Raw genomic sequence first — 56,101 nt, forward strand, 5'->3', positions numbered from 1 at the left:
TCAGCCGGGCCGACGCGGCGGATGTCAACCAGACCGTCTGGCTCCGCCTGGTGGAGCAGCTCGGCCGGGTACGCGAACCCGAGGCGTTACCGGGCTGGCTGGCCACCACGGCGCGGCGCGAGTGTTACCGGTTGTCCCGCCTCAGCCGTCGGGCCCAGCCCGTCGACCCGTACGACCAGTCGTTGCAGACCTATCACGGGCTCTCCCGGGAGCTGGCGGCGATGGCGCCCGCCCCGGACGACGAGCTGCTGCGCGCGGAGCGGCGGCAGGCGTTGCGCGAGGGTTTCGTGCAGCTCCCGCCGCGCTGCCAGGCGCTGTTGGCACTGCTGACGACCGACCCGCCGATGAGCTACCGGGAGGTTGCCGAGCGGCTCGGCATTCCGATCGGCAGTATCGGACCCACCCAGGCCCGCTGTCTGCGTAGGCTGCGGAGATGTCCGGCGATCGTCGAGTTTCTCGGAGCGTCCGCCATCGGCACGAACGGGGGTGAGCCGGATGGAGCCGTGGCCGCCGGTCGATGACGACGCGCTGACGACGGAGCTGGGCGCGGCGCTGTGGGACACGGGGCCGGTCTCGGAGGCCTACCTGAGCGCGGCGTTGGCCGCGTTCACCTGGCGTACCGCCGACGCGGAGCTGGCCGTCGCCGAGCTGACCTTCGACTCGGCGGTCGACGCCGAACTGGTGGGCATGACCCGGTCTGCCGCGTCCGCGCGGACGCTCTCCTTCCGCAGCGGGTCGGTGCTGGTGGAGATCGAGGTGAGTGACGCCGGGATCGTCGGGCAGCTCTCCCCGTCCGGTGGCGGACGGGTGAGCGCCCGCACGGCCGCCGGCACCTACGACGAGGCGTCGGTGGACGCGATGGGCTTCTTCTCGTTGGGCGCCCCACCGCCGGGTCCGGTCCAGTTGTGCGCGCGTACCGTCGGGTATGCCCTGTCCACCGCCTGGGTCTGTCTGCGCTGACCGGCGCTCTGCTCCCGGGAGGGCGGCGCGGGCGGTGCCGCGCGTCCGGTGTCCGACCCCGACCGACGACGGTGGGGCGTGGGCCGGACGGCCCACGCCCCACCGTCGCAGGTGGCGACGACCCGGGTTATCCCCGCTGCCCGTCCGCCAGCAGGTACTGCACCCCGCCGAGGTCGGCGCGGGCGGTGCCGTCGGCGTCCGGCCCGAACTGGGTCACGTTGAGCGCGGTCTCCTTGGCCAGGGCGGTCTCGGCCGAGAAGGCCAACGAGAACTCGAGGCGCTCACCGGGCTTCAACACCAGCCCGCTGATGCTGGCCTTCGTCGGTTCGACGATCTCCAATTCGGTCTTGCCGACCTGGCGGATGCCCGTGCCGACCTTTCCGGTGGACTGCCAGCGCTCGAACAGGGTCGGGCCGAGGTCGACGAAGACCCGGGCGCCCCGGGCCTGCTCCGCCGGCTGGGTGAAGACCAGGTCGTTCTTGGTCTCCGCGGTGGTCACGTTGCCGATGGCGAACGGCCGCACGACCCGCGGTCCGCCAGCGACGAGCCGGACCGAGTCGACGTTGCGCCAGACGATGTTGTTGTTGTGCTGGGTGTTGACGCTCGTGCTCGGACCCTCGAAGGTCATCGGGTCGGTGGGTGACACCCAGCGCGCCAACAGGCAGAAGTGACCCGGTCCGGGCACCCCGGTCCACGGGATCGTGACCGTGGTGACGCCGGGGTAGACGGGCACGCTGACCGCGCCGATCTGGGTCCAGTGCGTCGGCCAGGTGGCGCCGCCGCCCGGGGTCGTCCGGTAGACCCGCAGCACCCCGTTGTCGATGCCCGAGCCGTACGGTCCGTTGTTGCGCACCTTCAGGAAGAGATAGTTGGTGACCCCGACGATCGGGTTCTGGCTGACGGCACACTCGACGGCGGTCGGGCAGACCTTGATGTCGGGGCTGGCCCACAACGGGCCGTACGAGTGCGGCTGGACGCCGGTGTCGGCGGCGACGTCCTTCATGTAGACGTCGGTGCGGGCCGCCGCGGCGGCCTTGCCCTGCGGTGCCTCGCCGGGTGCCGCGGCGGCTGCGGTGACCGCCAGCAGCCCGGCCAGCGCCGCACCCGTGAGTACGGCCAGCGTGGAGCGGCGGACGCGCTTTCCTACCTTGCCCATGACAGGTTTTCTCCCATCGGCGGGGGACGTCGATCACGACGTGTTTCGATGTCGTGTCGGCGCGATGACGTAGTTGAGGAGTTGGCCATGCGCCGGGAAATACCGTCCCGGGTGCCTGCCGTCAGATGGCGCGAGGACCGGCAAAACGACAGCCATCGATGTGTGTGGGGGGTCGACCGCCCGTCTCGATGGCCGCGATCGATCCCGTGGCCCGCCCCCCGGGGGTGTCCGGCCCGTCGGCGGCGGGGCCGGCGCGATGCCTTTGACAATCGACTGTGGTGAATTAATGTTGGGGCTCGCGAACGTGCGCCGGGCGGTCATCGGGGCGGCTCGCGCCCCGTGTCCCGCCGCCCCGCCGTGCGCCGACCCCCGGGAGGGAACCGCCGCCATGAGACTGAGGAGCAGTCATCTCGGTGCCGCTGCGGCGACCCTGACGCTGGCCGCCGCCCTGGACGGCGTCAGCGTCCCGACCACCGTGCCCGCCAGCATGAGCCCACGACCCGGCACGGCGGTGCCGGGCAGCCCACCACTCGGTACGGCGGTGCCGGGCAGCCCGCCGCCCAGCGGGGCGGCGTGCACCGTCCGGTACTCGGTCTACACCTGGGACACCTTCCTGACGAGCAGCATCACCATCACCAACACCGGTGCCAGCGCGATCACCTCCTGGAGGCTGACGTTCCCGCTGCCGGCCGGGCAACGCATCACCACCGACTGGAACGCGGTGTACTCGCCGTCCAGCGGCACCGTCACGGCCCGTGGACTCGACGACCACGTCATCCTCGGGCCGGGGGCCTCGATCGCCATCGGGTTCGTGGCCGAGCACACCGGTGACACCGGCAGCCCGTCCTCGTTCACCCTCAACGGGACGCCCTGTTCGCTCACCTGAGGCGGAGTCCCGCCGGCCGGGCCGGGTCCCCGCCGTGGCGGTCGGCTGCGTGCCGGAGAGCGTCGGTTGACGGCGGCCCGCCGCCACCACCAGCGTCACGCGGTGCCGCTGGAGGACCCCGAGACGGGCTCCGGCCCAGGACGGTGACGTCCTGGGCCGGGAGTACCGCGTCGCCGATCAGGCGATCTTGACGTCGCTGCACCACATGTAGGTCTGGTCAGCGTGCGACGCCTTCCAGATGAAGAACAGGACGTGGCTTCCGCTGCGCGAGGACGGAATCGAGACGTTGAACGAGATGTTCTGTGCCGGCGCGTACCGCCCGGTCGTGGTGATCAGGTCCAGGTTGCCCCACCCGACCCGCTGGGTGGCCGGGTTGAACCCCTGCTTGGTGACGTAGACCCGGAAGAAGTCCGCACCGTGGCTGGCCTGGTCGTACATCTGGACGGTGAGGTTGCGGCCGACGGTGGTCGCCTTCCACGCCCCGGGCGTGTTCAGCGAGTTGTTCCGGGACAGGGCGTTGCTGCACAGCTGCCCGTCCGGGGTGCTGGGCTGGTACTGGCCGGCCAGGCCGTCGCGCAACGCGCTCATCCAGTTCCACATGGTGTCCGGGTTGGCCTGGAACGCCTGCCAACACATCGGGTCCTGCTGCTGCATGGCCGGGTTGGTGTGCTGGCTGCCCCAGGTCTTCCAGCACTGATACGCCCGGGTCGCCGGGTTGATGATCGTCCCGTGGGCCTGGGCGGGGCTGGTCAGGGGCAGGGTGCCGACCACCATGGCGAACATCAGGACGAGCGCCTGGAGGGACCGGCGGACGGTTGACCGGGGGCGTCCGCCGGATCGGTCGGACTGGTGTGAACGCACTGTTCATCCTCCATTCGTCGGTACGGGACATCGAGTGGTGAATGCTCCCGAATCCACTGTTGCACCCATGCAGCCAAATATCAATGTTGATCGATATTTAGTCGGATTGGATCGAGCTGTCGGATGTGGAGCGAGCTGTCCGAGATCGCCGCATCGCCGGCGGGCGGCCGGGCCGTGGACCCGAGGTCACCGCAGGTCCGGGTCCGGGCGGCCGGACGGCGTGGTGTCGGGCCGGCCACCGGGGGCGGCAACCGGGCGTCGGCCACCCGGCACGGTGACCCCGGGTCGGCCGCCGGGCGGTCACCACGTGGCGGGGCGTGCCGGCCTGTCGGCCGGACGGGTCACAGCTTCGCTGCGGCGTCGTACCTCCGGCGCAGGTCGGCCATCTCCGAGGCACCCAGCGCCTCCTGCTGCGCGATCGTCGCGTACGCGGGCGGGAACATCTCCCGGAGCCGGTCGACGAACCTGACCTCCGCAGTCGCCTCGACGACCTGGATTCCCGGCGGATCGGTGGACAGGTCCATGATCAGTGGGCCGGCCAGCTTGACCGCCACGTCCCAGGGGCGCTTCTGCTCGGCGATGCCGCACAGATGGAAGCCGTAGATCTTCTGGACGTCGGTGAACGTGGTGGCCCCGGCCGGTTCGAAGCCGTAGACGCGGACCCCACAGATCACCGGCGGCTTCTCCGTGGTGGCGCCCTGCTGGGCGTCGTGCCCGGCATGCTGGTGCTGCCCCGGATCCGCCTTTTCGAGCGTGGTACGCATCCGGGCCACGATCTGCGCCTGCAGATCCGCCGGCTCCGCCCCCGTGCTGCTCCGGTTGGCCAACACGACAGTGCCGACCGACACCACCAGCAGGATCACCGCCACCCACACCAGGCGGTGCCGGTACCACGCGGAACTCTCTGGGGAACTCATCGCTTCTCACCTCGTCGCCGGTTGTGGTGCTCTGGCAGGCCCGTCAGGCGACCCCGGGCAGGCGTCGAGCGTGTCGACCGTCGGGGCGCGTGGCGGCGGATACGTGTGGCGGGCGGGAGTGCCCACCCGGCGGGGTGCCCGTCAGCACGGCGATGGCCCGTCGAGGCGGTGTGCGAGCGTCCGTCGAGGCGGCGCGCTGTCGATGCCGTGCTGCTCCCGTGCTGGCCGTTCTCAGTGCGGTTGCCCCCGCGCTGCGGCGATATGAGCTATTCCAACACGTCTGGATGCACTCTGGCAACATTGACGGATCTCAGTGGGCTTTCGACCCGCTCGGGTACTTGCGGCACGGCCGGTCGGCGGGGGTCAGTGGACCGAGGGCGGCCAGCGGTGGGTGCGCCACTCGTACCAGGTCGGGAATCCCGCCGGGGGGTCGTCGATGGGCTCGCCGCCGTCGAGCTCGCCCGGCGTGGGGACGTCGAAGCGGGCGGCCCACTCGACGAGTTCCCCGTCGGACATGGGCCACGTCGTGTGCGGTTCCTCGGCCTGGCGTTGGTCACGTCGTTTCCGCTGCTCGGACGGGCTGAGAGCGAAGTAGTGCAGTTCCACCGTCGCGCCGACGTCAAGCGCCGCGCGGCGCAGGGCGGAACGCTCGTTGCGGTCCCACAGGCCGTAGTCGAGCACGACGTTGGTGCCGAGTTCGAGGGCGCGCAGCGCGATCTGGATGAGCCTTCCCTCGATCACGGCTCCCGCCAGGGGCGGATTCCCGGGCCCGTAGAGAGCCTTCACCCACTCGTCCTTGGTCAGCCGAAGTGCTCTCCGTTCGATCTCGATGCGCCGGGCAGCCGTGGTCTTCCCGGCGCAGGGCAGGCCCACGGTCAGGAACAGTGTCGGTTTCTCCATCAACATCCTCCGGCCGGACGCCCCCATCATCGCGCACCGCCACCCGGGCCGCTCCCCGTTGCCCGGTGTTCCCCGCCGTGCTGACGTACGGCGACGGGTGGACGGGCGGTGTCACATGGTGCGGGCGGGCCTCGCCATGGTCAGCCGAGGTACTCGTCTTCGAGGGTGGGGATCACCGGGGACAGCAGGCGGTCGGCGTGTTCGGTGACCGTTGCGCGCACCAGCCGGAAGACCCGGAAGGCCAGTTCGTGCCCGGGGTCCTCGTCGTCGTGCACGTACAGCAGCCCGTAGGACCCGGGGGCGAGCTGACCGATCCTGGTGAACAGGTCGAGGATGTCGGCACCCGACGTGCCCCGGTGGTTGGGGAACCCGCCGAGATGGACGTGGTACGCGCCGTTGACCGGGCGTAGGTCGATCAGCCCGTGGCCGGTGAGACCGTCGAGCAGGTGCTGGATCTCGTCGAGGCGCAGGGGTGGGTCGTCGTCGACCGCCTCGGCTGTCGAGCGGAGGGTGATCCACCCGTGGTACTCGAACATGGCGGCAGTGTAGGTGCACCTCCTCAGGTCGCGGTGCCGTCGCCTGGCGTGCCGGTGCGGCGTAGCTCGCGTAGTACGCCGTGGCGGCGCAGGGCCCAGGTGAGGCGTGGGACGCTCGGGTGCCGGATGAACAGCACGGCGACGCGGCGGGCCAGGCCGACCCGGTCGGCGTCCATCTGGTTCTCGACCGCCTGCCAGACCAGCTCGCGCACCCTGGCGTCGTCCAGCACCGCCCGTACCTCACGCCGCACCCTGGGGTCCTCGGCCGCCGAGGTGATGGCGGCAGCCTGACCCGGTCGGTCGGCACGCGGTCGAACCACCGCCGCGAGGAGCGGTCGGCGTACCTCGTCGCGTTCCAGCAGCAGCAACACCGCTTCCCGGATCTCGGTCGTGTCCAGACTGGACCGCAGCAGCCGCAGCAGGCTGCGTTCCACCTCGCGGTCATGGTCCGCAACGGAGAGCGTGGCCAGCAGCAGCGCCACCTCCTCGAGGTCGACGACGTGGCGTACCCCGTCGCGGAACTCCGGCAGGCCCCAGGCGGCCTGCAACGCCGTCACGAGATCGCGGTTCACGACCAACCGCTACCCGCAACCGGCGACCGGTGAAACCCCGGACCGATCGGGTCCACCCCGTCGGGCCGCGGGCCGGCCAGGTGGCGGTGTGAGGGCGGCCGCCGAGCAGGTGGTGCAGGTGGGTAGCTGGACTGCGGGGCGGCTCCGGACCCCCATCGGCGCAGGAAGCCCTCGAACCGTGGCGTTGCCGCCTCCGTGCAGGGGACGTTCCCGGTGAACCGCACCACCGTATCCGGCAGACCGGGTTGCAGGCGTGCCAGGAGCCGTCGTGCGTCGAGGACGTCCTGGGCGTGCCGGATCCGGGATGGGCGGTGGGCGTCAGCGTCGTCGCGACGGGTTCAGGCGGCTGCCTGCCGGGGGCAGAGCATCGGGTGCAGCAGCCGGGACAGCTCGGCGACGTCGGCGACGGGTCGCGCGAAGCTCACCCTCGCCCGTCGGGCCGCGCCGGGCTGGCCGTACGCGACCAGCAGGCCGTACCGGTCGATCCGGACCACCCGTGGCGACTCGGCACCGGTGAGCTTCAACTGCCGGCGCAGGTGGGCCGCGACCTGCTCGGCGTGGTGGTCGGCGAGGTCGGCCAGCAACCCCGCCTCGGCCGCGTGCAACGGGTCGGGCTCGGCCTGTGCGTACGCCTGCGGGTCGATCGGGCGCGTTGCGCCGGCGCGTTCCCAGCGGGCCTCGGTCACCTCGAACCGGTGCAGCTGGAACCTGCTGCCCACGTCGAGCAGGTCGCCGGTGGGCCGGGTGGCGGCGAAGTCCATCGCGGCCTGCCGGGCCGCGTCGCCGTCGAGGCGCTCGGCCCAGCCGGAGACCCAGGCCCGGCCGAGCGAGGGGGCACCGGCGGTGGGCGGCAGGTCGAGCACGTCGAGGACGGCGGCGACGGCGGTGTCCCCGGCGGGCGGCGTGAGCGCCGTGGCGAGGTCGCCGGGCGCCGGCACCAGCAGCAGCACCCGGCCGGCCGGGTCGGTGGCGTGCCGGACCTGGTGCGGGCCGGTGCTGCCGGCCAGCTGGGCGAGGGCCGGCAGCCCGCCCGCGACGAGGGTACGCACGATCTCCGCCGGGCTGGGTCGCATGATCCCTGACTCCTCAATGTAGGTTAGCCTTACCTAAGTTGCAGGCTAGACCATTCGATCGGAGACGTCGAACGTGAACCACCCCCGCCCCAAGGCCCGGCTCTCCCGCGCGCTCGGCATCCCGCTCACCCGCAAGTGCGTGCGGTACTTCGAGCGACGTCCCTACCCGCCGGGTGTGCACGGTCGCAACCGGCGCAAGACCTCCGACTACCAGGTCCGGCTGCTGGAGAAGCAGCGGCTGCGCCACCAGTACAACGTCAGCGAGGCCCAACTGCGCCGGACGTTCGACGAGGCCGCCCGGGGCGCCGGGAAGACCGGTGAGTCGCTGGTCGCCCTCCTGGAACGGCGACTCGACGCGGTGGTGCTCCGGGCCGGGCTGGCCCGCAGCATCTACCAGGCACGCCAGCTCGTCGGACACGGCCACTTCACCGTCGACGGGCACAAGGTCGACCGGCCCTCGTACCGGCTGCGGCCCGGCCAGGTGGTCGCGGTACGCGAGCGCAGCCGCGCCCTGCCACCGTTCCAGCTCGCCGCCACCGGCGCGCACGCCGACGACCGACCCCGCCCGTACCTGTCGGTGGAGCTGACCGGGCTGCGCGCCACGCTGCTGCGCGAGCCCGCCCGGCACGAGGTGCCGGTGGTCTGCGACGAGCAGCTCGTGGTGGAGTTCTACTCCCGCTGAGCGGTCAGCGGCGGCCCGTCCCTCCGCACCTGCCGCCGCTGCGGCACCGGCGGGTCGCCGCTGCCCACCACGGGCCCCGCAGCGGCGTCGGTGCGGGTCGGCCCGGGACCGTCGGCGGCCCGGGCGGTCCACGCCGCCCACAGCCGGGCGTAGCTTGCCCCCGCACCGACCAGATCGGCGTGCGGACCACTCTCGACGATCTCGCCATGGTCCATGACGATGATGTGGTCCGCGGCCACGGCCTGGGTGAGGCGGTGGGCGACGACCAGGGCGGTGCGTCCCGCCAACGCCGCGGCGGCGGCCTGTTCGAGGTCGCGCGCACCCGCGCTGCCCGCCTCGGCGGTCGCCTCGTCCAGCACCACCACCGCGGGGTCGAGCAGCACCACCCGGGCCAGCGCCAACTGCTGCGCCTGCGCCGCAGTCAGCGGGTGGCCGCCCTCACCGACCACCGTGCCCAGGCCCTCGGGGAGCGCGAGCACCCAGGTCAGGGCACCGACGCGGGCCAGGGCCGCGGTGAGTTCCTCCGGTGTGGCGTGCGGGCGGGCCAACCGCAGGTCCTCGTCGAGGGGCCCGGCGAACACGTGGGTCTCCTGACTGACCAGGGCGACCGTCCGGGCGGGCAGCTCGGTGACGGGTACGCCGCCCAGGGTGGCCGTTCCGTGCCCGGGGCGCAGGGCCCCGGCGGCGATCGACGCGACCGTGGTCTTCCCGGCGCCGGTGGACCCGACCAGCGCGACGACCTGGCCCGACCCGACCCGCAGGGAGACGTCGCGCAGCACCGGCGTGGCCCCGTCGTAGCTGAAGCCGACGCCGGTCAGGACGAGGTCGTGCGCCGTCGGCGCGGTGCCGCCGCCACGGCCTTCGGGGTCCGTGCCGAGCACACCGACGAGACGGGCCAGGCTCGCCCCCGCATCCTGGGCCTTGTCGAAGGTGACCATCAGGTGCAGCACCGGGCCGAACAGGCGGTGCAGCAGCAGCGCGGCCGCGGAGACCTCGCCGAGAGTGACGGCGTCCCGGCGGACGAGCAGGAATCCCACCGCCAGCACCGCGCCGAGCCCGGCCAGCTCCGCCCCGTGGATGCGGCCCACGAAACGGGTGTAGAGGGCGAACACGCTCGTCGAGATGTCCCGCGCGCGGGCCGAGACCGCCGTGATGCCGGCGAGGTGCCGGTCCTCCAGCCGGTAGGCGTGCACCGTACGGATGCCCTGCACACTCTCGACGAACTGCTGCGACCGCTGCGCGATGGCGACCCGCTCCGCCGCGTAGGCCGGCGCGGCCCGGGGGAGGTACCACCGCAGGCCGAGCACATGGAGCGGGACGGCGACCGCGCCGGCCAGCCCCAGCCGCCAGTCGATGCCGATCATCGTGCCGAGGCTGATCGCCGCCAGCAGCAGGGCCGAGACCAGGGTGGGCAGAACCTCGGTGACGGCCCGGTCGATGGCGCTGACGTCCGCACCGACCCGCGAGACCAGGTCGCCCCGGCCCGCCCGGTCGAGCACCGCCGCCGGCAGGCGCAGCGCGGCGTCCAGGGCACGTTCACGCAGGTCGGCGAGGATCCCCGCACCCAACCGGCGGATCAGGTGGGCGCTGACGCCGGTGGCCACGCCGCCGACGACCGCCGCGGCCACGATGACCACGGCGACCGGCACGAGCGCGTCGGTGCCGCCACCGGCCCGGACCCGGTCGACCAGCAGGCCCAGGGCGTATGCGGGGACGATCGCCGTGGCGGCGGCGAGCAGCCCGACGACCAGGGTGCCGCCGGTGCCGCCCGGGCGGGCCCGTAGTTGCGCACCGAGCCACGCCCTGCTCGCGCGCGGGCCGGCCACGGGCAGGATCGGGTGGGTCACCGCAGCACCGTCCGGCGGTAGCTGTCGTCGTGGCTGACGAGTTCGGCGTGCGTACCCTCGGCGGCGACGGCGCCGTCCCCGATGAACACCACCCGGTCGGTGGCGGCCAGCAGCGTCGGGCTGGTGGTGATGACGACGGTGCCGTAGCCGGCATCCGAACCGTGCCGCAGGGCGCGGATGCCGTCGGCGACGGCCCGTTCGGTGACCGCGTCGACGGCGGTGGTCGGGTCGTGCAGGACCAGCAGCGGCGGCGCGGCGAGCAACGCGCGGGCGAGCGCGACACGTTGACGCTGGCCGCCGGAGAGGTTCGCGCCGCGTTCGGTGACCGGCATGCGTAGGCCCTCCGGGTGCAGGTGTGCCACCTCGGCGGCGGCAGCGGCGCGCAGGGCCTCGTCGAGCCGTCCGCAGTCGTGCCGTCCGTCGTCGTGCCGCCCTCCGTCGTCGCGCAGGGCGATGTTCGAGGCGAGGGTGCCGGTGAACAGGTCGGTGCGGTGCGGTTCGCTGTGCAGCACCTGCCGCGCCCGGCCCCGGTCCACGGCCTCGAGCCGTTCGCCGCCGAGCAGGACGTCACCCGTGTGACCGTCGGGCACCGCCAGCAGCCGCGCCAGCGCCTCGGCGTCCGCCGGTCGGCGAGCCACCACACCGACGAACTCCCCGCCGCGCACGTGCAGGCGCAGCCCGGCGAGCGGGCCGTACGTCACGTCGGTCAGGCGCAGCTCGTGGCCGCTGCTGCGGGGCACGGCGGCACCCGGCGGCAGGACCACGTCGGCCCCGACGACGGCGGCGACCCGCTCCGCCGCCGCGCGGGCGGCAGCGGTCCAACTGGGTACGACCGCGAGCACGCCGAACGGTTCGACGAGGAACTGCGCGGAGCCGATCACCGTGATGAACTGGCCGACCGTGATGCGGCCGGTGAGCGCGAACCAGCCCGCCGTGAGCGCGATGCCTCCGGACAGCAGGGCGCTCAGCATCGTGGACGCGCCCAGGTAGGCGTTCTGGGTCCGGGAGGCGCGCAGCGTGGCCGCCAGGGCGTGGCGGCTCACCCGGTGGTACCGCTCGACTGCGGCGTCCTGCGCGCCGATGCCGCGCAACGCCCGCAGCCCGGTCACCAGGTCGGTGGCGAGCGCGGTGGCCCGGCCGGCCTGATCCTGTTGCTCCTTGACACGTCGGGCGATCAGCGGCGCGGTGCGGTTGAGGACCGCCAGCACGACCGGGATGGCGACCAGCACGGTCAGTCCGAGCGGTGGCGAGATCAGCAGCAGCGCGACCGCGCTGACCGTGACCGCCACCAGGGCGCTGGTGATCCGGGGGATGTGGTCGAGCAGGTAGGAGGTGTACTCGGCGTCGGTGGTGGTGACCGCGAGCAGGTCGCCGGTGTGCCGTTCGGCCCGGAGCACGCGTGGGTGCAGGATCCGCGCCGCCAGCTCGACCCGCAGTTGGTGACCCTCCTCGGCGATGGCCCGTTGCAGGCGTCGCGCGCCGAAGCGGTAGGTCACCGCCAGGACCAGGTAGACCGCCGCCAGGACGGCGATCCAGACGAGCAGTGCGGTCAGGTCGCCGGTGGCGACGCCCCGGTCGACGATGACGCCGATGAGGATCGGCACCAGGGCCGCGCAGAGCTGGTAGACGCCGGCCAGTGCCGTTCCGCTCCAGAGGCGTCGCCCGTTGCGGGCGACCGCCCTACGCAGGATGACGGTGCCAGCACTGATCTTGCTCACTGCCTCATACCCCCTGGTCAACGGCTCAGGAACGTGGAGTACTTTACCGATCAAGTATTAGGTAAGCCTGTCCTTACTATGTGAGTTGGAGTACTCCGTATGCGCCCCTCCCGGTTGCTCACCGGAATCGTCGCGGTCGCCACCACGCTCGCCCTCGCCGCCTGCGGCGGGTCGTCCGACCCCGACGGGAAGCCCGCCGCGTCCGGGCCCGCGACGGCGACCTTCCCGCTCACCGTCACCCACGCGCTGGGCACCACCACGATCGACAAGAAGCCGGAGCGGGTCGCCACCGTCAACTGGGCCAACCACGAGGTCCCCCTCGCCCTGGGCGTCGTCCCGGTCGGCTACGCCAAGGCCAACTTCGGCGACGAGGACGGCGACGGGCTGCTGCCCTGGGACGCCGCACGACTCAAGGAACTCGGCGCGTCGACCCCGGTGCTGTTCGACGAGACCGACGGCATCGACTTCGAGGCGGTGGCGAACACCAGGCCGGACGTCATCCTGGCCGCGTACTCCGGCCTGACCAAGCAGGACTACGACACCCTGACGAAGATCGCGCCGGTCGTCGCGTACCCGCAGGCGCCCTGGGCCACCTCGTGGCGCGACAGCATCAAGCTGGAGAGCAAGGCCCTCGGCCTGGCCACCGAGGGTGACGCGCTGATCGCGAAGATCGAGAAGCAGATGAAGGACGAGGCCGCCCGCTACCCGAAACTGGCCGGCCGGTCGGCGATGTTCCTGACCCACCTCGACCCGACCGACCTCAGCAAGATCAGCTTCTACACCACGAACGACACCCGGGCCCAGTTCTTCACCGACCTCGGCATGACGCACCCGCAGAGCATCGCGAAGGCCTCCGCCGCGACCAAGGAGTTCAGCCTCACCCAGAGCGCCGAGCAGGTGCAGAACCTCAGCGACGTCGACATCATCGTGACCTACGGCGACGCCGACGGCACCACCCTGGCCACCCTCCAGAAGGACCCGCTGCTGTCCAAGATCCCCGCGATCAAGCGCGGCTCCTTCGTCACGCTGCCCGGCAGCACCCCCGTCGCCACCGCCGCCAACCCGACACCCCTGGGCGTCTCGTTCGTCCTCAAGGACTACGTCGATCTGCTCGGCAAAGCCGCCGACAAGCTCTGATGACCGGTGCAGCCACCTCCGGGCCGGACGTCGCCCTGCTGCGACGTCCGGCCCGGACCCGCCTGACCTGGCTCCTGGTCGTCCTCGCCGCGCTGACCCTGGCCCTGATCGCGTCGGTCGCCTTCGGTTCCCGGATCGTCGGCTGGGCCGACATCACCGCCGCACTCGGCGGCACCCACGACACCCTCGACCAGGCGGCCGTGGTCAAACGCCTGCCCCGGACGGTGCTCGCGGCCCTGGTCGGCGCGGCACTGGCCCTGTCCGGGGCCGTGATGCAGGGCGTCACCCGCAACCCGCTCGCCGACCCGGGGATCCTCGGGGTGAACATGGGCGCGATGCTGGCCATCGCCGTCGCCATGACCACCGTCGGCCTGTACACCGCCACCATGTACATCTGGGTCGCCATCGCCGGAGCGGCGGTGTCCGCGCTGTTCGTCTACGCGGTCGGCTCACTCGGTCGCGGCGGCGCCACCCCCCTCAAGATCGCCCTGGCCGGGGCGGCCACCTCCGCCGCCCTCGCCTCGCTGGTGGTCGCGGTCGTGCTGCCGCGTGGCGACATCGCCGAGAACTTCCAGTCCTGGCAGGTCGGCGGCGTCGGCGGGGCCAGCTGGGACAGCATCGGCCAGGTCCTGCCGTTCCTGCTCGCCGGGCTGGCCAGCTGCCTGCTGTGCGCCCGGGCACTCAACTCCCTCGCGCTCGGCGACGAACTCGCCGCCGGCCTCGGCGAACGCGTCGCCCTGGTCCGCGGGATCGCCGCCGCCGGCGCGGTGGTGCTCTGCGGCGCGGCCACCGCGGTCGCCGGACCGATCGCCTTCGTCGGCCTCATCGTCCCGCACCTGTGCCGGCTGCTCGTCGGACTCGACCACCGTTGGCTGCTGCCGTTCGCGACCCTGGTCGGCGCGGTGCTGCTGACCGTCGCGGACGTCGCCGGACGGGTGGTGAACCGCCCCGACGAGATCGAGGCCGGGATCATCACCGCCCTGATCGGCGCCCCCTTCTTCATCTACATCGTCCGCCGGCAGAAGGTACGCGAACTGTGAGCACCACGACCCTGAGGGCCGTCACCCGCGGCCGGGTCCGGCGCAGCCGACGACGCCGTGCCGTGCTGACCGCACTCTCGGCGGCGGTGGCCGCGCTGGTCGTCGTCTCGCTGATGGTCGGGCAGACGTTCTACCCGCCCGGCGACGTGCTGCGGGTGATCCTCGGCGAGACCGTGCCCGGCGCGTCGTTCACCGTCGGTGAACTCCGGCTGCCCCGCACCGTCCTGGCCCTGGCGACCGGGCTCTGCTTCGGCATGGGCGGCGTCACCTTCCAGACCATGTTGCGCAACCCGCTGGCCAGCCCCGACATCATCGGCATCAGCTCGGCGGCGAGCGCTGCGGCGGCCTTCGGCATCATCGTGCTCGGCCTCGGCGAGACCGGCGTCTCGATCTTCGCCATCGTCGCCGCGCTCGGCGTCGCCGTGCTCATCTACCTGCTGTCGTTCACCGACGGGGTGGCCGGCACCCGGCTGGTGCTGATCGGCATCGGCATCGCCGCCATGCTCAACAGCGCCACCTCGTACGTCCTCAACCAGGCCGGCCAGTGGGACCTGCAGGCGGCGACCCGCTGGCTCAACGGCAGCCTCAACGGCTCCACCTGGGACGAGACCGTTCCGGTGCTGGCCGCGCTGGCCCTGTTCGGCCCGGTGCTGCTGAGCCAGGCCCGGAACCTGACCATGCTGCAACTCGGCGACGACACCGCCGCAGCGCTCGGCACCCGGCTGGAACGTACCCGGCTGGTCTCGATCGTCGCGGCCGTCGGCCTGATCGCGTTCGCCACCTCGGCCACCGGGCCGATCGCGTTCGTGGCCTTCCTGGCCGGGCCGATCGCCGCCCGGCTGGTCGGCGTCGGCGGCTCACCGCTGGTGCCGTCCGCCCTCGTCGGCGCGTTGCTGGTGCTGGTCGCCGACTTCCTCGGCCAGTTCGCCTTCGACATCCGCTTCCCTGTGGGGGTGATCACCGGGGTGCTCGGTGCCCCGTACCTCATCTACCTGCTCGTCCGCACGAACCGCGCCGGAGGCTCGCTGTGACCACCGACCACGCCCTGACGACGGAGAAACTGACCGTCGGCTACGGCGACCGCGTCGTCATCGAATCGCTCGACCTGCTCGTCCCGCCCGGCCGGATCACCGCGATCGTCGGCGCCAACGCCTGCGGGAAGTCGACGCTGCTGCGGTCGATGTCGCGACTGCTCGCCCCGCGCGCCGGTCACGTCATGCTCGACGGCCGGCAGGTGCACCGGACGCCGGCCAAGGAGCTGGCCCGCACCCTCGGCCTGCTGCCCCAGTCACCGATCGCCCCGGAGGGCATCACCGTGGCCGACCTGGTCGGTCGGGGCCGCAACCCGCACCAGCGACTGCTGTCCCGCTGGAGCGGGGACGACGACCGTGCGGTGGCCGCCGCCCTCGACGCCACCCACACCGCCGACCTGGCCGACCGGTCGGTCGACGAACTCTCCGGCGGGCAGCGGCAACGGGTGTGGATCGCGATGGCGCTGGCCCAACAGACCGAACTGCTGCTGCTCGACGAGCCGACCACCTTCCTCGACGTCAGCCACCAGGTCGAGGTGCTCGACCTGCTCACCGACCTCAACGCCACCCGCGGCACCACGATCGTGATGGTGCTGCACGACCTGAACATGGCCGCCCGCTACGCCGGCCACCTCATCGCGCTGGCCGACGGTGGCCTGTACGCGGCGGGGCCGCCGACCGAGGTGCTGACCGAGGAGTGCGTCCGGGCCGTCTTCGGCCTGGACAGTCGGGTCATCGTCGATCCGGTCTCCGGCCGGCCGTTGATGCTGCCGATCGGTCGCCATCACGTCTCGGCCGCTCGCACCTAGCCCCACGACGAGCCCCGCCGGGTCGGCCGGTACGGGTTGCGGAGGTCCCCTGTCCCACCCTCGCCGTCGTGGATCTGCACCCGGTGGTTCGGCCCGAGTGCGCTGCGGGTGGCCCGCCGCTACCGGCTGGACCTGCACCTGGAGGTCGGCGGACGGCCCGATTCGCGCGGGTACGCCACCACGGTGACCCGCGACCTCGACCGGGCGCTGCGCGACCGGGGCCTGGGCCACGCCGAGCAGAGTGGCAGCAGCATGCGCCGGGACGCCTCCGGTGGCTACGTCACCCACGCCGTCAGCGTGGACATCGCGGTCTTCGACGATCTCGCCGCCGGCACCGACCTCATCCGGCACACGCTGCTGCGCCACGATCCGGCACCGGAGACCGTGCTGCGTCACCAGGGGGGCACCGACGCAGTGGTGGCGCTGCGGTGACCCCGGCGGGTCGGCAAACGGCCGACCCGCCGCCGGCCGGACGGCACTATGCTGCGACCAGTCCCCGTCGAGCAGGGAGATGACGTGTCGCGTCGTACCGGTAGGCCCTCGTATCTGCTGGCCGCGTCGCCTTCACCACGCCGCCGGCCGTCCCGGCTCGCCGTCGTCGCCGCGATCGGGCTGGTCGTCGCCCTGGTCGGTGGCGGCATCGGATACACGGTCGGTCGACCGGACGCCACCGAGTCGGCCATCGCCGACCTGCGCCGGGCCGAGGCGAAGCGGGACGCCCAGCAGATCACCGAGCTGACGGCCACCGCCCGACGCCTCCGCGACGAGATCACCCCCGTGCTCGACGCCCTGCGGGCCGGGCCGACCGCCGACCAGCAGCAGGCACGCCAGTGGCAGCAGACCGTGCTGCGGGCGGCGGAGCCGTTCGCCGACCCACCGTCGGGCAGCACGGCGACCAACGTGGCACGCGGTGGTCTGCGTGGTGCCGTGGAGCAGACGTCCCTGGCCGTCGAGTCGTACCTCCTCGCGGTCACCGGGCCACCCGGGCAGCGGGCGGCGCTGACGGCACTGGCGAAACGGCAGGCGGAGCAGGCCGCCGCCGCCTGGTCCGTCGCCGCTACCCAACTCGATCAGGTCAACGTCGACGCCGGCCACGGCCACCAGCACGTCTACCTGGACGGCGACCAGCACGACGGCGCGCAGGAGGGCACCGGCGGGTGACCGGGGCCGGGCCAGCCACCCGGTTCGGTCCGGCGTACCCGCGCCACCCGGGTCGTGCCCGTGCGGCGTCGACCGGCCGGCGGGGCTGCGGTGCGCGACGGGGAATGCCATGGTGGACCCGCCGCACCCCGACCCGGACGGAGCGCACCGATGCCCGCGACGGAACTGCTCGCCGAACGGTTGGTGCGGGCCGGGATCGGGGACGTCGTCACGGTCGAGCCGGTGAGCGGTGGCCTCGCCGCGCTCGCCGGGATCGCCCACCGCAGGGACGCGCCACCGGTCTTCGTCAAGACCTTCGCCGATCCACCCGACGGCGACGCGTTCGTCGCGGAGGCCGACGGGCTGACGGCCCTGCGGGAACTGGGCGGCCTGGCGACCCCCGACGTGCTCGTGGCGAACCACGAACTGCTGGTGCTGTCGCTGCTGTCGCCGAGGCCGCAGGACGGGGCCTTCTGGGAGCGGTTCGCTCACGCGCTCGCCCACCTGCACACCAGCACCGTCCACCCCCGCTTCGGCTGGCACCGCGACAACTGGTTGGGGCGTCGCCGGCAGGTCAACACCTGGGCCGACGACGGCTTCGCCTTCTTCGCCGAACGCCGTCTGCTGCGCTGGCTCTCCGAGCCCAGGGTCGAGGCGGCGCTCGGTGCCGCCGACCGGGCCGCGATGCAACGGCTGTGCGCCCGGCTGCCCGAGCTGCTGCCGGACCGGCCGGCGTGCCTGACGCACGGCGACCTCTGGTCGCAGAACGTGCTGTCCACCGGGGACGGACAGGCGGCGTTGATCGACCCGGCGGTGTCGTACCTGTGGGCTGAGGTGGACCTGGCCCACCTGTGGACCACGGCTGCGCCACCGCAGTCGCGTCGGTTCTTCGCCGTCTATGCCGAGCTGACCGGCCTCGACGCCGACTGGCGGGACCGCATGCCGATCATCCAACTGCGGCAACACCTGGCGGTGCTGGCCCAGTTCGACGACGACTGGGGTGCCGCCGAGACGATCCGCGCCACGCTCGCCCCGTTCCGGTCGCGGGCCTGACCGGCCGCGATCGTCGAGCACCGGGAACGTCCCGGGAGCCGGCGGCCGACCTGGGCGGCCGGGCGCCGTCACGATCCCGACGGCACCGCGGGCGGCTGCCGATCCGGCCAGAACGGCCATTCCTCGAACGACCGGCACCGCCCGTCGTCGGCGAAGCGCATCACCCACAGGTCGCGGTACTCCTGCCTGACCGGGTCGCCGTAGTGCACCTCGTGGCGGGACACGGCGGTGTCGCCGTCGACCGCGACGATCGCGCTGGTCATCCGGAACACCTCGTCGGGGCCCTTGCGCTGCGCCTCCCACATCCGGGCGATGGCCGGCAGACCCACCACGGGGGTCAGGTAGGGCCCCTGCTGGTAGCTCGCGTCCTCGGTGAAGAGCGCGCCGAGGGTGTCCGTACCCGCCGTCCGCCAGGCCCGCTCGTAGGCGACGAGCCAGTCGTCGACATGCTTCCTGTCCATGTGTTCCACCCTGCCATCCGGCAGACGATGGAGTGCCGCACACCGCCCACACCGCGGGCAGCGGACCGGCGGCGCTGCCGCCGCGATCGCGCCGGGAGCGGCCGGGAAGGCCGACAGGCGGGAGTGCGGTACGTCACCCTGACAAACTGTACCGGCTGGTCGGTACAGTTCCGGCATGATCACGCCCTCGACCCCGGTCGCCGCAGCGGCGCTGTCGACCCGCCGACGGTGGGCGGCGCTGGCCGTGCTGGCCGCGGCGGTGCTGCTGCTCGCCGTCGACGGGACGGTGCTCTCCCTGGCGGTGCCGGCGCTGACCGCGAGCCTGGCACCGACCGCGGAACAGGTCCTCTGGATCGGTGACATCTACTCGCTGACCCTGGCGGGGCTGCTGGTGCTGATGGGCAACCTGGCCGACCGGTTCGGACGCAAACGGGTCCTGCTGATCGGTTCGGTGGCCTTCGGTGCGGCATCGCTGCTGGCCGCGTTCGCCCCCAGCGCGCCCGCGCTGATCGGGGCGCGTCTGCTGCTCGGTGTGGCCGGCGCGACGCTGATGCCGTCCACCCTGTCGCTGATCCGCAACATCTTCCCCGACAGCGGCGAACGGACCCGGGCCATCGCCATCTGGTCCACCGCCTTCGGGGCCGGGTCGGCGATCGGGCCGCTGGTGGGCGGGTTCCTGCTGGAACACTTCTGGTGGGGCTCGGTGTTCCTCATCAACGTGCCCGTGATGGTCCTGGTGGTGGTCTCCGGTCTGCTGCTGCTCCCGGAGTCCCGGGACCCGCGACCGGGCCGCTTCGACGTGCTCTCCGCCGTGCTGTCCATGACGGCGGTCGTGCCCCTGGTGTACGCCGTCAAGCACGTGGTCGGGGCCGGCCTCGACGGCGTGACCGTGGCCTGCCTGCTGGCCGGGCTGGTCGCCGGCGTGCTGTTCGTCAGGCGGCAGCGGCGGCTGGAACAGCCCATGCTCGACGTCGAACTGTTCGGCAACCCGGCGTTCGTCGGGGCGGTCGTCGCCAACGTGATCGCCATCTTCGCACTGGTCGGCATGCTCTTCTTCTTCTCGCAGTACCTCCAGTTCGCCCGGGGGTTCAGCCCGTTGCAGGCGGGTCTGGCCGAGTTGCCCGCCACCCTGGCCTCGATCGTCGTCGTCGTGATCATCGCGTTGGTCGTGGCCCGGTTCGGCCGGGGCCGGGCCATCGCGCTCGGCCTGGGCCTCGCCGCCGCGGGGCTGGGCGCGGTGGCGGCGGCCGCGCACGCGCCGTACCTCTGGCTCGGGTTGGCGCTGGTGCCGATCGGCCTCGGCATCGGACTGGCGATGACGCTGACCGGCGACGCCATCCTCTCGGCCGCGCCACCACGCAAGGCCGGTTCCGTCTCGGCGATCACCGAGACCGCCAACGAACTCGGTGTGGTGCTGGGCATCGCGGTGCTGGGCTCCCTGCTGTCGCTGGTCTACCGCCACGCGGTGAGCGTGCCGGCCGGACTGCCGGCCGGGGACGCGGCCCGGGTCCGTGACTCGCTGGGCTCGGCGTTGCAGGTGCTCCCGCCGCAGTCCACCGCCGGTGCGCGGGACGCCTTCATCACCGGAGTGCAGGTCAGCTCGTCGGTCGCGGCGGTGCTGACCCTCGGCGCGGCCGTGCTGGCGTGGGCGCTGATCCCGTCGCCGCGCCCGCCCCGGCCGTAGGTACGGTGTCGCCGTGGGACGTACCGCCGGCCGGTCGCCGCAGGCCACCCGACGTGCCCTGCTGGACGCCGCCGCGGACGCCGTGCGCGCCCGGGGGATCCACGCCTCGCTGGACGACATCGCCCGCTTCGCCGGGGTGTCCAAGGGTGGGCTGATCTACCACTTCGCCAGCAAGGACGAGTTGATCGCCGAGTTGGCCCGCGATCAGCTCGCCGCCTTCCAGGCGAGCATCGACGCCGCGCTGGACCCCAGCGACACCGCACCGGGACGACTGACCCGGGCCTACCTGCGCGCGGCGGTGGCGCCCGCCGACGACGCCACGGTACGCGCATCGCTGTCGCTGATCACCCAGCTCATGACGGTGCCCGCGGTCGCCGAACTCGCCCGGGCCGACGCGGAACGGCTGGAGGCGGCCCTCGCCGCCGACGGGCTGCCCGCCGAGGTGCTGGCGCTCGTGGTGGCGGCGGCGGATGGCATGAGCACCGCGCCGTTGTGGGGCGCCCCGACGCACACCCCGGCCCACCGACGGCTGGTGGAGCGGCTGCTGCACCTGACCCGGAACCCGCACCTGTGGGAGACGCTCACGCCCTGAGCCGGGCGACCCGCACGGCCCGTCACGGCCGCGACGTCGGCGGCTGTTCCACGTCCCGCCACCGGCGGTATCCTCATCCACTCTCGTCGATCGGCGAGGTGGTTTCGTTCCGCTCCGCACACCCTTTCGGAGGCACGATGAGGTTCCGTATCGCCCGTACGCTCGGCGCGCTCGCGCTCGCGCTCGCGCTCGTGCTGGGAGCCGTCGCCGTACCGGCGACCCCGGCCGCCGCGCACGACACCGCCGACGCGATCGCGGTGTACCCACCGATCCAGGACTCGTCCACCTGGAACAGGTTCGGCGGGTCCGGGCCGGCCAACCACCACATCGTGTTCGGCAACTGGGGCTACACCAACGACTGGGCGGTCGACATCTACCGCAACCCGGGAGCCACCGTCGTCTCCCCGTTCGGCACCAAGACGGCGGCCGGGCACCCGGTCGCGGTCACCGTGGTCACCGTCCGTCCGGGCTGCGCGACCGGCAACCTCGCCGACGGCGGCTACCGGATCGGACTCGAAGCCCGGGACACCACGACCGGTGGGATCATCGGCCGGGCGGACGTGATGCACGTGAACGACAAACCCGGCGGTGTCGTCGTCGGGGCCTCGGTCGGCCCGTGGACCAAGCTCGGTGAGACCGGCCGGTTCCGGTACTCCAGCTGCTACCAGGTCAACGGGGACAGCGGCGCGCACATCCACCTTGAGGTGATCAACCAGCACCGGTACTCCTGCTACGTCAACCGCGCCGCCGACACCGCCCTGACCGACCTGACCGTGGTCGGCCGGATCGGCGTCCACTACTCCGGCCAGCGCGCCGCCTGCTGACGACGGCCGGTGGCGCGACGACCGATCCGTCAACCGACGGTCGGCGTCGCCACCGCCCGCCGGGGCCGGGTCCGTGCCGGACGCTGTCGGTTGGCCGGCAGTGTCCGGGCACGGACAGTATCCGTCATGTGACTTCGGGTCCCACCCATGATGGGTCACGTCGACGTGCCGTCGCGACAGGCCGGCGGACGGGACACCCCGGTCAGGAGGATGGGCATGCCGTTCGAGGTCGACTTCAACTGGGCATCGCAGGCCGTCATCGAGACGGTGGCCGTGCCGTTCCCGTCCCTGGAGACACCACCCGGCGTGGTCGTCGCCGACCCCGCGGTCCCGCAGTTGGCGTTCCAGCACTCCGGCCCGGTGACGGTCACGATGCTCGGCAGCGGCCGGTGGAACCGCGACACCAGCTACCGGTTCAACGCCGGCTGCAACCAGGAACCGCACCAGGCAGCGGCGATCGGGGAGGTCGGGGTGCTCGCCGCCGCGCAGGCGCAGCAGTTGGAGGACTGGTTCCTCCAGCGGTATCCGACCGTCAACCCGGTGGTGCTGAAGAACGGCGGGAAGTGGAACCTCACCCTCACCCGCAACGGTGCGGTCTTCAACTTCCACGTCGGCGTCCACGACTGACACCTCCCGTGCCGGCGCAGGGCGGCCCGGCCGTCCCGCGTCGGGTCCCCGGGGCCTGCCCGAACGGTGGATCAGCGATCGGCCACTGTGGATCTACGATCGGTCACAGTCCCGTCACCCCTGCGGAAGGACCCCCATGCCCCAGCCGATGCGCCGCCGGTTCACCCGACTCGCGGTGGTCGCCACCGCGGCGGCCGCCGTCAGTTTCACCGTCCAGCCGGCCCCGGCCGCCGCCGTGCCGTTCGACTGGAACGGGGCCTTCGCCACGTACGAGGAGTGCGAGCAGTGGCGCATCGACGCCAGCTACTGGGGCGAGGTGGCCAGCAACTGCGTCTACCGCACCCTGCCCGACAGCCAGTACAACGGCTGGTACTTCCGGGCCTCGATCGCGGGCTGAGCCCCGACGACGGGCGGCCCCGGCCCACGGCCCGCCCGGGCGTACCGGACGGGTTCACCGCACCCGTCCGGTACGCCCGGGCGGCCACCGAGGCGGGCAGCAGCGCGACCATCCGTCCGAGTTCGATCTGCCGCAGCATCTGCACCATGTCCGCGAACGGTGGCCGCTGCTCACCGTGGCGGACGTAGACGTACGCGCCGGGGACGACCTGCTGGTGCCCGGCCTCGATGTCGGCCAGCCGCAGCCGTGGCGGCGCGGTGAGCGGGTGACCGGTCGGCAGCGCCAGGGTGATGATCGCGCCCGAACCGGTCCTTCTCCCCGTGCCGCCCACCGCGTGACGATGGGCGTCATGGTCGTCGTCACGACCCCCACGGGCACCATCGGTGCCGCCGTCGCCGCCCGCCTGCACCGCAGCGCCGCTGAGCGGCAGGGGTGACGCAGGTCAGCTCTGCTGGTAGTTGACGGCGGCGAACCCGCACGGCCGGTGCAGGTGCAGGTAGTAGGCGCCCTCGCCGTACTCGTCCAGGTCCGCGCCGCCGACCAGACCGACGTAGTCCATCGGCTGCCGGCACCCGGGGCAGTCGGGGTGGTCGGCGTCCTGGATCCAGTCGGGCCGGCCACCAAGCGTCGAACCGCCCCGGTCCCACGCGCTGGCCTGATAGGGGCTCTCCCGGGCTTCCCCGGGGACCGGCAGCAGCGCGGGCGGATCCTCCGTCCCGGCGGGACCGAGATGGTCGGGGCGGGTGTTACCGGTCCACCAGCCGGTGCCGCCGTCCGGCGTGACCCGGCTGTACAGCGTCGTGTAACAGGCGCAGAAGTGGCACGTCTCGATCACCAGGCGACCGGACCAGCCGGTGTGCGCCAACGCGACACCGACGGCGGGGTCCGCCGGGTCGAGGTCCGCAGCCGTCCACAGCGGCGACGCGCACCACGGGCAGATCGCCACGTCCGGCCGCCGTGGTGCCTCGCGCATGAGCCACCGGTACGCGGTGTCCCCGCACAGGTCGCGCCGGTGGCCCTGCGGGTCGACCGTCCAGCCGCCCTCGGACGCGTAGTCCAGGATGTCGACGTGCAGCGTGTCCGCGCCGGGCGGGGGCTGAGCCGACCAGCGACGTAGGGCGTCCTCGGCCAGCGGGTGGGCGGTGTGCGCCAGGACGACCAGCAGGTGGTTGAGCTGCTCCGGTGTCCGCCCGCCGTCGACGCGCGCCACGACCCGGCGGACCACGTCGGCGTCCGCCGCCCGGTACAGCTTTCCCGGCCACAGCACGTCGTGGTCGAGAAGCGAGCTCAGGTGCGGCGTCAGCCTGCCCGGCTCGGTGTCCGCGATCAGGGACAACTCCTCGACCGCGTCGTCGTCACCGGCGGACACCTTCCGGACCAGCTCCTCGATCATGGCCCGATGCTAACCAACCCGACCGACGGCACCGAACCGCGTGGCGGCCCGCGAAGCGGTGCCCCTCGCCCACCGTCCGGTGCTGAGCAGCGCCAGGGCGGCGATGCCCACGCCGAGACCGGACACCAGCCACCACACCGGCCGGGTGGAGTCGGTGAACGAGGTGCCGTCACCGACCGAGCCCACCATCGTGCCGGCGATCGCGACCCCCAGGGTGGTGCCGGTCTGACGGCCCGCCGAGGCGAGTGAGGTGGCCAGGCCCGCCATCGAACGCGGCATCCCGGAGACCGCGGTGTTGGTGACCGGCGGGTTGAGGGTGCCCTGGAAGATTCCGAAGAGCAGATAGCTCGCGAGCACGGCGACGAGCGGGGTGGCCGGCCCGATCAGCAGGGACGTGAGGCCGCCCAGCGCGAGCGCCGTCCCCGAGGCGAGCAGCGGCAGGCGCGGCCCACGGGCCCCGACCACCGTCCCGGTGTACGGCGAGAGCAGCGCGATCGACGCACCGAGCGGCAGCAGGCTGAGCCCGGCGGTCAGCGCCGACATGCCGCGGACGTGCTGGAGGTAGAGCGTGGTCACGAACAGGAAGGCCCCGAAGGCGCAGAGCGCGAACAGGGCCATCAGGATCGCCGAGCTGAACGGCACGCTGCGGAACAGCCGCCACTCCAGCAGTGGATCGACCCGGCGGGCCTCGTACCCGACGAGGCCGACCGTGGCCAGCGCGGCGACGACGAGCAGCCCCAGGATGACCGGTGCCGTCCAGCCCTGCCGGTTGGACCCGATGACCGCGTAGACGACGCTGCCGAGCACCGCGATCACCAGGAGCTGGCCGACCGGGTCGAACCGGCGGGGCCGCGGCGCGCGCGACTCCGGCACGTACCTCGCGGTGAGGGCGAACGCGACGAGCGCCAACGGCACATTGATCCAGAAGACGGAGCGCCAGCCGAAGCCGTCGATCAGCGCACCGCCGAGGACGGGGCCCAGCGCGAGCGACAGGCCGGACATCGAACCGAAGACGCCGATGGCCCTGGCCCGTTCGGCGGGGACGGTGAAGGTGTTCGCGACGATCGCCATCGCCACGGGGTTCAGCATGGTCGCGCCGATGGCCTGCACGGCCCGCGCCGCGATCAACCAGCCGATGCCCGGCGACACGCCACACAGCAGCGAGCCGACGCCGAACATGAGGAGGCCGGTCTGGAAGACCCGCCGCCGACCGACCCGGTCCGCCGTGGAACCGGCCAGCAGGAGGAAGGCGGCCAGCACCAGTGTGTAGGCGTCGATGATCCACTGCAGGCCGGTCACCGTGGCGGCCAGGTCGTCGCGGATGCGGGGCAGGGCGGTGTTGACGATGGAGATGTCCACCACCACCAGGACCATGCTGGCGCAGCAGATCGCCAGCACCAGGGTGCGACGGCGTGGGCTGAGCTCGCTCACCAGGTTCTCCCGATACGTACGGTCATCATCTGATGTCACGTCGTGACCGGGGTGATGCTAGGTATTCGAGTGCGCTCCAGGTCAAGCCGGAGCCGGGCGTCGCTGCGGCGGTGCGGGGCTTGTTCCCGGTCCGCACCCGGCTGCGGGTGACCGGCCGGGGCGCTCGGCGGGCGCGGTGGTCGGCCCGTTCCTACACGGTGAATGCCGGTCCGGGCCGGCCGATGCCGATCCGGCCGTTGGTCGGGCGGTGCTCGAACGTCACCCCGATCTCGTCTTCCCAGCACCGCATGATGTCCTGTTCACCACGCCGGTCGATGTCGTCGAGCACGACGGCGAAGTCCTCGGCGAACCGCGCGGCGAAGAAGGGCCCGGCGGGATGACGGGCGTGCGCGTTCGCCGCCTGGTAGGCGGGAGGTCCGTCGACGACGAGCAGGTCGACGGCCCGGCCCGCGGTCATCTCCGCGAGACGGCGCTGCTCGTACCAGGTCGACTCCTCGTCCGGCCAGCGGGACTCCACAGGCACCAGGGGGGCGTGCACCACGGTCACCACGTCGCCGAGGCCCTCGCGCGCCAGCTCCTGACCGAGCAGTTCCGCCCAGCGTTCGTCGTGCTCCACGGTCCACAGGTGCCCGCCCCGCTGCCGCAGGAGCCGGCCGATGTAGAAGGTGGAGACGCCACTGCCCAGCTCGACGACGGACCGACGCTGGTTGACCAGGATCTCGTTGAGCACCGCGACGACTCCGCTCGGCCGCATGGCGCTCGCGCTCCACGGCAGGTACGTCAGCGACAGCGGGGCCAGTGCCTGCATGGCCAGCAGGTCGTTGCGTTGGAGTTCGTTGCGTTGCAGGGAGGGGCGGTGGCGCTCCTCGTATTCCGGCCGGGCGCTCACCGCGGCAACACCCCCGCCAGCCAGGAGGGCAGCTGCCCCTCGTCGAGGAGGTCGAGGACCACCGTCTTGGCCAGGGCGGAGGCGAAGTGCACCTGGGCGGCGCCGCTTGGTGACTGCAACCGCGACTCGAGCCTCGTACGCTCCCGTCGGTAGCTGGCCGCCTGCCGGCCGTTGGTGCGGAAGTCACTCGTCCAGCGGGACAGCTCACAGAAGTTCGCGACCGCCGGGGCGAAGTTCTCGAACAGGACCGCGCCGTGGTCGAGCCCGACGGTGTCCGGTTCGAGGAGCTGGACGAGCATCCAGTGGTACTGGTCGCTGGTGGCGTGCAGCCGGTCCGGGTCGACGCCGTGCGCCCTCAGGCGACCCAGGAGGGGAAAGTGCTCGCTGGGGGGCTTCGGGTACTTCGCGGAGAGGGCCACGATGTCTCCGGCCGGCCCGATGAAGCCACCGCTGTTGAGATAGGGGTACGGGCGCACGGGCGGGCTGTCGTGCAGGGCGAGGCCGACGTTGCCCAGCGGCCAGCAGTTCGACTCGGCACTGAACACGACACGCTGCGGGAAGCCCGCGTACGTGTCGAGGATGTGATCCGCCCCCCGCAGGAGAAGCGTGTCGTACGCGTCGGTGAACATCACCAACTCGTCGGGCGCCACGTGCCGGTCGAGGTATTCGGTCAGTAACGCGCGCTTGTCCCTCGGCCGGAAACCCTTCTGCGTGCCCTCCAGGACGACCAGCCTGAGTCCCGCAGCCGCGCAGGACGGTTCCAGCAGTCTGCGTAGGAAGGGATGTTCGAGGTCGGTGGCGATGGTGATGACCCTCATCTTCGGCGTCCAATCGTGCTGGCGGATCGTGGCGTGGGACCGCACCGGACGCGCGCTGGGACGGCTGCCCGAGCTGGGCGGGGGTCGACCGGCTGCCAAACTATCTATCCACCATGGTCGCTGTCGAGCAGCGCCACCCACCCCCGCCGCCCGCAAGAGCTGTTGTCGAGCCGTTCTCAAGCGCAGTGGTCGACGGGGTTCCCGCACCGCCGCCCGGGGGCCTGGCGACGTACGAGGTGGTCGAGGAGCCGGCTCGCCGCCGCCGCGACGTGCTCGCCGGCCGCGAGGGAGCGCCGCCCGGTCGTGGCGAGCTGCTCGAAGGTCCGCAGGTCCAACTCGCTGGTGTCGAGCCCCAGCCGGTATCCGCCGGCCAAGGTGACCAGCAGACGTCGGGCGACCTCGGTCACCGCGGCGTCCAGCAGTCGGCCCAGGCACTTGCGGACCTGCAGGACGTACGTCTACAGCGTGGTCGGTGCGCTGACCGGCGGATTCGCGCCCCAGAGGACCAGTGGACCGAGGATCCGAATTTCATCTGCACCCGCAGAAGAGGGGAATTGGGGCCGCACGCCGATGGTCCCGACCGAGAGGCAAGCGTGTCTGACCATTGATGTCCGTAGTTTCTCAAGCCATTTCCTAGTGGTGGCCGGGAGACTCGGGTCGCAGCCATCACACGATGCCGAGAGAGGCGGGCCGGATGACCGGACGGGGCGAGTCGGCACGGTCGCAGGTCGGGAAACCGACCGGGACTCCGGTCGCCGTGGTGGGCATCGGCTGCCGCTTCCCGGGGGCCGACGGACCGGCGCAGCTCTGGCAACTGCTCAGCGGTGGCGGTGACGCGATCACCGAGGTGCCGGCCAGCCGGTACGACATCGACGCCTACCACGACCCGCGACCGGGCACGCCGAACCGGATCATCAGCCGCCGGGGCGGCTTCCTCGACCAGATCGACCAGTTCGACGCCGGCTACTTCGGGGTGGCGCCCCGGGAGGCGGAGCGGATGGACCCCCAGCAGCGCCTGCTGCTGGAGACCGCGGCCGAGGCGCTCGCCGACGCGGGCCTGACCCGCGAGCGGTTGTCCACGACCCGCACCGGTGTCTACATCGGCGGCATGTCCTCCGCCTACGGGCACCTGCTCAGTGACGCGTCGGTGCTGGACCTGCACGCGGCGACCGGCGGTGCCCGCAGCTTCCTGGCCGGACGGGTGTCGTTCGCCTTCGATCTGCGCGGCCCCAGCATGGCGGTGGACTGCGCCTGCTCCTCCAGCCTGGCGGCGCTGCACCTGGCCTACCAGAGCGTCCGCAACGGGGAGACCCAGCTGGCGTTGGCCGGCGGGGTGAACCTGGTCCTCTCTCCCGAGGAGACCATCCCGTTCTCCGCGGCCAGGATGCTCGCGCCCGACGGCCGGTGCAAGTTCGGCAGCGCCCACGGCGACGGCTTCGTCCGCAGCGAGGGGGTCGCCGTGCTGGTGCTCAAGCCGCTGGACCGGGCCGAGGCGGACGGCGACGCGATCCACGCGGTGATCTACGGGTCCGCGGTCGGCAACGACGGCCAGTCCGGCGGGTACCTGCTCACGCCGTCCCAGCCGGGCCAGGAGGAGACGCTGCGCGCGGCGTACGCCGACGCGGGCGTGTCGGCCGGGCTGGTGGACTACGTCGAGGCGCACGGCACCGGGACGGCGGCCGGTGACCCGGTGGAGCTGAGGGCCCTCGGCGTGGTGACCGGCGAGGGTCGGGACGGGCGGTCGCCGTGTCTGGTCGGCTCGGTCAAGACGAACATCGGCCACACCGAGGCGGCCGCCGGGCTGGCCGGGGTGATCAAGGCGGTGCTCGCCCTCCAGCACCGGGAGATCCCGCCGAGCCTGCACGCCGAGGAGCTGACCGGCGCGGTCGACTGGACGGGCCTGCGGCTGCGGCTGGTGCGCGAACGCACCCCGTGGCCGCAGACCGACCGGCCGGGCCTGGTCGGGGTCAGTTCGTTCGGCATCTCCGGCACCAACGCCCACGTGGTGCTCGGCGGGTACCCACCGGCCGCACCCGCACCCGCACCTGCCGACGGGGACGAGGCGCAGCTGCTGGTGCTCTCCGCACCCGACCCGGACGCGCTCGCCGCGCTCGCCACCGGGTACGCACGCTTTCTCGAACCGGGTGGTGCCGGGCGGGAACTGCCGCTGCGCGACGTGTGTTTCAGCGCGGCCACCCGGCGCGACCACCATGAGCACCGGCTGACCGCCGTCGGCACGTCGCCGGACGAGCTGGTCGAGCGGCTGCGGGCGTACGCCGCCGGTGAGTCCCGGCCCCGGCTGGGCGTCACCGCGTCGGCGCCGGTGGAGGGCGACCGGCCGGCGGTCGTCTTCGTCTTCCCCGGCCAGGGCTCGCAGTGGGACGGCATGGGGCGCGAGTTGCTGGCCGGCTCGCCGGTCTTCCGCGACATGCTCACCCGCTGCGACGAGGCGGTCCGGGCCGAGACCGGCTGGTCGCTGCTGGCCCGGCTGACCGGCGAGGCGGACGCCCCGGCGTCGATCGACACGATCCAGCCGACCCTGTGGGCGATGCAGACCGCCCTGTGCGCGCTGCTGCGCGACTGGGGCGTCGAGCCGGACCACGTGGTGGGGCACAGCATGGGCGAGGTGGCCGCGGCATGCGCGTCGGGCGCGCTCAGCCTCGCCGACGCCGCAGCGGTGATCTGCCGGCGTAGTCGGCTGCTGAAGACGGTCGCCGGGCAGGGCGCCATGTACTCGGTGGAGCTGTCCGTCACCGACGCGCAGGCCGCGCTGGCCGGCCACGAGCACCTGGTGGGCGTGGCGGTGAGCAACAGCCCCGGCTCGACGGTCCTCTCCGGCGACCCGCAGGCCCTGACCGCCATCGTCGCGGACCTCGAGGGGCGCGGCGTGTTCTGCCGCCAGGTGAAGGTGGACGTCGCCTCGCACAGCCCGCAGATGGAGCAGCTGCGCGAGGAGCTGCTGGCCTGCCTCGGCGACATTGCGCCCCGCGCGGGGCGTACCCCGTTGCACTCCACCGTGGACGACGCGCCGTGCGACGGCTCCGGGTGGGACGCGGCCTACTGGGTACGCAACCTGCGTGAGCCGGTGCGCTTCGGCGGCGCGGTGGCACACCTGGCCGGGCGGGGCGAGACGGTGTTCGTGGAGATCAGCCCGCACCCCGTCCTGTTGCCGGCCATCCGGGAGGCCCTGGCCCTCGCCGGGTCCGGCGGTGCCGCCGTCGGCTGCCTGCGCCGCGACGAGCCGGAACTGGCCAGCCTGCTCGACACCGTCGGCGCCCTGCACCGGGCCGGGTGCCCGGTCGACTGGCACCGGGTGTCCGGCGGGCCGCCGCCCCGCTACGTGCGACTGCCGTCCTACCCCTGGCAGCGCCAGCGGTACTGGCTCGTCCCGCCCGTAGCCGGCCGGCCGGCCCCGCACCGGGTGGAGCGGGTCGTCGACCTCACCCGCGAGCGTTACCTGCTCGACCATCAGGTGCAGGGCACCGTGGTCGTGCCCGGCACGGCGTACGCGGAGATGGTGCACGCCGCCGCCGACGGGATCTGCGGCGGGCAGACGCCCGTCCTGCGCGACATCCGGTACGTCGACGCGCTGTTCCTGCGCCCGGACCAGCCGGCACCCGCCCTGGCCACGACGTTCACCCCGCGCGGGCCGGACACCTGGGACTTCGCGGTGACCGGTGCGGAGGCGACCCACGTCACCGGCACGGTGACCCGGACCCCACCCGCCGGGCGGCGCACGCTGCCACTGGACACGATCCGGGCGGCCTGCCCCGACCACCTCACCGGCGCGGACTTCTACCGGCGTTTCGCCGAGCGGGGCAACGAGTGGCGGGGCGCGTTCCAGGGCGTCGCGGAGCTCTGGCTGGGCGACGGTCAGGCGTTGGGCCGCATCCAGGTGCCCGCCGGGGTCGACCCGAGCGGGTACACCTGCCACCCGGCGCTGCTGGACGCGTGCGGGCAGGTGCTCGCGTCGCTGATCCCGGCCGGGGACCGGTCGTCGGCGTTCGTCCTGGGCAGCATCGACGAGTTGTCGATCCACCCGGATCCCGGCACACCCGCCTGGGCGCACGCCGTCGCGGTCACCGCCTGGCGCTCCGACTCGGTCTGCGGCGACCTGGTGGTGTCCGACGCGGACGGCCGGGTGATCGTGGAGATCAACGGACTGCGCCTGCAGTACCTGCAACCGCCGGACTCGGTACGTGACCCCGACGGCTGGTTCCACGAGCTGCGGTGGCAGCCGCTGCCGGCGCTGTCCGACGTGCCGCGGCCGGGCGACCGCCGCCTGGTCCTCGCCGACCGGACCGGCGTCGGCGGCGCGCTCGACGCCGAGGTGCGGGTGTTCGCGGGCACCGGCTACCGGCGGCTGGCAGCCGACCACTACGAGATCGACCCGACCGCACCGGCGCAGTACCGCCGGTTGCTCGCCGACGTGCGGGCCGACTTCGACGGCCTGACGCCGACCGAGGTGGTGCACCTCTGGGCGCTGGACGTGGACCAGCCCGACGACTCGGCCCCGGTGCAGCGGCAGGCGCAGGACGCCGAGCGTCTCGGCTGTGCCAGCATCCTGCGCCTGCTGCGGGCCCTCGCCGACGCCGGCCTGGCCGAGCCGCCCCGGCTGACCCTGGTGACCCGGGGCGCGCACCGGGCGGGGGACACGGACGGCAGCGTGTCGATGTGGCAGGGTGCCGTCTGGGGGCTGGGTAGGGTGCTCGCCCACGAGCACCGGGATCTGCGCTGTGCCCTGGTCGACCTGGACCCGGCGGGGTCGCCGGCCGAACTCGCCGCCGCGTTGGGCCGGGAGTTGGCGGGTGCCGGCCCGGAGGACCAGGTGGCGCTGCGGGGCGACCGGCGGTACGCGGCGCGGCTGCGGTCCAGCTCCGTCGGCGTCCGTCGGCCGGACGGCGTCGAGGTCGCCCACCAGGTGCAGGCCACCGTGCCCGGCATGCTGGACGGGATGCGCCTGGTGCCGGTGCCGCGGCGCGCGCCGGGGCCGGGCGAGGTGGAGGTGCGTGCCGACTACCTCGCGTTGAACTACCGCGACGTGCTGGTCGCGATGGACATGTATCCGAGCCTGTCCGACCGACCCGCGACCGTGATCGGTGAGTGCGCCGGCACGGTCACCCGGGTCGGACCGGGCGTGGCCGGGCTGCGGCCCGGTGACGAGGTGGTGGCGGTCGCACTGGAGACGCCCGCCGCCAGCTACCTGTGCGTCAACGCGCACCTGGTACGCCGGCGGCCGGCCCGGCTCACCCCGCAGGAGGCGGCCACCGTGCCGGTCGCCCTGGTCACCGCCTACCAGTCGCTGGTGCACCTGGCCCAGGTGCGGCCGGGCGAGCGGGTGCTGATCCACCACGCGACCGGCGGGGTCGGCCTGGCCGCGGTGCAGGTGGCCCGCTGGCGTGGCGCCGAGGTGTACGCCACCGCGGGCAGCCCGGAGAAGCGGGCGCTGCTGCGGATGATGGGTGTCGCGCACGTGTCCGACTCGCGCAGCACCGGGTTCGCCGACGAGATCCGGGAAGCCACCCGGGGCGAGGGCGTCGACGTGGTGCTCAACACGCTGGCGGGGGAGGGCCTGCTCAAGAGTGTGGAGCTGCTGGCCGACCGGGGGCGCTACGTCGAGCTGAGCCGCCGTGACCTCGTCGAGGGCACCCGGTTGGACCTGCGGCTGCTGGCCCGGGGCGCCTCGTTCTTCGTGGTAGACGTGGTGGATCTCGGGCTCAGTGACCCGCGCCGGCTCGGCGCGATCCTGGAGGAGACCCTGGCCCTGGTGCAGGCCGGTCTGCTCGAACCGCTGCCGCACCGGGTCTTTCCCGCTGCCGAACTGGTCGGGGCGTTCCGGCACCTGGCGCAGGCCCGGCACATCGGCAAGGTGCTGGTGTCCACGGCGGAACTGACCGTGCCCGCAGCGGTCGAGGTCGCCGCCCCGCACCGGCCGGTCCGGCTCGATCCGGCCGCCGGCTACCTGGTCACCGGCGGGCTGGGCGACCTCGGCCGGGTGGTCACGGACTGGCTGGTCCGCGAGGGTGCCCGGCATGTCGTGCTGACCGGGCGGACCCCGCTCGACCGGACCGGCGGCGAAGGCTGGCTGGCTGACCTGCGACGGCACGGGGTGCGGGTGGCGTACGAGGCGGTCGACGTGGCCGACGAGGAGGCGATGCGGGAGGTCCTGCGCCACCACGAGCAGGACGGCCCGGCGATCCGGGGCGTGGTGCACGCGGCCGGAGTCATCGAGTACGGCGCACTGTCCGAGCTGGACGACGGGGTGCTGTCGGCGGTCCTGCGCCCGAAGGTCACCGGTGCGGCCGTGCTGCACCGGCTGTTCGCCGAGCGGCCGCTGGACTTCTTCGTGCTGTTCTCCTCCGGCTCGGCGGTGCTCAGCTCCCCGATGCTCGGCGCGTACGCCGCCGCGAACGCCGCCCTGGACTCACTGGCCGACCAACGCCGCCTCGCCGGGGCGACCGCGCTCAGCGTGAACTGGGGTTTCTGGTCGGTCGGCATGCCGGCGCGGGTCGGGCGTCAGCAGGGTCGGGCGATCAATCCCGCCGGGATGGACACGTTCAGCCCTCGGGAGGGCATCGAGGCCCTGCGCCTGCTGCTGGCCAGGGACGCCACCCATGGCGTGGTGCTGCCTGCGGACTGGCGGCGGTGGGCGACGGCGCATCCGGACGCGGCGGCCTCGCCGCTGCTGCGTGACCTGCTCGCCGAGCCCACCACCGCTGCGGCCCCGGCACCCGCAGTGCCGTGGTCGCCGTCGCCCGCGACGCCGCCCACGCACCGACCCACGGACACCGGCATCCCGGTCCCCGACGTCACGGCCCACGTCCCCGCTGCCCCCGTCACCGCCGTCGCCAGCGCCACGGGTTCCGTACCGGTGGGACCGGGCGTCGGTCAGGTGGCGGCTCCCGGGGTGGCGGACACGCTGACCGACCAGGACGCGGTGCAGCGTTACCTGGCAGGGGTCCTCGCGGAGGTGCTGGGCATGCCGTCGGCCCAGGTGCACCCCCGGCGTCCGCTCAAGCGGCAGGGCCTGGACTCGCTGATGGCCGTGGAGGTCCGCACCCGGGTCCAACGTGACCTGGGCATGATGCTGCCGATCGCGAAGATGCTCGGTGGCCACAGCGTCGCCGACCTGGCCGGCGAGGTGTTCAGCCAGCTGGGCGACCCGGGCCGCCACTGACCGGGCGTGGCCCGCCGTACCACCTGCCGCCCGTGCGGCCCGACGCCGTCCGCCCGACGCGGTGGCCCCGGGGCGGACTGGTCCGGTACGGGCGGTGGCGGTGACCGCGAGCGTGCCGGTCACCGCCACCGTGGTCGTGCGGTAGAGCCTGTCGTCGAGCCGGGTGTCGGACCGCCCGTCAGCCGCGCGCCGCGTCGGCCTGCGGGATCAGCTCTGCCCGCTTGGCCACCTCCGCGGCGAACTCGCCCAGCGTCATGATGGCCAGCGTCTCGATGTCGTCGTCGTCGAACGTCACGCCGAACTGGTCCTCGACCCGCAGCGCGAGCTCGGACACGGCGAGCGAGTCGAGGTCGACGCCGGACGGTCCGAGCATCGAGTCGGGGCCGGTGTCGTCGGTGTAGAAGTTCATCTCCCGCAGCGCCTGCATGGTGAACGCGAGGACCTCGTCGGCTGACATGGTTCAGCTACCTTCTCTCGGGTGGCAGGGAGTGGCGGGGCGGCGTCCTCGGTGGACCGGTCGCACATTCTCCGGACGAACTGCCGTCAATCGACGACGTCGTGTGTGGTCACCGACGACCCGCAGCGCCATCACGCCAGCCGACGACATATCTCCCCGATGCGTGGCCCGAAGTTAGCAACGGCCACTCGCAGCGGTCAATGCGACACCGGTCGCCTCCATGCGTGCTGAAGTCGCAACGGCGGCCGGATTCAAGCAGTTCTCAGTCCGGCGTCAAGGTCACGTGCGCCGTGCCCCCGTGGACGGCCACTACAGTCCTTGAAGAATGGCGGACGTGGTGCCATGGCCGGCCGATCCGGGAGACGCGGTTGAAGATCACCAACGTTCACCTGTCCGGGCTGGGTGTCTTTCAACCGCCCGTGACCGACGCCGGACAGGCCGCCCGGCGCGGGGATTACAGCCCGGCCTCCTACCTGGAGAACCGGCTGACCGGCGTCGGCATCGCCGGGGACGTCTCACCGCCGGAGATGGCCGTGCACGCGGCCCGGCAGGCGCTGACCCGGGCCGCCGTCGACCCGACCGGGATCGGCCTGGTGCTGCACGCCTCCATCCACCACCAGGGTCCGGAGATGTGGCTGCCCGGCCCGTACATCCAGCGGGAGGTCGTCGGCACGTCGACCCCCGCGTTCGAGGTCCGGTTGGGCTGCAACGGCGTGTTCGCGGCGCTGGAGATCGCCGCCGGGCACCTGGCCGTCGCGGCGGCGGGCCGGACGGTGCTGGTGACCACGGCGGAGAACCTCGGCACACCGCTGATCGACCGGTGGAACTCCGCGCCCGGCTTCATCCTGGGCGACGCCGGCAGCGCGCTGCTGCTGGACCGCGACACCGGTTTCGCCCGGCTGCGCGCCGTGGGCAGCGTCGTGGTGCCCGAGGTGGAGCCGCTGTACCGCGGCGGCGAGCCGCTGTATCCGCCGCTGGCGGCGCAGGGCCGCACGATCGACATGCGCGAACGTGCCGAGCACTTCCGCAACAACGTGATGTCGCTGACCGACGCCGCCGAGATCAGGACCCGCGCCCGGCTCGACCTGATCGAACGGACGCTGGACGAGGCCGACCGCAAGCTGACCGACATGACCCGGGTCATCTGCGGAAACTCCGCCGCCTACATGGTGCAGCACGACCTGGTGGAGCCGCTGGGCATCACCATGGAGCGCACCACCTGGCAGTTCGGGCGCGGCGTCGGGCACACCGGCGCGAGCGACCAGCTGCTGTCGCTCAACCACCTGCTGGTCACCGGGCAGCTGGCCGCCGGTGACCACCTGCTGCTCTACGGCGGTGCGCCGGCCACCCTGTCCTGCGCGGTCCTGGAGATCCTCGACGTCCCGGCGTGGGCCGGGGCATGACCGGGCCCGCACGTACCTGGCTCGTCACCGGGAGCTCGGCCGGTCTCGGCCGGGCGCTGGTGACCGAGCTGCTCGCCCGGGGTGAGACGGTGGCGGCCACCGCCCGCGATCCGCGTACCCTGGCGGACCTGCGACCCCCCTCGGCGCAGGCGCTGTGGACGGCCCGACTGGACGTCACCGATCCGGAGCAGATCCGGCAGGTGGTCGACGACGCCGCCCGGGCGCTCGGCCGGATCGACGTGGTGATCAGCAACGCCGGATACGCGCTGGTCGGCGCGGCCGAGGAGGCCAGCGGCGAGCAGGTCGACAGGCAGCTCCGGACCAACCTGACCGGCCCCATCCACCTGGCCCAGGCGGTGCTGCCGCACCTGCGGGCGCAGGGCGGCGGGCGGATCATCCAGATCTCGAGCATGGCCGGGCAACGAGGGTCGCCCGGCACGGCCGTCTACTGCGCCACCAAGTGGGGCGTGGAGGGGTTCTTCGAGTCACTGGCCGCCGAGGTGAAGGGCTTCGGCATCGGCGTGACGATCGTCGAGCCCGGCACCGTGAGCACCGGATTCTTCGGGCGGAGCAAGGAGCTGACCGCCGAGTCGCCCGCCTACGCGGGCACCCCGGCGGCGATCCTGCGTCGCCGGGCGCAGGACGGTCGCCTGCCGTGCCGCGGCGACCTGGCCAGGATGGCCGCCGCCGTGGTCGACGTCGCCACCGGGCCGACCGTCCCGCTGCGGCTCGCGCTCGGCAGCGACGCGTACGCCGCGATCCGGCGCGGACTGACCGCCCGGCTGGCGGACCTGGAGGAGCAGCGGGAGATCGCGTTCTCCACCGACCTGACCGCAGGCGACGGGTCGACGCCGTCGACGCCGCACCGAGGACCGGAGGGGAACGACGATGCGCATCACCGTCCTGGCGCTCGGCAGTCGCGGTGACGTCTATCCGCTGACGGCACTCGCCGCGGAGCTGGCCCGCCACGGCCACGAGGTACTCGTCGGGGCGTCGATGAACCTGGTCGACCTGCCCCGGCAGCTGGGGCTCGACGTGGTGCCGGTCGGGTGGAACCAGCAGTCGATGATGCAGACCGAGCGGGGCCGGGAGTGGGTCACCAAGAGCACCCTCGACTCCTTCCTCCAGATCACGATCGAGGCGTACCGGGACTACGGTCGGCGGTTCGGCGACGAGGCGATTCAGCTCACCGCCGGCTGTGAGGCCATCGTCTGTGCCGTGGTCAGCGAGCAGTGGGCCGCGACGTTGGCCGAGGCGCACGACGTCCCGCTGATCGCGTACGACCTCACGCCGTCGCGGCCGAACGACGTGGTGCCGCATCCGCTGGTGTCCGTCGACCCGCTGCCGACCCCCGAGGCGAACCGGGCGACCTACCTGCACTACACCCGGCGGGCCTGGCGGTACCGGCGGGACCTGATGTTCGATTTCCGTCGCCAGCTCGGGCTGCCTCCGATGCCGCCGCACCCGAAGCAGCTGCGGCGGCCGCTGGAACTGCAGGGCTACAGCCCCACCCTGGTGCCGGGCCTGACCTGGGACGCCTACCGTCCGATCGTCGGTGACCTCCGGCTGACCCCGGACGACCTGCACCGCGCCGGGATGTCCACCCTCGATCCGGAGCTGGCGCGGTGGCTCTCGGCGGGCGAACCACCGGCACTGTTGACGTTCGGCAGCACGCACGTGGCGGATCCGGCCGCGATGATGGCGGGCATCGAGCGGGTCTGCCGGTCGCTGGGGGTGCGTGCCCTGGTGGCCACCGGCTGGGGCCTGGCCGGGGTCGCGCCGTCCACGTCACCGCAGCTGCGGGTGGTGCCCTACGTGGACTACGACCTGGTGCTGCCGCACTGTGCCATGGTGGTGCACCACGGCAGCGCCAGCATCACCGCCGCCGGGGTGCGTGCCGGCATCCCCACCATGGTCTGCTCCTCCTACGCCGACCAGCCGTTCTGGGGCCGCCAGCTGGAACGGCTCGGCGTCGGTGTGCACGTGCGGTTCACCGACCTGTCCGAGGACGTGTTGCGCTCCGGCATGTCCCACCTGACCACCGCTGCGTTGCGGCGGCGCGCGGTACAGCTCGGCGAGCAGATGCGCGCGGAACCCCACGGCACGCTCGTCGCCGCCGACGAGGTCGACAAGTACCTCGCCGGATGAGCGGCGGAGCAGCCGCCCCCGACCGGGCCCGGGCGGTCGTCGAGGAGGTGGTCGGGCTGCTCGACCTGGTGACCGTCGACCCCGCCACGGTCACCACGGACCGGCTGGTGCCCGTCGCGGGGGTGTTCTCCGGTCGCGGCACGACGCGGGGCACCACCCGCCGGTACGGGGGGCTCATCGCCGCGCAGGCGCTGACCGCCGCCGCGCACACCGTGCGGTCCGGTCGACCGGTGCACTCGCTGCACGCCTACTTCACCCGGCCGGGCGACAGCCGCAGGCCCGTCACCTACCTGGTCGAGGCCCTGCGCGACGGCCCGTCCATGTCCGTCCGACGGGTGGTCGCCCTCCAGCGTGACACCCCGATCTTCTTCCTGACCGCCTCGTTCCACGATCCCGGCACCGGGCCGGCGCACGGGCGGCCGGCGCCCGAGGTCCCGCCACCGGACGAGGTGCCGACCCTGGCCCGGCTGCTCGCCGACGCCCCCGGCCGGTTGGCCGCGGTGCAGGACATGCTCTTCGCGTTCGACGTCAGGTACCTCGGCCCGCCGCCCGGCGGGCGGACCGACGGGGAGCGGGCGGGTGAGGCGCACCGCCGGGCCTGGGTGCGGGTGGCCGGGAGGCTGCCCGACGACGGGCCGCTGCACGCCGGCGCGCTGGTGCTCATCTCGGATCTGCCCCTGCTGCTCAGCGCGATGGTGGCCGGGCACGCGACCGAGTGGGGTCCGGGTGACCTCGGCGTCAGCATCGACCACACGGTGTGGTTCCACCGGCCCTGCCGGGCCGACGAGTGGCTGCTGTACGACTGCGACAGCCCGTGGGCGGCCACCGGTCGTGGCCTGGCGACCGGCCGCCTGTACGCCCGCGACGGCGACCTGGTGGCCACGGTGGCCCAGGAGGGCCTGCTGCTGACCCGGCCCGCCCGCTGAGCCGGGGAACGACGGACCCGGGACGGCCCGCCGCCGCCCTCAGACCGGTACCGCCTCGATCGCGCCGTCGGTGACGCCCGTGACGGCGAAGCCGGCGTCGGCGAGGAGCTGGCCGTACTCCGCCGCGGTGCGGTCCCGGCCCTCCATCAGGACCAGCATCAGCAGATCCACGATCCGGTTGCGGGGCGCCCCCCAGGTGCCCGCGCCGGCTCCGGTCTGCTGCGGCTGTGCCGGCAGCAGCTCCTCCAGCACCAGCAGCCGCGCCCCGGTCGGCATCGCCGCGCGCACCCGGGCCAGCACCCGGGCGACGTTGCCGTCGTTCCAGTTGTGCAGGACCCGCCGCAGCACGTACCGGTCGCCGTGGGTGGGCACCCGGTCGAAGAAGCTGCCGACGACGATCTCGACCCGGTCCAGGACCCCGGCGGCGGCGAGCCGGGCACGTCCCCGGGCCGCGGCCTCGGGCAGCTCGACGAGGACTCCGCGCAGCTCGGGGCGGGCCCGCAGGAGGTCGGCGAGCAGGCCGCCGTCGCCGCCGCCGAGGTCCACCACCGTACGGGCGTCGTCGAACAGCCGGGCGGGGGGCGGCGGCGGTTCCGGGGCGGTGGCCATCGCCCCGTTGAACGTCGCGGCCAGCTCCGGATGCCCGCCCAGGTACTGGTAGAAGGGCTCACCGAAGCGGTCGGTGAAGGCCGGCCGGCCGGTGCGGACGGTGTCGAGCAGGCCGCCGAACGAGGCGAAGACCTCCTGGCCGTACAGGACGGCCGTGTCGCGGACCGAACCGGGGACGTCGGTGCGCAGGTATTCCCCCATGCCGGACAGGACGAAGTCGTCGGGACCCGTCTGGCGCAGGACGCCGGCGTCGGCGAGCGCGGCGAGCAACCGGCGCAGCGCGACCGGGTCCAGCCCGGCGGCGGCAGCCAACGCGGCGCCGCCGGTGGTGCCCGTGGCGATCCGGTCGGCCAGGCCGAGCAGGGCGAAGACCGAGCATGCCTGCGCCGTCCAGGTGGCACAGAGGACGTTCAGCAGCCGCTTGCGGAAGTACTCGTCGTCACGCGCCACGGACGGCTCCCCGCGCCACGGCCCGCACCGGGGCCGGGCGACCCGACCGGGCCCACCCCGACGACCGTCCCCACGGCGGTGCGGCCGGCCCCCGTCGCCGGGGGCAATGCCCTTCCGTGCCCTGTCGCTGCCGCGGCATAATCGTTCTCCACCGAGCCTCTAGTGAATGTCGAGAGAAGTGCGGTCCGGGCCCGCCCACGCCTCGGTATCGTCAATTCGACCCGGGTCATCCTCGCATTAACCAGGGCGTGCTGACAATTATCGGAAATGCGGGCGGTGGGGGATTGAATGGGTGCCGTCGGAGCCGCCCGGACCGGGCCGCGCCCCGCCCGGGGTCGTCGCGGGCGGCGCAGGGCCCGGCGGGTGCCCGGGGCCGTCCCCGGCCGGCACGGCGTGCCGTGGTGACGCCGGACCTGGTGGTACGGCTGCGCCGCACGGCGGGCGACGGCCGGCCGGCCGCCCGTGCGCTGCTCGTCGAGACGGTCGCGGCGATGGCCGGTGCCCCGCCGGCCGCGATCGCGGTGGAGCGTTCGGCGGCGGGTGCGCCGGTGCTGTGCGGCGTCGCCACGGGCTGGCACGCCAGCCTCAGTCACACCCGTGGCCTGGTCGCGGTGGCGGTGTCCCGGATCGGACCGGTCGGCGTCGACGTCGAGGAGGTGCGTCCGCTGCCCGCGCTCGGTCTGAGTCGACGGTGGTTCGCCCCCGAGGACACCGACTGGCTGCGCGGCCGACCGGCGGACCGCCTCGGCGTCGACTTCCTGGCCCTGTGGACCGGCAAGGAGGCGGTGGCCAAGGTGTACGGCACCGGGTTGCGCGGTGGCCGGCTGCTGCGCCGGCGTACCGCCCCACCGGCACCACCTGCCTGGCGGCCCGCCGTCGACGATCCCGGGGTCCTGGTGACCCACCGGGAGTTGTCCGGCCACGTGTTGGCGCTCGCCAGCGCGCCGGCGTGCCCCGGGCACCCACGGCCGGTCCCCGGCCGCTGATGCGGACCGCTCTCGTCCTCGGTGGCAGCGTCGCCGGCATGATCGCCGCCCGGGTCCTGGCCGACCACGCCGACCAGGTGTGGATCGTGGAACCCGACGTGTTGGTGGACGCGCCGGTGATCCGCCGGGGTGCGCCGCACGGCAGCCAGGCGCACACCCTGCTCGGCCGGGGCCGGACCGTCATCGACCGGCTGCTGCCCGGCTTCGTCCGGCAGCTGGTGCGCGAGGGTGGCCAACTGGTCGGCAGTGGTCCCGGCGGCGCGCAGTGGTTCCTCGACGGCCGGGCGAAGGTCCCGGTGCGCGGCGGCAGCGTGGTCAGCGTGTCCCGTCCGTTCCTGGAGTGGCACATCCGCCGGCGGGTCCTGGCGCTGCCGAACGTGACCCTGGTCGGGGGCACCGCCGTCGGGTTGACCGCGACCGCCGGCCGGGTGGACGGCGCGTTGGTCCGCCCGACCGGCGGCACCGACGCCCAGCGGCACGGCGCGCAGCTGGTGGTGGACGCCACCGGCCGGTCCAGCCGGCTGGCCGACTGGCTGGGTCGGCTCGGTTATCCCGCCCCGGCCAAGCGTCGGATGGCCCTGGACCTCGGCTACGCCACCTGCCTGTTCCACCGGGAGCCGGGCCAACGGCTGGCCGGCCACGTGGCGGTCTACTCGGTCCACACGCCGAGCCGGGCGCGCAACGGTCCCAGCTCGATGACCCCCGTCGAGGGCGATCGCTGGCTGACGCTGGTCAGCGGTTACGGCGACCGGCGACCGGGCCGTGACCTGGGCGAGTTCCTGGCCCGCTGCCGGTCGAACCCGGCCACCCCGCTGCGGCTGCTGCCGGACGCGTGCGAGCCGGCCAGTGAGGTGTACGTGCACCGCTTCCCGGACAGCGTCCGCCGTGAGTTCGACCGGCTGGACCGGTTCCCGTCGGGCCTGGTGGCGATCGGCGACGCGGTCGCCTCGTTCAACCCGACCTACGGTCAGGGCATCTCGGTGGCGGCCATCCAGGCGGTCGCGCTGGACGAGTGGCTGGCCGAGCCCGGCGCGGTGGACGGGCCGGCGTACGCGTACTTCCGGCGGGTGCGGGCGGTGGTGGACGACGCCTGGGACTTCTCCGCCGCGCAGGACCGTTACCTGCCGCACGTGACCGCCGCCCGGCCGTTCGGGTGGCGGCTGCGCCGGGGCCTGGCCGAGGCGGTCCAGCACGCGACCGTGACCGACGAGGTGGTGCACCGGGCCTTCCTGGAGGTCGTCAACCTGACGACCGGGCCCGCGCGGCTGCGTCGTCCGGACATCCTCTGGCGGGTCGGTGCCGCCGTGTTGCGCCGGCACCGGGCCTGACCCCCGCCGCAGGCGCGGCAGTCGGACCTTCCGCACGACCAACCCCTTATGAGTGAAGACTGTCAATGGTGTTGATGTGTGGACAAAAGGGCTTTCTGCCGCTCGGTGTGGTGTTGTCGGGCGGCGGTGCGGGGTGCCGCCGAACCGATGTGCCGTCGCGGGCCAAAGCCCGGGTGACGACCCGCCCGGGGCCTGGCCGGTGGGCCCGCCGGGCCGGCCTTCTCGGCCCCTCCCGGCGGTCTGACCTCGGGCTTTCCATCGCTCCTCGAAGATGGCTTGAGCAATCTGCGACGGTCGCCCCAAAACCGGCTAGCCTCTCAGTCGAACCGCGCACGATCACGGAACGAAAAGACGTGAATTCTGCTTGGAACTGACGCTTATCTATGGTGATGGGTAAGGCTGTCGCTTTCATGCGGATCCCCGCAACGGCACGTCGAGAAGAGGGCGGACCGCTCTCGGGGGAGGGGCCATGGAAATCCAGATCCTGGGACCGCTCGTGCTCGCCCACGCCGGGGCGGTCACCACACCGACCGCCCCGAAGCCCCGCAGCGTGCTGGGCCTGTTGCTCCTCAACGCCGACCAGACCGTGCAGGTCTCCGCGTTGATCCAGGAGCTGTGGGGCGGGTCCCCGCCGGTGAGCGCGCTGACGACGCTCCAGACGTACGTCCTGCAGATCCGCAAGTGCTTCGCCGGCCTGCTCGGCGTGCCGGTCTCCGAGGTGGCCAAGCGGGTGCTGGTCACCGTGCCCGGCGGCTACGTCCTGCGGGTCGGTGCCGACGAGTTCGACCTGCGCCTGTTCGAACAGCTCGCCTCGGCCGGCCGGCGGGCCCTGGCAGCCGGCGAGAACGTCGACGCGGCGGCGCTGCTGGTGCGCGCCTGTGCGCTCTGGCGTGGTCCGGCCCTGGCCGACGTGCGGGCCGGCACCGTGGCCGAGCCCCGGCTCAAGGCGCTGGAACAGGTCCGGCTCAACACCCTCGAGCAGTGCATCGAGGCGCGGATGCGGCTCGGCCACCACCAGGACGTGCTGGCTGAGCTCACCCTGCTGATCGCCGAACACGGGCTGAACGAGAACCTGTGCGCGCAGCTGATGGTCGCGCTGCACCGCAGCGGCCAGCGGCGGGAGGCCCTGGCGGTCTTCCACCGGCTGCGTACGGCGATGGTGGAGGAGTTGGGGCTGGAGCCGTCCAAGCGGCTGCACCTGCTCCAGCAGGCGGTCCTCGCGGACGATCCGGCGCTGGAGGTGGCACCCCGCGACGACGGGCTGACCCAGCTGCTCGACCACCTCGTCCTGCAGCGTCCCCGCGTGCGGTAGCCGTCGCGCAGGCACCGCCCTCGTGCGACGCGGGGAGCCAACGGCCGGTCGAGGAGGAGCGGGCCTGGTGGACCGCTCAGGCCGGCACCGGCACGTACGCCGACTCGTCGCACCACGGCACCGCGCCGACGGCCCGGGCCAGGTCGAGCCCGGCGGCCCGGTGCGCGGCGGCGGCCGGGTCACCGAGCACGGCGGCCAGTTCGGCGAGGGTCTGGTCCACCGGTCCGAGTGAGATCGAGCCGCACTCCAGCCCGGCGAAGCGCCCCGCCCACGGCGTCAACTCCCGGTAGCAGCGCCGGGCGGCGGGCGCGTCGCCGAGGCGGGCCGCGACCTGGCCACGCACCGTCATCCAGTACAGCCACAGGTAGTCCGGGCGGATCGGCGCGTCCGGCCGCCACACCGCCCGGGCCGCGTCGTGGTCACCGGCCGACAGCAGGGCGTGGGCCAGCACGTCGTGGGCGTCGTCCGGCACCCGCGCGTGCACCTGCCGGAGCTCCTCGATCACCTCGTGCCCACGCCCGACGGCGGTCAGCACGGTGAACCGGCCCATCAGTCCCATCGCCGCCGCGTTCGGGCCACCGACGCGGCCCATCCGGTCACTGATCTCCGCGTACCGGCGTGTCGCCTCGTCGAGGTCGCCCCGGAACAGGGCGCGCAGGCCGGTGAACCAGCCCATGACGGCGAGGATCAGGCCGAGCTGCCCGGTGGTGGCCTCCTCGACCGCCCGGTCGACGTGGTGGTGGGCCCGGTCGAAGTCGGTGTCGGCGAGCGCCGCCTGGTAGAGGATGTGGTGGGCCTGGCAGCGGTACGCGGTCAGCCCTGCCGCTTCGGCCGTCGCCAGCAGTTCCCGGCCGACCCCGGGCAGTTCGGCGCGGTACACGGGGGCGACGGTGACGAAGTAGCGCGCATTGAGCGCGCGGCAGAGCACCGCCGGGTCGTCCTGCCGGCGGGCCAACGCGAGGGACTCCCGGGTGACCTCGTCGGCACGGCCCAGGTCGGCGCCCTCGATCTCGAACGCGAGGGTGCTCAACAGGCGCGAGCGCAGCACCGGACGGTCCCGACCGACCCGGGTCAACTCCTGCTCCAGCAGGCCGACCAGCGGCGCGTCGACCAGGCGGTCGGGCCGGATGGTCCAGGTGACCGGGGCGTCGATGCAGGTCAGCGCGGCATGGACGGCTGCCGGGTCGCCGACGCCGGTGGCCAGTCGTACCGCCTCGGCGCGGGCGGCGCGGGCGCCGACCACGTCCCCGGCGAGCGCGCTGGCAGCGGCCAGCTCGCGGTGCAGGTCGAGCCGGGTCCGGGCGTCGGTGGCCGGGGCCAGGCCGACGGCGCGCAGCGCACCGGCCCAGAGCGCGGCGGCCTCCCTCGGTGCGCCGAGGTCGCCGGCGCGACGGGCGGCGGTGGCGAGATGACCGATGGCGTCGACGGCGGTGGACCGGGTGAGGGCCGCGAGCGCATGCCGCCCCAGCGCCGCCGCGTCGTCGCTGCCCTGTTCCCGCAGCACGGTGAGGATGCGGGCGTGGATCCGGGTGCGGCGCAGCAGCGGCACGCTGTGGTAGAGCGCGTCGCGCATCAGGGCGTGGGCGAACCGCACCCGACCCGGCGCGGGTTCGACGAGCAGCCCCGCGGTCACTCCGGCCTCCAGGCCGTCGAGGACCGGCTCCTCCGGGCCGCCGTCGAGTGCGAGCAGGGTGTCGACGTCGGCTTCGGCACCGAACACCGCAGCGTGTCGCAGCACCGTCCGCGCGTCGGCAGGCAGTCGCGCCAGTCGGCGGGCCAGCACGTGGCCGAGGCCGGCGGGCACGCCGTCGAGCGCCGCTGCTGGTCCTTCGGCCGCGACCAGTTTGGCCAGCTCGATGGTGAACAGGGGATTGCCCGCCGACCGTTGTCCGACCGTGTGCGTAAGCTCGGGATCGGTGCTGTCCACCCCGTGCCGGCGCAGCAGCTCGGCGACGGCTTCCCCGTCCAGGCCGTGCAGCGCGAGATCGACCGCCGGCACCGCGGCCAGCGCCGCCCGTGCCCCCACCAGGTCGTCGGTGACCTCGTCCGGCCGGTACGTCGCCACGATGAGCATTGGCGCGGCGGTGAGGGCGGCGACGAGGTGCCGAAGGATGCGCAGGGTCTCCCCGTCGGCGCGGTGCACATCCTCGACCGTGAGGAGCACGGGGGCCTGCGCGGTCAGTCGGGCCAGGTAGGCGGCCAGCGCCCCGCGCAGGTGGAACTCGTCGTACTCGCCACGGGCCCGGCCGGTGGGTTCGGGGTCGAGCAGCAGGCGCAGGCCCGATGCCTCCGCCTCGTCGAGGGGGAGGAGCCGTCCGGCGGCGGTGACCACGTCGCGCCAGGCCCACGCCGGCGGTGCGCCCTCCACCTGCGGGCAGTGCCCGACGACCGGCTGCCAGCCGTCAGCGGTGAGGATGTCGGCGAGTTGTCGTGCCAACGTCGACTTCCCCGCCCCCGCCTCGGCGCCGATCCAGCAGATGCCCAGGCCGGTCACGGCGGCCCGGGCGGCGGCGGCCCGGAGCCGGGCGAGTTCCGCCGCCCGGCCCACCGGGCGCGTCTCGGGTGCCCCGACGATGGGGGCGGGCAGGAGCCTGACGGTCGCCCCGGGCGGCGCGGGAGCGGCGCTGTCCAGGCGTGGGCTCTGGCGCAGCAGGTCCGTCTCCAGGCTCCGCAACTCACGGCCGGGGTCGATGCCCAACTGCGTGGCCAGCGTGGCCCGCACGGTACGGAGCACGTCGAGCGCGTCGGCCTGCCGGCCGAGGCGGTACAGCGCGACCGCGAGCAGCACGGCGGCCCGCTCCCGCAGGGGGTGGTCGCGCACGTGCGGGTCGAGGTCACGGACGACCTCGCCCGGCCGGTGCAGGACGAGCAGGAGTTCCGCCCGCTGCTCGACGGCGGACAGCCTCAGCTGGGTCAGCCGGTCGTGCTCCCGGTCCGCCCACGGCTCCCCGACGAACTCGGCGTACGGGCTGCCGCCGTGCCAGCAGGCCAGGGCCTCGTCCAGCCCGGCGATCGCCACTGCGGGTCGCTGCCCCGGCTCGGGCGTGGTGGCCCGCAGTGCCGCCTCGAACCGCCAGGCGTCCACGTCCGGGGTCGGCAGTCGCAGGGCGTACCCCGGGGCGGCGGTGAGCAGGGTCCGGGCGGGGGTGCGCGACGGACGGTCCGGCTCCAGCGCCCGGCGCAGGTTCGACACGTACACCTGGAGGGCGGCCTGGGCGCGTGGGGGCGGGTCCCCCGACCAGAGATCCTCGATCAGCCGGTCGACCGAGACCGGGTGGCCGCCACCGGCGGTCAGTCGGGCCAGCACCGCGCGTTGCCGGGGAGCGCCGAGGTTGATCGTGACGCCGCCACGGCTGGCCCGCACCGGGCCGAACACGCCGATCGTCGTCACCCGGTGACCCTAGCCGGGCACGCGGGGCCGGGGGATCCCGCGTCCGACGCCCGTGGCCGCTCCGGTCGGGCCCCGGTCCGTGGCCGGGTGTCCCGCTGGTCCGTGGCCGGGCGTCCCGTAGGTCCGGTGTCCGAACGGGACGTCGGCGGCGGCTCGGCACCGCCGGGCCGCCGCCACACATCAGGGGATACGCCAACCCCGTCGCGGCGCGGTGCAGGTCAGCGGGTGGAGATGCCCCCGCTGAGCGCGGGGGAGGTCAGACCGGCCTCGTTCGAGACCACCACGACGTGGACGAACGCCTGGGGCATGTGGGTGAAGTGCCAGGTACGTCGTCCGGTGTCCGGGGTGCCGTAGATGACCGCCCGGGCGACGCCGACCTCGGTGGTGGGGATCGGCGCACCCCAGGTGGGTATCGGGGTCGGCAGCGCGGGTCCACCCGGCGGGGTGGTCGGCAGCCCCGGATCGGTGGGGGTGTCGTCCGGGGTGGTCTGAAGCCAGCTCAGGTCGATCCGGTAGTTGTCCTCCCGCACCGAGTTGTCGGTGAAGGTGACGTCCAGCGTCCGCTTGCCCTCCTGGTACCCGGCGGACAGCGTCAACGCGCTGGGCGCTGCCGGGGTGACGCGGTACTGCGGGCAGGACAGCGGGGCGACCTCGGGCACCGGTTGGCTGCCGTCGGGCACGTTGTTCGCGGTGACACAGAATCCGTGCACCCCGGCCAGCGCCGAACTCGGCACCGTGAAGGAGAAGCCGACGAACGCGCCCCGCTCGACGTGCCACAGGTTCGCCGGGCGGGTCACCGCAGGTGGTACGTCGGTCTGCACCGTCACCTGCACCGGGCCGCCGTTGGGATCACTGGCCCACCCGCTGACCCGGACCGCCCCGCCGACGTACTCCCACGACTCCAGCCAGCCCATCGGATACTTGTCGCTGCCCACCGGTGGCGGTGTCGGCTCGGCCGGGCTGTCGTCACAGGCCGGCGGCGGGTCGGGCACGTCGCAGTAGGGGCGGGCGAGCGCGGTCCCGTTCGCGACCACGGTCAGACCGGCGCTGAGGGTGAGCGCCAGGCCGATGGCGAGGAGTCTCTTCATGCCCACAGCAACGCAGGCACCACTTGTGCCGGACTTGGCGCGGCGGTCGGTGGCCGCGCTCAGCCGCCGCCAAGTGTCAGGAGCTTTCCTCGGTCGTCGCGCCGGGGCGCGCGGCGGCACGCAGAGAGGAACACCATGGGCAGCATTCTCGTCACCGGCTCGGTGGACGGCATCGGCCAGCGCACCGCGGCGCAACTCGTCGCCCGTGGGCACCGGGTCGTCCTGCACGCCCGCAACGAGGAACGGGCGGTGGTGGCCAAGGCGGCGGTTCCGGCCGCGGCCGGGATCGTGGTCGGCGACCTACGCTCCATCGAGGAGACCACGGCGCTCGCCCGGTCGTTGGCCGCGTTCGGCCGCTTCGACGCCGTCGTGCACAACGCGGGAATCGCCCGGCTCGACGCGCCGACGCGGGAGTTGACCCGGGACGGACTGGAGTCGACGTTCCAGGTCAACGTGCTCGCGCCGTACCTGCTGACGGCGCTGTCACCGCCGCCCGGGCGGCTGGTGTTCGTGTCGTCGGCGATGGCCGCCGACGGGCTGGCCGACCTGACCGACCTGCGGTACGACACCCGCCCCTGGCACGGCGTCGAGGCGTACTCCCGGACGAAGCTGCTGGACCTGGCGCTCGCCTTCGCGGTGGCCCGCCGGTGGCCCGGTGTGCTGAGCAACGCGGTCGATCCCGGCTGGGTGCGTACCAGGATGGGCGGCGACGCCGCACCGACGAGCCCGGACGACGCCGCGCGGGAACTGGTGCGCCTCGCCGTGGACGTCGACCCCGGGGCCCTGGCCAGTGGACGGTACGTCAGCGCGCGGGACTGGCGACCGGAGCGCTCGCGGATCGACCCGCTGGGGGACGAACTGCTCCTGCGGTGCGCGCAGCTCACCGGCGTCGAGTTGCCCGGACCGGGCCGGGCGGGAGGGGCCTGACGCCGGTCGGCCGGTGCGCCGAGGCCCACGGCGGTGGGCAGCGCCCGGCGACGGTCGTCACGCCGGTCGGTTGCCGGTGCGTCGGCGGCTCAGCGCGCCTGGTCGAGCCGGAGCGCCGCCTGCGCGACCGTCGACCGGCACGCCACCCCACGGTGCGGGTGGCGTGCCGGTCGGCGGCGGACTACTCGGCCGGGTCCCGGCGGGCCGGGCCGGCGACCGCATAGGTGACCAGCCCACCGATGGCGAGCACCGCCGCCACCACCGTGGCGGCCCGGCTGTCGGGCGGTTGGCCCTGCCACGTCGCGACCGCTCCCCAGGTGCCCGGCTGTGGGTAGAGGGCGGCGATGGTGGTCCAGCCCAGTGGCAGGAACCAGGACCGGGCGGCGCCGACCACCGTGGCGCACAGCGCCATCAGACCGAGCAGCCCGGTGGCGTCGCGGACCACCAGCGCGACCGGCCCGAACCGGGCTCCGGTGTGCCGCGTGGCGAGCAGGACCACCAGGATGATCAGCAGGCCGGCGAGCAGGTGCACCGCGCGCCGCCAGGCCCAGCGCACCGACGCGGTCCGCTCCAGGTTCTCGTCCGGGCCGGCGAGGGTGGGCGCGAGCGCCGTGACCATCAGCAGGACGGTCAGGACGACCATCATCGGGGTGACGTCCCGCTCCTTGGCGAAGGCCAGGTACAGCGCCCAGAGCACCGCCACCCCGCCGACTGCGGCGGCCAGCGCCAGCGGCACGTGTCGCGACCGTAGGTAGAGCAGCGTCCAGGTCACCGGGCACTCCGCGACAGCATCCCGGTGGGATCCTGGCAGGCCCGCAGGGCGTCGCGGACCGTAGTGACCCGGGCCAGCGCCTCCGCTTCGGGCAGGTCACGCAGGCCCCGCCACAGGGTGACCGCCTCGGGGTTGATCCCGGGGTCCTCCTCGATCATGCCGGGAACCACCCCCACGGACGACCGCGGCTCACGGCCCAGGAGCCAGTAGGCCGCCGCCCGTTCGACCACCTCGTCGCCCTCTTGGCACTTGCCGTCGTACGGGACGCCCAGGTGCCCGACGATCTCGGGGACCACGGCGGCCGGGTGGGCGAGCCGGCCCCGCTTGTCGATTCGGATCTCGATCGTGACGACACCCGGCTTGGTGACCGGTGTGACCTGGTCGAACGTGATCGTGCGGGTGTCCTCGTGCACGACGGCCGCCGCATCAGGCATTTTCGCCAGCGCCGTGAGGCCCTCCCGGGCCAGCGGGGTCACCGTGTCGAGCACCTTGGCGTGGACCCGGCTGACGCACACCGTCGGGGTGTCGTCGGTGCACACCAGCTCCTGCGCGACCGGGTCGACCGGCCAGTTGAGCGTGTCCCGGTCGTGGGGGAGGACCGTCGTGGCCACCACGAACCCGAGCAGCACCGGCAGCACCGCCATCGCCCGGACCCGCCAGCCGTCGGCGACGTACAACAACAGGCCGGTGGCGGCGAGCGTGATCATCGAGATCGCCAGCGCGCCGCTGACCCGGTTGTCGATCGTCTGGTAGTCGTGGAACGGGCCCGAGCCGTGGGCCGGGGAGATCGCCGCGGCCACCCGATCCGGCGTACCGACGGTGACGAAGAAGACCAGCAGCACCCCGCCCACCGCCAGCGCCGGTGCGGTCACCAGGGCGGGCAGCAACCGCCCGATCCCCAGTCCGAGCCACCCCGCAGCGACCAGGGACAGCGCACCGACCGTGGTGACGACGACGAAGTGCAGCAGGGGCAGGTACGACGCGGTGGTGACGATCCAGGCGATGCCCGCCACGGTCACCAGGAGATAGGCGGTCACGAGGGTGAGGGCCATCGTGCCGAGCACCGGCAGCATCCGCCCGGCGCGGGACCGGGCGGTGGTGGCGAACAGTTCGCCGACCTTCGCCCGGTGCTCCCGGCGACCCTGCCAGGCGCCGGCTGCGAGGGCCAGCGGCCACAACAGGAGCAGGTACTCCCGGATGGCCAGGGCCAGGGCCATCCAGCCACTCGACCAGCGGCCGGTCGCCACGTACAGCGCGCCGACCCCGACCACCACCGTGACCAGCGCAGCGCCGACCGCGGCGGAGCGGCGCAGTTCGATGCCCATGATGCTCATCCGGGCCCCCCGCTTTCCTTCGGGCTGCGGTGCGGCGTGGACGGTCCGCCCGCTCATCGGGCGGCCTCCGCGCGGTGCTGACGCAGCAGCGCGGAGTAGCCCCGCTCCGCCGGGCTGTCGCCGGCGTGGCCCGCGTCGCCCTGCGCGGCGAGCACCTCGGGCGTGCCCCGCCACACCAGGCGGCCCTCGTTCACCAGCACGACGTCGGTGCAGGCCGCCGCCACGTCCTCGACCAGGTGGGTGGAGACCAGCACGCAACTGTCGGTGCCGAGGTCGCGCAGCAGCTCACGGAAGTCGAGTCGCTGTTCCGGGTCGAGGCCGACGGTCGGCTCGTCGAGCAGCAGCAGCCGCGGGTCGTTGACGATGGCCTGGGCGATGCCGGCCCGACGCAGCATGCCGCCGGAGAGCGTCTTGAGCCGGGCGTCGGCCCTGGCGGTGAGCCCGACCCGGTCGATGGCCCGCTGCACCGCCGCCGGGATGGCGGACCTGGGCATCTCCTTGAGCCAGGCCAGGTAGCCGACGAACTCGCGCACCGTGAACCGGGGGTAGTAACCGAAATGCTGGGGCAGGTAACCCAGGTCGCGGCGCACCGGTCGCAGCTCGGCGCGGCCGTTGACCGGGTGCCCGAGCAGCGTCAACCGGCCACCGGCCGGGGCCACGACGGTCGCCAGGGCCCGCATCAGCGTGGTCTTGCCCGCGCCGTTGGGGCCGAGCAGCCCGTGCACGCCGGTGCCCAGGGCCAGGTCGAGGCCGTTGACGGCCAGGTGCCGACCGGCCCGGACCTGTAGGGCCTCCGCGTGGATCGTCCAGGGATAGGTGGTGGCGGTCGTCTCGACCGCGCTCACGGCACGCATCGTCGTCATCTCCTTCAGTGATCGCCTGGGGGCGGCGTGGGATACGGCCCGGAGGGCCGGGTGGCGGGTGGCGGGTGGGGGTTACCCGTGGTGGGAGAGCCGCCGGAATCCGTTGGCCCGCAGGAGGGCCATGATGGTCAGGACGACCGTGGCCAGGGCCCAACTGGGGGCGCTCTGCGCCGACAGCAGCACCGGCAGCCGGGCGGCGACGAGGCTGGGGGCGACCACCGCGAGCGTCCAGACCGTGACCAGTCCGATCGCAGCGTGGCGTACCCCGACGAGGGTGCCCAACAGGAGCGTGGCGGCGGTGAACGCCAGGCAGGGCAGCAACATCAGGGCAAGCGACATCCCGGTGCCGGCACCGACCACCGCGAGCACGGGAATGACGAACGCCAACACCGCAGCCGTACGCCGCAGCAGCATCGTCAGACCGCTGGCGGGCGTGGCGGCGATCAGCTCCCAGGCCGGGTCGGCCCGCCGGTGCCAGGCGACGGCCACCCCGGGCAGCGGTGCCAGTGGTGCGATGAGCAGCACCAGCGAGGGGGTGCCGACCCACAGCGCACCGAGTACGGCCGCACACGCGAGCACCGTGCCGGTCATCGCCAGCCACGGCAGCAGCGTGCCGACGAACCAGCGGTGTCGCAGCACCGACCAGGGCCGGCTGCGGCCGACGGGCACCGCCGCCGTCGCGATCTCGCGGTCCAGCACCAGCGCGACCTGGTCGATCACGGCCCGGCTCGCCCCGGTGGTGCTGCCGGCCAACCGGGCGCGGCAGTCGGCGCAGTCCTCCAGGTGCACCTCGATCGCCCAGACGCCGGGTTCGTCGAGTTCCGGATCCCCGGCGGCGTAGCGTTCGATCTGGGACAGGCTGGGGTGGGTGGTCATGACAGCGCCTCCCGGAGGGCGATGCGGGCTCGGCGGACACGGGATTTGACGGTGTTCTCCGGTACGCCCAGCAGCACCGACGCCTCCCGCGAGGAGAGCCCGTCGAGGACGGTGGCCCGCAGCGCGGCCCGGACCTCGGGTGGCAGGACGAGCAGGGCCTGTTCCAACTCCTGGCCGATCCGCGCGGCCATCACCTCGTCCTCGGCGGCCGGGGCCGTGCTCGGCATCAGCTCCACCTGCGGCAGTCGGCCCTTGCGCGCCCGGTGGCGGAACGCGTCGACCAGGCGGTGGGCGGCGATGGTCCACAGCCAGCCCACGGCGCTGCCCTGCGCCCCGGCGCTGTCCCTGCCCCGGGGACCGGCGAAGCTGCCCGCCGCCCGCCAGACCGCCAGGTAGGTGTCCTGGAGCACCTCGGCGACGACGTCGGGGTCGGCGCAGCGACGGCGCAGGCGCACCTCCAGCCACGGCGCGGTACGCCGGTAGAGCTCGTCGAACGCCCGCCTGTCTCCGCGGGCGACGCGTCGTACGAGTTCACCCTCGTCGGCCGCGTCCAGGTCTGTTCTCACACCCGGTCAGACGACGGGTCCACCGGGAATGGGTCCGGCTTCCGCGTGATCGTCGTCACATCCAAGATCGCGACCGTGCGGTGTGGTCCGGCCACCCGGGGTGGGGAGGGCAGGGTCGCCGGTCCCGGCCGGGCGGGTCATCCGGCCGCCGCCAGCGCGTCCCGCAGGTGGGCGTGGGTGTCGTCGTCGAACGCGACGAGCCGGATCCGTTCGAGGTTCGTCGGGGTGGCCCGGACGGTCGCGACGGCGACGCGGGCGGCCCGGTCGGGCGGGTAGCCGTACACGCCGGTGGCGATGGCGTCCACGTTCTCCCGCGTGATGTCACCCTTGACGACCTCGATCACTGCCATCGCACAATCCTGACACATCAGGGCGAAGCCCCGCCGGGTCGCCGGTCCCCGCCGGCACCGTCCGGCGACCCCGTGGGCGGCCGTGCCCGGGGCTGCCGGCCGGCGGGGGCCGACCCACGCTAGTTTGCTCGGATGAGTCTGCTCGATGACGTCGCCCAGCGCGACGGTTGGCGGTGCTGGGTGTGCGACGAGCCGGTCGACGCCGACAGGTCGGTGAACGACCCCCGGGGGCCCAGCGTCGACAGCCGCACCGCCGACCGGAAGGCCAAGGTCGTCGAGCGGCTCGCGCACCGTGCCTGCAACACCCGCAAGGGCGCGGTCAAGGTGGTCGTCGCCTGGCCGGACCGGCTGCGCGTGGTGGAGCCCGCACCGCTGGTCGCCGTCGCCGAGCGGCTCGAACGCAAGGGCGGCCGGGAACTGGTGGCCCGCTGCCCCAGCCGCCGGGACGCCCAGGAAGCGGCCGACTGGCTGGTGGACCGGTTCTCCCGGTTGGTGCCCGGGCTGCCGGTGACCGCCAGCGTCGAGGCGGGCGGCGGACAGTACCTCGTCGCCCTGGCCGCCCACCGCCGCTGACCGGCGACCCGGCTGGCCGGCGACCCGGCTGGCCGGCGACCCGGCTGGCCGGCGACCCGGCTGGCCGGCGACCCGGCTGGCCGGCGACCCGGCTGGCCGGCGACCCGGCTGGCCGGCGACCCGGCTGGCCGGCGCCGCGATGGCCGTTGGCAGGTGGCCGAACGACGGTGGCAACGGTCGGCCGGGCGGGGCGGCGGCCCCGGTGGGTGCGCCGTCCGTCGGCGTCAGAAGGCTCCGGGCCCGGCGTTGACCTGCGCGTAGGAGGGAAGGTCCCCGCGTACCGGATGGCCGTCGCGGACGGCCAGGGCCGTCTCCACCGTGGCGGCGAGGGCGGCGCGGAAGAGCAGGGAACCGGTGCTGATCCGTCGTACGCCGAGCTCGGTCAGGGCGGCGACGGTGTGCCGTCCGGGCAGGAAGAGGACGTTCACCGGGACGTCGACCGCCGCCACGACGGCGGCGATGTCGGCGGGCTCCGCCAGACCGGGAACGAACACGGCGTCGGCGCCGGCGTCCGCGTACCGCCGGACCCGACGCAGGGCCTCCGTCAGGTCGCCGGGGCGTTGCCAGTGGGTGTCGGTCCGGGCGTTGACGAACAGGTGGGGGACCTCCCGCTTCACCGAGCGGATCAGCGTGGCGTGCGTGTCGGCCGGACCCATGGCGTCCTCCATGTTCACCCCGACGGCTCCCGCCTGCGCCACCGCGACCGCGGCGTCGACCGAGCCGGTCTCGATGTCGACGGTGACGGTGACCGGGAGGGTCGCCAGGCTCCGGGTGAGGCGCAGGGTGTCGGCGTCGGCGGCGTTGACCCCGTCGGGCAGGCCGTTGGCGGCCGCGACGCCGAGGCTGGTCGTACCGAGCGCCGGGAACCCGGCGTCGACCAGGGCGCGGGCCGAGGCGACATCCCACACGTTCGGCAGGACCAACGGATCGCCGGTGCGGTGGAGTGCGGCGAAGTCCCTCACGCCCGCGCCGCCGCCGTGGTGGCCGGTGGGCCGGACGGAGAGTCGTTCAGGACGGCGTCAGGACAGCTGGTCGGCATGGGGTGAACCCTACGACCCGCACCGCGCGACGACCGGCCGGCCGGGAGCACGGGCCCGCCCCCGCACGCCGCCGCCGACCCGCGAGGACCCG

52 protein-coding genes and 1 pseudogene (1 of these 53 running past the window's edge) are annotated in these 56,101 nt (G+C 73.5%); 27 read left to right on the plus strand and 26 right to left on the minus strand.

Features of this window, described 5'->3' with window-relative positions:
* Together ACQP2H_RS12050 and ACQP2H_RS12055 are read left to right on the plus strand one after the other, a co-directional pair.
* Positions 1 to 521 carry the 3' portion of an RNA polymerase sigma factor gene (locus ACQP2H_RS12050; protein WP_219460421.1) on the plus strand. It extends 121 nt beyond the left edge of the window, so 521 of the gene's 642 nt are visible here — the last part of the coding sequence; its start codon lies off the left edge, out of view; its stop codon occupies positions 519 to 521.
* The gene (locus ACQP2H_RS12055; protein WP_219460426.1) at positions 496 to 960 is read left to right on the plus strand and encodes a hypothetical protein; all 465 of its coding nucleotides are present in this window, start codon (positions 496 to 498) and stop codon (positions 958 to 960) included. Before ACQP2H_RS12050 ends, ACQP2H_RS12055 begins: the two co-directional genes overlap by 26 nt.
* A gap of 127 nt (positions 961 to 1,087) precedes the next feature.
* On the opposite strand, the gene ACQP2H_RS12060 is transcribed toward ACQP2H_RS12055, so the two are convergent.
* Complete coding sequence (locus ACQP2H_RS12060) at positions 1,088 to 2,116, minus strand: hypothetical protein (RefSeq protein WP_208570537.1); 1,029 nt, start codon at positions 2,114 to 2,116, stop codon at positions 1,088 to 1,090.
* Positions 2,117 to 2,504: 388 nt separating this feature from the next.
* Here ACQP2H_RS12060 and ACQP2H_RS12065 point away from each other — a divergent pair, with 388 nt between their 5' ends.
* Complete coding sequence (locus ACQP2H_RS12065) at positions 2,505 to 3,002, plus strand: cellulose binding domain-containing protein (protein ID WP_219460430.1); 498 nt, start codon at positions 2,505 to 2,507, stop codon at positions 3,000 to 3,002.
* 177 nt (positions 3,003 to 3,179) lie between these two features.
* Here ACQP2H_RS12065 and ACQP2H_RS12070 read toward each other — a convergent pair whose 3' ends face one another.
* The 6 genes from ACQP2H_RS12070 to ACQP2H_RS12095 form a co-directional block, all read right to left on the minus strand.
* The gene (locus ACQP2H_RS12070; RefSeq protein ID WP_219460433.1) at positions 3,180 to 3,863 is read right to left on the minus strand and encodes a lytic polysaccharide monooxygenase auxiliary activity family 9 protein; all 684 of its coding nucleotides are present in this window, start codon (positions 3,861 to 3,863) and stop codon (positions 3,180 to 3,182) included.
* A gap of 341 nt (positions 3,864 to 4,204) precedes the next feature.
* Complete coding sequence (locus ACQP2H_RS12075) at positions 4,205 to 4,780, minus strand: hypothetical protein (protein WP_357537248.1); 576 nt, start codon at positions 4,778 to 4,780, stop codon at positions 4,205 to 4,207.
* Positions 4,781 to 5,143: 363 nt separating this feature from the next.
* A complete protein-coding gene (locus ACQP2H_RS12080) occupies positions 5,144 to 5,680 on the minus strand; it encodes an AAA family ATPase (RefSeq protein WP_357537247.1) in 537 nt (178 codons plus the stop codon).
* Between the two features lie 140 nt (positions 5,681 to 5,820).
* The gene (locus tag ACQP2H_RS12085) at positions 5,821 to 6,216 is read right to left on the minus strand and encodes an Imm7 family immunity protein (RefSeq protein WP_363822181.1); all 396 of its coding nucleotides are present in this window, start codon (positions 6,214 to 6,216) and stop codon (positions 5,821 to 5,823) included.
* A gap of 23 nt (positions 6,217 to 6,239) precedes the next feature.
* Positions 6,240 to 6,788, minus strand: a complete 549-nt coding sequence (locus tag ACQP2H_RS12090) for a hypothetical protein (RefSeq protein ID WP_363822178.1) — start codon at positions 6,786 to 6,788, stop codon at positions 6,240 to 6,242.
* Positions 6,789 to 7,126: 338 nt separating this feature from the next.
* Positions 7,127 to 7,861 carry a DUF2470 domain-containing protein gene (locus ACQP2H_RS12095; protein ID WP_219460448.1) on the minus strand — a complete coding sequence of 245 codons (735 nt, stop codon included), beginning with the start codon at positions 7,859 to 7,861 and terminating at the stop codon, positions 7,127 to 7,129.
* 73 nt (positions 7,862 to 7,934) lie between these two features.
* On the opposite strand from ACQP2H_RS12095, the gene rpsD reads away from it, so the two are divergent.
* Complete coding sequence (gene rpsD, locus ACQP2H_RS12100) at positions 7,935 to 8,543, plus strand: 30S ribosomal protein S4 (RefSeq protein ID WP_219460451.1); 609 nt, start codon at positions 7,935 to 7,937, stop codon at positions 8,541 to 8,543.
* On the opposite strand, the gene ACQP2H_RS12105 is transcribed toward rpsD, so the two are convergent.
* Both ACQP2H_RS12105 and ACQP2H_RS12110 read right to left on the minus strand, forming a co-directional pair.
* Entirely contained in the window at positions 8,531 to 10,390 is a 1,860-nt protein-coding gene (locus tag ACQP2H_RS12105) for an ABC transporter ATP-binding protein (protein ID WP_433232775.1), read from the minus strand. The two genes, rpsD and ACQP2H_RS12105, sit on opposite strands and share 13 nt — an antisense overlap.
* Entirely contained in the window at positions 10,387 to 12,108 is a 1,722-nt protein-coding gene (locus tag ACQP2H_RS12110; RefSeq protein WP_433232778.1) for an ABC transporter transmembrane domain-containing protein, read from the minus strand. Before ACQP2H_RS12110 ends, ACQP2H_RS12105 begins: the two co-directional genes overlap by 4 nt.
* A gap of 99 nt (positions 12,109 to 12,207) precedes the next feature.
* Here ACQP2H_RS12110 and ACQP2H_RS12115 point away from each other — a divergent pair, with 99 nt between their 5' ends.
* The 7 genes from ACQP2H_RS12115 to ACQP2H_RS12145 all read left to right on the plus strand — a co-directional run bounded on the left by ACQP2H_RS12115 (position 12,208) and on the right by ACQP2H_RS12145 (position 18,318).
* Positions 12,208 to 13,245: an iron-siderophore ABC transporter substrate-binding protein gene (locus ACQP2H_RS12115; RefSeq protein WP_219460458.1), complete on the plus strand. Its 1,038-nt coding sequence runs from the start codon at positions 12,208 to 12,210 to the stop codon at positions 13,243 to 13,245.
* Entirely contained in the window at positions 13,245 to 14,285 is a 1,041-nt protein-coding gene (locus ACQP2H_RS12120; protein ID WP_363822166.1) for a FecCD family ABC transporter permease, read from the plus strand. The genes ACQP2H_RS12115 and ACQP2H_RS12120 overlap by 1 nt, the downstream gene beginning before the upstream one ends.
* Positions 14,282 to 15,316, plus strand: coding sequence for a FecCD family ABC transporter permease (locus tag ACQP2H_RS12125; RefSeq protein WP_219460464.1), 1,035 nt, complete (start codon positions 14,282 to 14,284; stop codon positions 15,314 to 15,316). Before ACQP2H_RS12120 ends, ACQP2H_RS12125 begins: the two co-directional genes overlap by 4 nt.
* Positions 15,313 to 16,125 carry an ABC transporter ATP-binding protein gene (locus ACQP2H_RS12130; protein ID WP_219460469.1) on the plus strand — a complete coding sequence of 271 codons (813 nt, stop codon included), beginning with the start codon at positions 15,313 to 15,315 and terminating at the stop codon, positions 16,123 to 16,125. The genes ACQP2H_RS12125 and ACQP2H_RS12130 overlap by 4 nt, the downstream gene beginning before the upstream one ends.
* 36 nt (positions 16,126 to 16,161) lie before the next feature.
* Positions 16,162 to 16,557, plus strand: coding sequence for a hypothetical protein (locus ACQP2H_RS12135; RefSeq protein WP_219460474.1), 396 nt, complete (start codon positions 16,162 to 16,164; stop codon positions 16,555 to 16,557).
* Between the two features lie 84 nt (positions 16,558 to 16,641).
* A complete protein-coding gene (locus tag ACQP2H_RS12140; protein ID WP_219460477.1) occupies positions 16,642 to 17,286 on the plus strand; it encodes a hypothetical protein in 645 nt (214 codons plus the stop codon).
* Positions 17,287 to 17,436: 150 nt separating this feature from the next.
* Positions 17,437 to 18,318, plus strand: coding sequence for a fructosamine kinase family protein (locus ACQP2H_RS12145; protein WP_219460483.1), 882 nt, complete (start codon positions 17,437 to 17,439; stop codon positions 18,316 to 18,318).
* A 68-nt stretch (positions 18,319 to 18,386) separates the two neighbouring features.
* Here ACQP2H_RS12145 and ACQP2H_RS12150 read toward each other — a convergent pair whose 3' ends face one another.
* Positions 18,387 to 18,779, minus strand: coding sequence for a YybH family protein (locus ACQP2H_RS12150; RefSeq protein ID WP_433232786.1), 393 nt, complete (start codon positions 18,777 to 18,779; stop codon positions 18,387 to 18,389).
* 175 nt (positions 18,780 to 18,954) lie between these two features.
* Between ACQP2H_RS12150 and ACQP2H_RS12155 the strand changes: the two genes are divergently transcribed.
* From ACQP2H_RS12155 to ACQP2H_RS12180, 6 genes are all read left to right on the plus strand, one after another.
* Positions 18,955 to 20,463, plus strand: coding sequence for an MFS transporter (locus ACQP2H_RS12155; protein ID WP_219460491.1), 1,509 nt, complete (start codon positions 18,955 to 18,957; stop codon positions 20,461 to 20,463).
* 13 nt (positions 20,464 to 20,476) lie between these two features.
* Positions 20,477 to 21,055, plus strand: coding sequence for a TetR/AcrR family transcriptional regulator (locus ACQP2H_RS12160; protein ID WP_219460494.1), 579 nt, complete (start codon positions 20,477 to 20,479; stop codon positions 21,053 to 21,055).
* Between the two features lie 137 nt (positions 21,056 to 21,192).
* A complete protein-coding gene (locus ACQP2H_RS12165) occupies positions 21,193 to 21,879 on the plus strand; it encodes a hypothetical protein (protein WP_433232790.1) in 687 nt (228 codons plus the stop codon).
* A 216-nt stretch (positions 21,880 to 22,095) separates the two neighbouring features.
* A complete protein-coding gene (locus ACQP2H_RS12170) occupies positions 22,096 to 22,506 on the plus strand; it encodes a hypothetical protein (protein WP_219460498.1) in 411 nt (136 codons plus the stop codon).
* 136 nt (positions 22,507 to 22,642) lie between these two features.
* Positions 22,643 to 22,903, plus strand: a complete 261-nt coding sequence (locus tag ACQP2H_RS12175) for a hypothetical protein (RefSeq protein WP_219460501.1) — start codon at positions 22,643 to 22,645, stop codon at positions 22,901 to 22,903.
* A gap of 175 nt (positions 22,904 to 23,078) precedes the next feature.
* Positions 23,079 to 23,339, plus strand: coding sequence for a hypothetical protein (locus ACQP2H_RS12180; RefSeq protein WP_219460505.1), 261 nt, complete (start codon positions 23,079 to 23,081; stop codon positions 23,337 to 23,339).
* Between the two features lie 6 nt (positions 23,340 to 23,345).
* Here ACQP2H_RS12180 and ACQP2H_RS12185 read toward each other — a convergent pair whose 3' ends face one another.
* The 5 genes from ACQP2H_RS12185 to ACQP2H_RS12205 all read right to left on the minus strand — a co-directional run bounded on the left by ACQP2H_RS12185 (position 23,346) and on the right by ACQP2H_RS12205 (position 27,841).
* Entirely contained in the window at positions 23,346 to 24,296 is a 951-nt protein-coding gene (locus ACQP2H_RS12185) for a hypothetical protein (RefSeq protein WP_363822149.1), read from the minus strand.
* 9 nt (positions 24,297 to 24,305) lie between these two features.
* Positions 24,306 to 25,727 carry a DHA2 family efflux MFS transporter permease subunit gene (locus ACQP2H_RS12190; RefSeq protein ID WP_433232794.1) on the minus strand — a complete coding sequence of 474 codons (1,422 nt, stop codon included), beginning with the start codon at positions 25,725 to 25,727 and terminating at the stop codon, positions 24,306 to 24,308.
* Positions 25,728 to 25,917: 190 nt separating this feature from the next.
* Positions 25,918 to 26,616: a class I SAM-dependent methyltransferase gene (locus ACQP2H_RS12195; protein ID WP_363822143.1), complete on the minus strand. Its 699-nt coding sequence runs from the start codon at positions 26,614 to 26,616 to the stop codon at positions 25,918 to 25,920.
* On the minus strand, positions 26,613 to 27,434 hold the full coding sequence (locus ACQP2H_RS12200; protein WP_433232797.1) for a glycosyltransferase domain-containing protein: 822 nt from the start codon (positions 27,432 to 27,434) through the stop codon (positions 26,613 to 26,615). Before ACQP2H_RS12200 ends, ACQP2H_RS12195 begins: the two co-directional genes overlap by 4 nt.
* Positions 27,435 to 27,610: 176 nt before the next feature.
* Positions 27,611 to 27,841, minus strand: coding sequence for a hypothetical protein (locus ACQP2H_RS12205; protein ID WP_219460522.1), 231 nt, complete (start codon positions 27,839 to 27,841; stop codon positions 27,611 to 27,613).
* Between the two features lie 287 nt (positions 27,842 to 28,128).
* On the opposite strand from ACQP2H_RS12205, the gene ACQP2H_RS12210 reads away from it, so the two are divergent.
* The gene (locus ACQP2H_RS12210; protein WP_433232799.1) at positions 28,129 to 34,611 is read left to right on the plus strand and encodes an SDR family NAD(P)-dependent oxidoreductase; all 6,483 of its coding nucleotides are present in this window, start codon (positions 28,129 to 28,131) and stop codon (positions 34,609 to 34,611) included.
* Positions 34,612 to 34,789: 178 nt separating this feature from the next.
* On the opposite strand, the gene ACQP2H_RS12215 is transcribed toward ACQP2H_RS12210, so the two are convergent.
* Positions 34,790 to 35,068: an acyl carrier protein gene (locus ACQP2H_RS12215; RefSeq protein WP_219460528.1), complete on the minus strand. Its 279-nt coding sequence runs from the start codon at positions 35,066 to 35,068 to the stop codon at positions 34,790 to 34,792.
* 368 nt (positions 35,069 to 35,436) lie between these two features.
* On the opposite strand from ACQP2H_RS12215, the gene ACQP2H_RS12220 reads away from it, so the two are divergent.
* From ACQP2H_RS12220 to ACQP2H_RS12235, 4 genes are read left to right on the plus strand one after another with little or no spacing between them, the layout of a single operon-like run.
* A complete protein-coding gene (locus ACQP2H_RS12220) occupies positions 35,437 to 36,471 on the plus strand; it encodes a ketoacyl-ACP synthase III family protein (protein WP_357537223.1) in 1,035 nt (344 codons plus the stop codon).
* Positions 36,468 to 37,397, plus strand: coding sequence for an SDR family oxidoreductase (locus tag ACQP2H_RS12225; protein WP_433232803.1), 930 nt, complete (start codon positions 36,468 to 36,470; stop codon positions 37,395 to 37,397). Before ACQP2H_RS12220 ends, ACQP2H_RS12225 begins: the two co-directional genes overlap by 4 nt.
* Positions 37,360 to 38,619 (plus strand): glycosyltransferase, encoded by a 1,260-nt coding sequence (locus tag ACQP2H_RS12230; protein ID WP_357537219.1) that lies wholly within the window; start codon positions 37,360 to 37,362, stop codon positions 38,617 to 38,619. Before ACQP2H_RS12225 ends, ACQP2H_RS12230 begins: the two co-directional genes overlap by 38 nt.
* On the plus strand, positions 38,616 to 39,545 hold the full coding sequence (locus ACQP2H_RS12235) for an acyl-CoA thioesterase domain-containing protein (RefSeq protein ID WP_357537217.1): 930 nt from the start codon (positions 38,616 to 38,618) through the stop codon (positions 39,543 to 39,545). The genes ACQP2H_RS12230 and ACQP2H_RS12235 overlap by 4 nt, the downstream gene beginning before the upstream one ends.
* Before the next feature lie 39 nt (positions 39,546 to 39,584).
* Here ACQP2H_RS12235 and ACQP2H_RS12240 read toward each other — a convergent pair whose 3' ends face one another.
* Positions 39,585 to 40,604 (minus strand): methyltransferase, encoded by a 1,020-nt coding sequence (locus tag ACQP2H_RS12240; RefSeq protein ID WP_219460539.1) that lies wholly within the window; start codon positions 40,602 to 40,604, stop codon positions 39,585 to 39,587.
* Between the two features lie 401 nt (positions 40,605 to 41,005).
* Between ACQP2H_RS12240 and ACQP2H_RS12245 the strand changes: the two genes are divergently transcribed.
* From ACQP2H_RS12245 to ACQP2H_RS12255, 3 genes are all read left to right on the plus strand, one after another.
* Positions 41,006 to 41,590: a 4'-phosphopantetheinyl transferase family protein gene (locus ACQP2H_RS12245; protein WP_219460542.1), complete on the plus strand. Its 585-nt coding sequence runs from the start codon at positions 41,006 to 41,008 to the stop codon at positions 41,588 to 41,590.
* Complete coding sequence (locus ACQP2H_RS12250; protein WP_433232808.1) at positions 41,590 to 42,918, plus strand: FAD-dependent oxidoreductase; 1,329 nt, start codon at positions 41,590 to 41,592, stop codon at positions 42,916 to 42,918. Before ACQP2H_RS12245 ends, ACQP2H_RS12250 begins: the two co-directional genes overlap by 1 nt.
* 469 nt (positions 42,919 to 43,387) lie before the next feature.
* Positions 43,388 to 44,230: an AfsR/SARP family transcriptional regulator gene (locus ACQP2H_RS12255; RefSeq protein WP_208570499.1), complete on the plus strand. Its 843-nt coding sequence runs from the start codon at positions 43,388 to 43,390 to the stop codon at positions 44,228 to 44,230.
* Positions 44,231 to 44,306: 76 nt separating this feature from the next.
* Here the strand turns inward: ACQP2H_RS12255 and ACQP2H_RS12260 are convergent, their stop codons facing one another.
* Together ACQP2H_RS12260 and ACQP2H_RS12265 are read right to left on the minus strand one after the other, a co-directional pair.
* Positions 44,307 to 47,621, minus strand: coding sequence for a BTAD domain-containing putative transcriptional regulator (locus ACQP2H_RS12260; protein WP_433232810.1), 3,315 nt, complete (start codon positions 47,619 to 47,621; stop codon positions 44,307 to 44,309).
* A gap of 218 nt (positions 47,622 to 47,839) precedes the next feature.
* Positions 47,840 to 48,709, minus strand: coding sequence for a hypothetical protein (locus tag ACQP2H_RS12265; RefSeq protein WP_219460552.1), 870 nt, complete (start codon positions 48,707 to 48,709; stop codon positions 47,840 to 47,842).
* A 135-nt stretch (positions 48,710 to 48,844) separates the two neighbouring features.
* Here ACQP2H_RS12265 and ACQP2H_RS12270 point away from each other — a divergent pair, with 135 nt between their 5' ends.
* The gene (locus tag ACQP2H_RS12270) at positions 48,845 to 49,636 is read left to right on the plus strand and encodes an SDR family NAD(P)-dependent oxidoreductase (protein ID WP_219460555.1); all 792 of its coding nucleotides are present in this window, start codon (positions 48,845 to 48,847) and stop codon (positions 49,634 to 49,636) included.
* 181 nt (positions 49,637 to 49,817) lie between these two features.
* Here ACQP2H_RS12270 and ACQP2H_RS12275 read toward each other — a convergent pair whose 3' ends face one another.
* The 6 genes and pseudogenes from ACQP2H_RS12275 to ACQP2H_RS12300 form a co-directional block, all read right to left on the minus strand.
* Positions 49,818 to 50,408: a hypothetical protein gene (locus tag ACQP2H_RS12275; RefSeq protein WP_219460558.1), complete on the minus strand. Its 591-nt coding sequence runs from the start codon at positions 50,406 to 50,408 to the stop codon at positions 49,818 to 49,820.
* Positions 50,405 to 51,799 carry a hypothetical protein gene (locus tag ACQP2H_RS12280; protein ID WP_255597538.1) on the minus strand — a complete coding sequence of 465 codons (1,395 nt, stop codon included), beginning with the start codon at positions 51,797 to 51,799 and terminating at the stop codon, positions 50,405 to 50,407. Before ACQP2H_RS12280 ends, ACQP2H_RS12275 begins: the two co-directional genes overlap by 4 nt.
* Positions 51,796 to 52,596 carry an ABC transporter ATP-binding protein gene (locus ACQP2H_RS12285; protein WP_219460559.1) on the minus strand — a complete coding sequence of 267 codons (801 nt, stop codon included), beginning with the start codon at positions 52,594 to 52,596 and terminating at the stop codon, positions 51,796 to 51,798. The genes ACQP2H_RS12280 and ACQP2H_RS12285 overlap by 4 nt, the downstream gene beginning before the upstream one ends.
* An 81-nt stretch (positions 52,597 to 52,677) precedes the next feature.
* Entirely contained in the window at positions 52,678 to 53,481 is an 804-nt protein-coding gene (locus ACQP2H_RS12290) for a hypothetical protein (RefSeq protein WP_219460561.1), read from the minus strand.
* On the minus strand, positions 53,478 to 54,047 hold the full coding sequence (locus ACQP2H_RS12295; protein ID WP_219460563.1) for an RNA polymerase sigma factor: 570 nt from the start codon (positions 54,045 to 54,047) through the stop codon (positions 53,478 to 53,480). Before ACQP2H_RS12295 ends, ACQP2H_RS12290 begins: the two co-directional genes overlap by 4 nt.
* A 137-nt stretch (positions 54,048 to 54,184) precedes the next feature.
* Positions 54,185 to 54,343, minus strand: a pseudogene (locus ACQP2H_RS12300) (RNase III inhibitor); the annotation flags it as partial.
* A 186-nt stretch (positions 54,344 to 54,529) separates the two neighbouring features.
* Here ACQP2H_RS12300 and ACQP2H_RS12305 point away from each other — a divergent pair.
* The gene (locus ACQP2H_RS12305; protein ID WP_219460570.1) at positions 54,530 to 54,970 is read left to right on the plus strand and encodes a hypothetical protein; all 441 of its coding nucleotides are present in this window, start codon (positions 54,530 to 54,532) and stop codon (positions 54,968 to 54,970) included.
* Between the two features lie 224 nt (positions 54,971 to 55,194).
* On the opposite strand, the gene ACQP2H_RS12310 is transcribed toward ACQP2H_RS12305, so the two are convergent.
* Positions 55,195 to 55,932 (minus strand): isocitrate lyase/PEP mutase family protein, encoded by a 738-nt coding sequence (locus ACQP2H_RS12310; protein ID WP_363823643.1) that lies wholly within the window; start codon positions 55,930 to 55,932, stop codon positions 55,195 to 55,197.
* Positions 55,933 to 56,101: the final 169 nt, after the last annotated feature.

Source organism: Micromonospora sp. CA-248260, assembly GCF_050942205.1.
Lineage (GTDB): Bacteria > Actinomycetota > Actinomycetes > Mycobacteriales > Micromonosporaceae > Micromonospora > Micromonospora antibiotica.

What these genes read in the sequence shown, in the direction of transcription:
- ACQP2H_RS12305 (WP_219460570.1), top strand. Translation starts at nt 54,530, where the DNA reads ATGAGTCTGCTCGATGACGTCGCCCAGCGCGACGGTTGGCGGTGCTGG.
- ACQP2H_RS12165 (WP_433232790.1), top strand. Translation starts at nt 21,193, where the DNA reads ATGAGGTTCCGTATCGCCCGTACGCTCGGCGCGCTCGCGCTCGCGCTC.
- ACQP2H_RS12210 (WP_433232799.1), top strand. Translation starts at nt 28,129, where the DNA reads ATGACCGGACGGGGCGAGTCGGCACGGTCGCAGGTCGGGAAACCGACC.
- ACQP2H_RS12285 (WP_219460559.1), bottom strand. Translation starts at nt 52,596, where the DNA reads ATGCGTGCCGTGAGCGCGGTCGAGACGACCGCCACCACCTATCCCTGG.
- ACQP2H_RS12080 (WP_357537247.1), bottom strand. Translation starts at nt 5,680, where the DNA reads ATGGAGAAACCGACACTGTTCCTGACCGTGGGCCTGCCCTGCGCCGGG.
- ACQP2H_RS12155 (WP_219460491.1), top strand. Translation starts at nt 18,955, where the DNA reads ATGATCACGCCCTCGACCCCGGTCGCCGCAGCGGCGCTGTCGACCCGC.
- ACQP2H_RS12055 (WP_219460426.1), top strand. Translation starts at nt 496, where the DNA reads ATGGAGCCGTGGCCGCCGGTCGATGACGACGCGCTGACGACGGAGCTG.
- ACQP2H_RS12065 (WP_219460430.1), top strand. Translation starts at nt 2,505, where the DNA reads ATGAGACTGAGGAGCAGTCATCTCGGTGCCGCTGCGGCGACCCTGACG.
- ACQP2H_RS12170 (WP_219460498.1), top strand. Translation starts at nt 22,096, where the DNA reads ATGCCGTTCGAGGTCGACTTCAACTGGGCATCGCAGGCCGTCATCGAG.
- ACQP2H_RS12290 (WP_219460561.1), bottom strand. Translation starts at nt 53,481, where the DNA reads ATGACCACCCACCCCAGCCTGTCCCAGATCGAACGCTACGCCGCCGGG.
- ACQP2H_RS12200 (WP_433232797.1), bottom strand. Translation starts at nt 27,434, where the DNA reads ATGAGGGTCATCACCATCGCCACCGACCTCGAACATCCCTTCCTACGC.
- ACQP2H_RS12230 (WP_357537219.1), top strand. Translation starts at nt 37,360, where the DNA reads ATGCGCATCACCGTCCTGGCGCTCGGCAGTCGCGGTGACGTCTATCCG.
- ACQP2H_RS12270 (WP_219460555.1), top strand. Translation starts at nt 48,845, where the DNA reads ATGGGCAGCATTCTCGTCACCGGCTCGGTGGACGGCATCGGCCAGCGC.
- ACQP2H_RS12215 (WP_219460528.1), bottom strand. Translation starts at nt 35,068, where the DNA reads ATGTCAGCCGACGAGGTCCTCGCGTTCACCATGCAGGCGCTGCGGGAG.
- ACQP2H_RS12255 (WP_208570499.1), top strand. Translation starts at nt 43,388, where the DNA reads ATGGAAATCCAGATCCTGGGACCGCTCGTGCTCGCCCACGCCGGGGCG.
- ACQP2H_RS12250 (WP_433232808.1), top strand. Translation starts at nt 41,590, where the DNA reads ATGCGGACCGCTCTCGTCCTCGGTGGCAGCGTCGCCGGCATGATCGCC.
- ACQP2H_RS12095 (WP_219460448.1), bottom strand. Translation starts at nt 7,861, where the DNA reads ATGCGACCCAGCCCGGCGGAGATCGTGCGTACCCTCGTCGCGGGCGGG.
- ACQP2H_RS12280 (WP_255597538.1), bottom strand. Translation starts at nt 51,799, where the DNA reads ATGAGCGGGCGGACCGTCCACGCCGCACCGCAGCCCGAAGGAAAGCGG.
- ACQP2H_RS12075 (WP_357537248.1), bottom strand. Translation starts at nt 4,780, where the DNA reads ATGAGTTCCCCAGAGAGTTCCGCGTGGTACCGGCACCGCCTGGTGTGG.
- ACQP2H_RS12225 (WP_433232803.1), top strand. Translation starts at nt 36,468, where the DNA reads ATGACCGGGCCCGCACGTACCTGGCTCGTCACCGGGAGCTCGGCCGGT.
- ACQP2H_RS12060 (WP_208570537.1), bottom strand. Translation starts at nt 2,116, where the DNA reads ATGGGCAAGGTAGGAAAGCGCGTCCGCCGCTCCACGCTGGCCGTACTC.
- ACQP2H_RS12085 (WP_363822181.1), bottom strand. Translation starts at nt 6,216, where the DNA reads ATGTTCGAGTACCACGGGTGGATCACCCTCCGCTCGACAGCCGAGGCG.
- ACQP2H_RS12175 (WP_219460501.1), top strand. Translation starts at nt 22,643, where the DNA reads ATGCCCCAGCCGATGCGCCGCCGGTTCACCCGACTCGCGGTGGTCGCC.
- ACQP2H_RS12150 (WP_433232786.1), bottom strand. Translation starts at nt 18,779, where the DNA reads ATGGACAGGAAGCATGTCGACGACTGGCTCGTCGCCTACGAGCGGGCC.
- ACQP2H_RS12145 (WP_219460483.1), top strand. Translation starts at nt 17,437, where the DNA reads ATGCCCGCGACGGAACTGCTCGCCGAACGGTTGGTGCGGGCCGGGATC.
- ACQP2H_RS12265 (WP_219460552.1), bottom strand. Translation starts at nt 48,709, where the DNA reads ATGAAGAGACTCCTCGCCATCGGCCTGGCGCTCACCCTCAGCGCCGGT.
- ACQP2H_RS12120 (WP_363822166.1), top strand. Translation starts at nt 13,245, where the DNA reads ATGACCGGTGCAGCCACCTCCGGGCCGGACGTCGCCCTGCTGCGACGT.
- ACQP2H_RS12115 (WP_219460458.1), top strand. Translation starts at nt 12,208, where the DNA reads ATGCGCCCCTCCCGGTTGCTCACCGGAATCGTCGCGGTCGCCACCACG.
- ACQP2H_RS12185 (WP_363822149.1), bottom strand. Translation starts at nt 24,296, where the DNA reads ATGATCGAGGAGCTGGTCCGGAAGGTGTCCGCCGGTGACGACGACGCG.
- ACQP2H_RS12235 (WP_357537217.1), top strand. Translation starts at nt 38,616, where the DNA reads ATGAGCGGCGGAGCAGCCGCCCCCGACCGGGCCCGGGCGGTCGTCGAG.